Source organism: Azospirillum sp. NS33, from assembly GCF_059703765.1.
In genome coordinates, this window is record NZ_BAAKJB010000025.1 from 1 (window position 1) to 57,410 (window position 57,410).

Annotated in this window: 49 protein-coding genes (1 of these 49 running past the window's edge); 21 read left to right on the forward strand and 28 right to left on the reverse strand. The window is 72.2% G+C overall.

Translation table 11 applies throughout. The features are described from left to right. The 4 genes from AC6H2I_RS20625 to AC6H2I_RS20640 all read left to right on the forward strand — a co-directional run. On the forward strand, positions 1 to 2,671 hold a 2,671-nt coding region (locus AC6H2I_RS20625), incomplete at its 5' end, for a calcium-binding protein (RefSeq protein WP_497502585.1). 234 nt (positions 2,672 to 2,905) lie between these two features. Then, complete coding sequence (locus AC6H2I_RS20630; protein ID WP_497502586.1) at positions 2,906 to 4,513, forward strand: peptide chain release factor 3; 1,608 nt, start codon at positions 2,906 to 2,908, stop codon at positions 4,511 to 4,513. 194 nt (positions 4,514 to 4,707) lie between these two features. Then, on the forward strand, positions 4,708 to 6,279 hold the full coding sequence (locus AC6H2I_RS20635) for a sensor histidine kinase (RefSeq protein WP_497502587.1): 1,572 nt from the start codon (positions 4,708 to 4,710) through the stop codon (positions 6,277 to 6,279). Then, complete coding sequence (locus AC6H2I_RS20640; RefSeq protein ID WP_497502588.1) at positions 6,272 to 6,661, forward strand: response regulator; 390 nt, start codon at positions 6,272 to 6,274, stop codon at positions 6,659 to 6,661. Before AC6H2I_RS20635 ends, AC6H2I_RS20640 begins: the two co-directional genes overlap by 8 nt. Positions 6,662 to 6,677: 16 nt before the next feature. Here AC6H2I_RS20640 and AC6H2I_RS20645 read toward each other — a convergent pair whose 3' ends face one another. From AC6H2I_RS20645 to rfaD, 10 genes are all read right to left on the reverse strand, one after another. Next, a complete protein-coding gene (locus AC6H2I_RS20645) occupies positions 6,678 to 7,646 on the reverse strand; it encodes a transglutaminase family protein (protein ID WP_497502589.1) in 969 nt (322 codons plus the stop codon). Then, positions 7,624 to 10,215, reverse strand: coding sequence for a circularly permuted type 2 ATP-grasp protein (locus AC6H2I_RS20650; RefSeq protein WP_497502590.1), 2,592 nt, complete (start codon positions 10,213 to 10,215; stop codon positions 7,624 to 7,626). Before AC6H2I_RS20650 ends, AC6H2I_RS20645 begins: the two co-directional genes overlap by 23 nt. A gap of 133 nt (positions 10,216 to 10,348) precedes the next feature. Beyond that, positions 10,349 to 10,924 carry an aminoacyl-tRNA hydrolase gene (pth, locus tag AC6H2I_RS20655; RefSeq protein ID WP_497502591.1) on the reverse strand — a complete coding sequence of 192 codons (576 nt, stop codon included), beginning with the start codon at positions 10,922 to 10,924 and terminating at the stop codon, positions 10,349 to 10,351. A gap of 103 nt (positions 10,925 to 11,027) precedes the next feature. Further along, positions 11,028 to 11,639: a 50S ribosomal protein L25/general stress protein Ctc gene (locus tag AC6H2I_RS20660; RefSeq protein WP_497502592.1), complete on the reverse strand. Its 612-nt coding sequence runs from the start codon at positions 11,637 to 11,639 to the stop codon at positions 11,028 to 11,030. Positions 11,640 to 11,743: 104 nt separating this feature from the next. After that, the gene (locus tag AC6H2I_RS20665; RefSeq protein WP_497502593.1) at positions 11,744 to 12,679 is read right to left on the reverse strand and encodes a ribose-phosphate pyrophosphokinase; all 936 of its coding nucleotides are present in this window, start codon (positions 12,677 to 12,679) and stop codon (positions 11,744 to 11,746) included. 244 nt (positions 12,680 to 12,923) lie between these two features. After that, positions 12,924 to 13,367, reverse strand: coding sequence for an acyl-CoA thioesterase (locus AC6H2I_RS20670; RefSeq protein ID WP_497502594.1), 444 nt, complete (start codon positions 13,365 to 13,367; stop codon positions 12,924 to 12,926). A 3-nt stretch (positions 13,368 to 13,370) separates the two neighbouring features. Continuing rightward, the gene (gene pgeF / locus AC6H2I_RS20675; protein WP_497502595.1) at positions 13,371 to 14,138 is read right to left on the reverse strand and encodes a peptidoglycan editing factor PgeF; all 768 of its coding nucleotides are present in this window, start codon (positions 14,136 to 14,138) and stop codon (positions 13,371 to 13,373) included. Then, positions 14,135 to 15,358: a class I SAM-dependent methyltransferase gene (locus AC6H2I_RS20680; protein ID WP_497502596.1), complete on the reverse strand. Its 1,224-nt coding sequence runs from the start codon at positions 15,356 to 15,358 to the stop codon at positions 14,135 to 14,137. Before AC6H2I_RS20680 ends, pgeF begins: the two co-directional genes overlap by 4 nt. Beyond that, positions 15,355 to 16,164: a prolipoprotein diacylglyceryl transferase gene (gene lgt, locus AC6H2I_RS20685; protein ID WP_497502597.1), complete on the reverse strand. Its 810-nt coding sequence runs from the start codon at positions 16,162 to 16,164 to the stop codon at positions 15,355 to 15,357. Before lgt ends, AC6H2I_RS20680 begins: the two co-directional genes overlap by 4 nt. A gap of 10 nt (positions 16,165 to 16,174) precedes the next feature. Continuing rightward, positions 16,175 to 17,161, reverse strand: a complete 987-nt coding sequence (rfaD, locus tag AC6H2I_RS20690; protein ID WP_497502598.1) for an ADP-glyceromanno-heptose 6-epimerase — start codon at positions 17,159 to 17,161, stop codon at positions 16,175 to 16,177. A gap of 147 nt (positions 17,162 to 17,308) precedes the next feature. On the opposite strand from rfaD, the gene AC6H2I_RS20695 reads away from it, so the two are divergent. The 5 genes from AC6H2I_RS20695 to AC6H2I_RS20715 all read left to right on the forward strand — a co-directional run bounded on the left by AC6H2I_RS20695 (position 17,309) and on the right by AC6H2I_RS20715 (position 20,201). Beyond that, positions 17,309 to 17,695: a type II toxin -antitoxin system TacA 1-like antitoxin gene (locus AC6H2I_RS20695; RefSeq protein ID WP_497502599.1), complete on the forward strand. Its 387-nt coding sequence runs from the start codon at positions 17,309 to 17,311 to the stop codon at positions 17,693 to 17,695. Positions 17,696 to 17,772: 77 nt separating this feature from the next. Next, complete coding sequence (locus tag AC6H2I_RS20700) at positions 17,773 to 18,093, forward strand: accessory factor UbiK family protein (RefSeq protein WP_497502600.1); 321 nt, start codon at positions 17,773 to 17,775, stop codon at positions 18,091 to 18,093. A 215-nt stretch (positions 18,094 to 18,308) separates the two neighbouring features. Then, positions 18,309 to 18,812, forward strand: a complete 504-nt coding sequence (locus AC6H2I_RS20705; RefSeq protein WP_497502601.1) for a type III secretion system chaperone family protein — start codon at positions 18,309 to 18,311, stop codon at positions 18,810 to 18,812. 6 nt (positions 18,813 to 18,818) lie between these two features. Then, a complete protein-coding gene (gene proC, locus AC6H2I_RS20710) occupies positions 18,819 to 19,628 on the forward strand; it encodes a pyrroline-5-carboxylate reductase (protein WP_497502602.1) in 810 nt (269 codons plus the stop codon). 90 nt (positions 19,629 to 19,718) lie between these two features. After that, positions 19,719 to 20,201 carry a YbaK/EbsC family protein gene (locus AC6H2I_RS20715; RefSeq protein WP_497502603.1) on the forward strand — a complete coding sequence of 161 codons (483 nt, stop codon included), beginning with the start codon at positions 19,719 to 19,721 and terminating at the stop codon, positions 20,199 to 20,201. A gap of 93 nt (positions 20,202 to 20,294) precedes the next feature. Here AC6H2I_RS20715 and glpX read toward each other — a convergent pair whose 3' ends face one another. The 3 genes from glpX to AC6H2I_RS20730 all read right to left on the reverse strand — a co-directional run bounded on the left by glpX (position 20,295) and on the right by AC6H2I_RS20730 (position 23,916). Next, entirely contained in the window at positions 20,295 to 21,257 is a 963-nt protein-coding gene (gene glpX / locus AC6H2I_RS20720) for a class II fructose-bisphosphatase (protein ID WP_497502679.1), read from the reverse strand. An 86-nt stretch (positions 21,258 to 21,343) separates the two neighbouring features. Beyond that, positions 21,344 to 22,642 (reverse strand): homoserine dehydrogenase, encoded by a 1,299-nt coding sequence (locus AC6H2I_RS20725; protein WP_497502604.1) that lies wholly within the window; start codon positions 22,640 to 22,642, stop codon positions 21,344 to 21,346. Next, positions 22,639 to 23,916, reverse strand: coding sequence for an LL-diaminopimelate aminotransferase (locus AC6H2I_RS20730; protein ID WP_497502605.1), 1,278 nt, complete (start codon positions 23,914 to 23,916; stop codon positions 22,639 to 22,641). The genes AC6H2I_RS20725 and AC6H2I_RS20730 overlap by 4 nt, the downstream gene beginning before the upstream one ends. Before the next feature lie 237 nt (positions 23,917 to 24,153). Between AC6H2I_RS20730 and AC6H2I_RS20735 the strand changes: the two genes are divergently transcribed. The 3 genes from AC6H2I_RS20735 to AC6H2I_RS20745 all read left to right on the forward strand — a co-directional run bounded on the left by AC6H2I_RS20735 (position 24,154) and on the right by AC6H2I_RS20745 (position 26,392). Continuing rightward, positions 24,154 to 24,858: an ABC transporter ATP-binding protein gene (locus AC6H2I_RS20735; RefSeq protein WP_497502606.1), complete on the forward strand. Its 705-nt coding sequence runs from the start codon at positions 24,154 to 24,156 to the stop codon at positions 24,856 to 24,858. Between the two features lie 221 nt (positions 24,859 to 25,079). Continuing rightward, the gene (locus AC6H2I_RS20740; RefSeq protein ID WP_497502607.1) at positions 25,080 to 26,228 is read left to right on the forward strand and encodes a PepSY-associated TM helix domain-containing protein; all 1,149 of its coding nucleotides are present in this window, start codon (positions 25,080 to 25,082) and stop codon (positions 26,226 to 26,228) included. Next, complete coding sequence (locus tag AC6H2I_RS20745) at positions 26,225 to 26,392, forward strand: hypothetical protein (RefSeq protein WP_497502608.1); 168 nt, start codon at positions 26,225 to 26,227, stop codon at positions 26,390 to 26,392. The genes AC6H2I_RS20740 and AC6H2I_RS20745 overlap by 4 nt, the downstream gene beginning before the upstream one ends. Positions 26,393 to 26,402: 10 nt before the next feature. Here the strand turns inward: AC6H2I_RS20745 and AC6H2I_RS20750 are convergent, their stop codons facing one another. From AC6H2I_RS20750 to AC6H2I_RS20765, 4 genes are all read right to left on the reverse strand, one after another. Further along, positions 26,403 to 27,014 (reverse strand): response regulator transcription factor, encoded by a 612-nt coding sequence (locus tag AC6H2I_RS20750; RefSeq protein WP_497502609.1) that lies wholly within the window; start codon positions 27,012 to 27,014, stop codon positions 26,403 to 26,405. Positions 27,015 to 27,274: 260 nt separating this feature from the next. Next, the gene (locus AC6H2I_RS20755; RefSeq protein WP_497502610.1) at positions 27,275 to 28,069 is read right to left on the reverse strand and encodes a hypothetical protein; all 795 of its coding nucleotides are present in this window, start codon (positions 28,067 to 28,069) and stop codon (positions 27,275 to 27,277) included. Between the two features lie 6 nt (positions 28,070 to 28,075). Then, a complete protein-coding gene (trpE, locus tag AC6H2I_RS20760) occupies positions 28,076 to 29,587 on the reverse strand; it encodes an anthranilate synthase component I (protein WP_497502611.1) in 1,512 nt (503 codons plus the stop codon). Between the two features lie 73 nt (positions 29,588 to 29,660). Then, a complete protein-coding gene (locus tag AC6H2I_RS20765) occupies positions 29,661 to 31,541 on the reverse strand; it encodes a peptidylprolyl isomerase (protein WP_497502612.1) in 1,881 nt (626 codons plus the stop codon). A 370-nt stretch (positions 31,542 to 31,911) separates the two neighbouring features. On the opposite strand from AC6H2I_RS20765, the gene AC6H2I_RS20770 reads away from it, so the two are divergent. The 3 genes from AC6H2I_RS20770 (at position 31,912) to trxC (ending at position 36,059) form a co-directional block, all read left to right on the forward strand. After that, entirely contained in the window at positions 31,912 to 34,872 is a 2,961-nt protein-coding gene (locus tag AC6H2I_RS20770; protein ID WP_497502613.1) for a PAS domain-containing protein, read from the forward strand. A gap of 260 nt (positions 34,873 to 35,132) precedes the next feature. Continuing rightward, entirely contained in the window at positions 35,133 to 35,537 is a 405-nt protein-coding gene (locus tag AC6H2I_RS20775; protein ID WP_497502614.1) for a hypothetical protein, read from the forward strand. Positions 35,538 to 35,627: 90 nt separating this feature from the next. Continuing rightward, positions 35,628 to 36,059, forward strand: a complete 432-nt coding sequence (trxC, locus tag AC6H2I_RS20780) for a thioredoxin TrxC (RefSeq protein ID WP_497502615.1) — start codon at positions 35,628 to 35,630, stop codon at positions 36,057 to 36,059. A 44-nt stretch (positions 36,060 to 36,103) separates the two neighbouring features. Here trxC and AC6H2I_RS20785 read toward each other — a convergent pair whose 3' ends face one another. The 7 genes from AC6H2I_RS20785 to AC6H2I_RS20815 form a co-directional block, all read right to left on the reverse strand. Further along, complete coding sequence (locus tag AC6H2I_RS20785) at positions 36,104 to 37,036, reverse strand: AEC family transporter (RefSeq protein WP_497502616.1); 933 nt, start codon at positions 37,034 to 37,036, stop codon at positions 36,104 to 36,106. 167 nt (positions 37,037 to 37,203) lie between these two features. Further along, positions 37,204 to 38,565, reverse strand: coding sequence for an amidase (locus AC6H2I_RS20790; RefSeq protein WP_497502617.1), 1,362 nt, complete (start codon positions 38,563 to 38,565; stop codon positions 37,204 to 37,206). Positions 38,566 to 38,641: 76 nt separating this feature from the next. Next, positions 38,642 to 39,853, reverse strand: coding sequence for an amino acid ABC transporter substrate-binding protein (locus AC6H2I_RS20795; protein WP_497502618.1), 1,212 nt, complete (start codon positions 39,851 to 39,853; stop codon positions 38,642 to 38,644). Positions 39,854 to 39,893: 40 nt separating this feature from the next. Then, positions 39,894 to 40,655 (reverse strand): ABC transporter ATP-binding protein, encoded by a 762-nt coding sequence (locus AC6H2I_RS20800; RefSeq protein ID WP_497502619.1) that lies wholly within the window; start codon positions 40,653 to 40,655, stop codon positions 39,894 to 39,896. Positions 40,656 to 40,669: 14 nt separating this feature from the next. After that, entirely contained in the window at positions 40,670 to 41,383 is a 714-nt protein-coding gene (locus AC6H2I_RS20805) for an ABC transporter ATP-binding protein (protein ID WP_497502620.1), read from the reverse strand. Further along, positions 41,383 to 42,264: a branched-chain amino acid ABC transporter permease gene (locus AC6H2I_RS20810; RefSeq protein WP_497502621.1), complete on the reverse strand. Its 882-nt coding sequence runs from the start codon at positions 42,262 to 42,264 to the stop codon at positions 41,383 to 41,385. The genes AC6H2I_RS20805 and AC6H2I_RS20810 overlap by 1 nt, the downstream gene beginning before the upstream one ends. A 14-nt stretch (positions 42,265 to 42,278) precedes the next feature. Beyond that, the gene (locus tag AC6H2I_RS20815) at positions 42,279 to 43,193 is read right to left on the reverse strand and encodes a branched-chain amino acid ABC transporter permease (RefSeq protein WP_497502622.1); all 915 of its coding nucleotides are present in this window, start codon (positions 43,191 to 43,193) and stop codon (positions 42,279 to 42,281) included. Positions 43,194 to 43,407: 214 nt separating this feature from the next. Here AC6H2I_RS20815 and AC6H2I_RS20820 point away from each other — a divergent pair, with 214 nt between their 5' ends. From AC6H2I_RS20820 to AC6H2I_RS20840, 5 genes are all read left to right on the forward strand, one after another. Continuing rightward, complete coding sequence (locus AC6H2I_RS20820; RefSeq protein ID WP_497502623.1) at positions 43,408 to 44,301, forward strand: LysR family transcriptional regulator; 894 nt, start codon at positions 43,408 to 43,410, stop codon at positions 44,299 to 44,301. After that, a complete protein-coding gene (locus AC6H2I_RS20825) occupies positions 44,298 to 45,137 on the forward strand; it encodes a LysR family transcriptional regulator (RefSeq protein ID WP_497502624.1) in 840 nt (279 codons plus the stop codon). Before AC6H2I_RS20820 ends, AC6H2I_RS20825 begins: the two co-directional genes overlap by 4 nt. 100 nt (positions 45,138 to 45,237) lie before the next feature. Beyond that, positions 45,238 to 45,798 carry a transcription elongation factor GreB gene (gene greB, locus AC6H2I_RS20830; RefSeq protein ID WP_497502625.1) on the forward strand — a complete coding sequence of 187 codons (561 nt, stop codon included), beginning with the start codon at positions 45,238 to 45,240 and terminating at the stop codon, positions 45,796 to 45,798. A gap of 343 nt (positions 45,799 to 46,141) precedes the next feature. Then, on the forward strand, positions 46,142 to 47,182 hold the full coding sequence (locus tag AC6H2I_RS20835; protein ID WP_497502626.1) for a TIGR03032 family protein: 1,041 nt from the start codon (positions 46,142 to 46,144) through the stop codon (positions 47,180 to 47,182). Next, on the forward strand, positions 47,179 to 52,749 hold the full coding sequence (locus AC6H2I_RS20840) for an Ig-like domain-containing protein (RefSeq protein WP_497502627.1): 5,571 nt from the start codon (positions 47,179 to 47,181) through the stop codon (positions 52,747 to 52,749). Before AC6H2I_RS20835 ends, AC6H2I_RS20840 begins: the two co-directional genes overlap by 4 nt. A gap of 31 nt (positions 52,750 to 52,780) precedes the next feature. Here the strand turns inward: AC6H2I_RS20840 and AC6H2I_RS20845 are convergent, their stop codons facing one another. Further along, a complete protein-coding gene (locus AC6H2I_RS20845; protein ID WP_497502628.1) occupies positions 52,781 to 53,974 on the reverse strand; it encodes a vWA domain-containing protein in 1,194 nt (397 codons plus the stop codon). Positions 53,975 to 54,140: 166 nt separating this feature from the next. Here AC6H2I_RS20845 and AC6H2I_RS20850 point away from each other — a divergent pair, with 166 nt between their 5' ends. Further along, positions 54,141 to 54,695 (forward strand): HD domain-containing protein, encoded by a 555-nt coding sequence (locus tag AC6H2I_RS20850; RefSeq protein ID WP_497502629.1) that lies wholly within the window; start codon positions 54,141 to 54,143, stop codon positions 54,693 to 54,695. 36 nt (positions 54,696 to 54,731) lie between these two features. Here the strand turns inward: AC6H2I_RS20850 and AC6H2I_RS20855 are convergent, their stop codons facing one another. The 3 genes from AC6H2I_RS20855 to AC6H2I_RS20865 form a co-directional block, all read right to left on the reverse strand. After that, positions 54,732 to 54,977, reverse strand: a complete 246-nt coding sequence (locus tag AC6H2I_RS20855; protein ID WP_497502630.1) for a hypothetical protein — start codon at positions 54,975 to 54,977, stop codon at positions 54,732 to 54,734. A gap of 64 nt (positions 54,978 to 55,041) precedes the next feature. Then, the gene (gene nadC / locus AC6H2I_RS20860; RefSeq protein ID WP_497502631.1) at positions 55,042 to 55,875 is read right to left on the reverse strand and encodes a carboxylating nicotinate-nucleotide diphosphorylase; all 834 of its coding nucleotides are present in this window, start codon (positions 55,873 to 55,875) and stop codon (positions 55,042 to 55,044) included. Beyond that, positions 55,860 to 57,410, reverse strand: partial view of an L-aspartate oxidase gene (locus AC6H2I_RS20865; protein WP_497502632.1) — the 3' portion only. 99 nt of this gene lie beyond the right edge of the window; only the last 1,551 of its 1,650 coding nucleotides appear in the window; its start codon lies beyond the right edge, outside the window; it ends in the stop codon at positions 55,860 to 55,862. Before AC6H2I_RS20865 ends, nadC begins: the two co-directional genes overlap by 16 nt.

Sequence of the window (57,410 nt, forward strand, 5' to 3'; positions counted from 1 at the left end):
CACGGCGGGGGACGACACGCTCTACGGCGACGCCGGGGACGACACCCTGGACGGCCTGGGCGGCAGCGACCGGCTGATCGGCGGCGCCGGCAACGACACCTACGTGTTCGGGCGCGGTTATGGGCAGGACATCGTGGAGGAGGACGGCGGCGCCGGCGACGCCGTGGCCTTCGCCACCGACGTGGCGCCGGGCGACGTGGCGCTGACGCGCACCGGCCCGGGCGGCGTCGACCTGACGATCCGCATCGCCGCCACCGGCGACACGCTGGTGATCGCCAACGCCTACGGCGACGCCGCGGCGGCGGTCGAGGCGCTGCGCTTCGCCGACGGCACGGTGTGGGACCGCGCCACCTACACCGCCCTGCTGACCACCGGCACGGCGGGGGACGACACGCTCTACGGCGACGCCGGGGACGACACCCTGGACGGCCTGGGCGGCAGCGACCGGCTGATCGGCGGCGCCGGCAACGACACCTACGTGTTCGGCCGCGGCCATGGCCAGGACAGGGTCGAGGACGAGGGTGGCGCCGACGCGGTGGCGTTCGCCGCCGGCATCACCCCCGGCGACGTGACGCTGATCCGCAGCGGCGACGATCTGACGGTGTGGGTCGCCGGAGTCGCCGACACCCTGGTGTTGGTCGACGCCATGGGCGATCCCGAGCGACGGGTCGAGGCGTTGCGCTTCGCCGACGGCACGGTGTGGGACCACGCCACCTACACCAGCGCGCTGATCACCGGCACCGCGGTCGGCGAGCTCCTGGAGGGGAACGGGTTCGCCAACACCCTCGACGGCCGCGAGGGCGACGACACCCTGGTCGGTCACGACGGCGCCGACAGCTACATCTTCGGCCGCGGCTACGGCCACGACGTCCTCCGCGACGACAGCCTCGTCACCTCCAGCGAGCGCGACGTGGTGCGTTTCCTGGCCGGCATCGCGCCGGCCGACATCGCCCTGACGCGCACCGGCAGCGACGGCAAGGACCTGACCATCGCCATCGCCGGGACCGCCGACACCCTGGTGATCACCGATCTCTACTACCACCCCAACTGCGTCGTCGAAGAGATCCGCTTCGCCGACGGCACGGTGTGGGACTACGCCACCTACACCGCCCTCCTCACCACCGGCACGGCGGGCGCCGACACCCTCTACGGAGACGCCGGGGACAACACCCTGGACGGTGGTGCGGGCAATGACCTGCTGCTGGGCATGCAGGGCGCCGACACCTATGCGTTCGGCCGTGGCGACGGCCAGGATGTGATCCGGGACGACGACGCCGGCGCCGCCGACGGCGCGCTCGACGCGGTGGCGTTCGCCGCCGGTGTCGCGCCCTCGGACGTGTCGATGACGCGCAGCGGCGACGACCTCGTCATTCGCATCGTCGACAGCGGCGACACCCTGGTGATCCGCGACAACTACGCCTACGACGCGACGCGGGTGGAGATGCTGCGCTTCGCCGACGGCACGGTGTGGGACGTCGCCACCTACACCTCGATGCTCACCATCCTGGGCAGCGACGCCGACGACACCCTCACCGGCGACGCCTGGAACAACCGGCTGGAGGGGCGGGACGGCGACGACGTCATCAACGCCGGCGCCGGCGACGACCTGCTGGAGGGCGGGGCCGGCGACGACACGTTGCAGGGCGGCGACGGCAACGACGTCCTCGACGGCGGCGCCGGCGACGACTCCCTCCAGGCCGGCGCCGGGAACGACACCGTGTCCGGCGGCACCGGGAGCGACCGGCTGGACGGCGACGTCGGCGACGACCGGCTCGACGGCGGTGACGGCAATGACACGCTGATCGGCTGGGACGGCGCCGACACCCTGGACAGCGGCGCCGGCGACGACCTGCTGGAGGGCGGCGCCGGGGACGATCTGCTGGAGGGCGGCGCCGGCGGCGACACCCTGCAGGGCAGCGGTGGCAACGACACGCTCAGCGCCGGGGCGGGGGACGATTCGTTGAACGGCGAATCCGGTGACGACCGGCTGATCGGCGGGGCCGGCGCCGACACCCTGGTCGGCTGGGACGACGCCGACACCCTGGACGGGGGCGAGGGAAGCGATTCGCTGGTCGGCGGCGGTCGCTCCGACCTCTACGTCTTCGGCCGCGGCTACGGCCAGGACATCGTCGTCGAGGACGCCGGCGACTCCCTCGCCGACGCCGTGGTGTTCACCGACATCGCCTCCGGCGAGGTGACGCTGACCCGGTCCGGCGACGACCTGACCATCGAGGTCGCCGGCTCCGCCGACCGCCTCGTGCTCTACAGGGTCTTCGCCCACGACAATTGCGTGGTCGAGGCGTTGCGGTTCTCCGATGGGGTGGTCTGGGACTTCGCCACCTACAGCGCCGCGGCCGAGACGGCCTCTGCCGCGCCCGCCTCTGCCGCGCCCGCCTCTGCTCCGGCGGCGGCGGCGGCCGGCGCCGCCGATCCGTGGGAGGACCGCCTGGTCGTGCACAGCGCGAACTTCGGCACCATCCCGATCGGGGTGCCGGCCGCCCGCAGCGCCACCCTCGCCGCTCCGGACGACGGGGACCGTCCGTTCGTCTTCGCCACAGGCGACGGCGTTCTGTCCATCGACGCCGCCGGGTATGGCGGTGCCGCCGCCGTCTCCGGCGGGGTCCTGAGCCTCCGCCCCACCGCCGCGCCCGTGGCCATGCTCGCCGGGTGATGGACGGCGCAGCGGCGGTCCGCGGCCGGGGCCGGGGCCGGCCGGGCTTTCGCTGCGCTTGCCGACGCGCAGTCCCGGATCGCCGCCAACCGGACCCGCCGTCCAGCGGTGCTGGCCCCGTAAGGCCCTGGAACGCCGGCAACGACGCTGCTATGTAAGGGCACGCGTGCGCGGGAGCCCCGGTGGTTGCCGCGCGCGTCGCGTTTGTTCGTCACGTATGTTGAGGGATCGGGCATGTCGGCGCTACAGGACGCCGTTTCCCGGCGCCGGACCTTTGCCATCATCGCGCACCCGGACGCCGGCAAGACCACGCTGACCGAAAAGCTGCTGCTGTTCGGCGGCGCCATCCAGCTGGCCGGCGCCGTCAAGGCCCGCGGCGAGCAGCGCCGTGCGCGCTCCGACTGGATGAAGGTGGAGCGTGAACGCGGCATCTCGGTGACCGCCTCGGTGATGACCTTCGACTATGACGGCCGCACCTTCAACCTGCTGGACACGCCGGGCCACGAGGACTTCTCGGAGGACACCTATCGCACCCTGACCGCGGTCGACAGCGCGGTGATGGTGATCGACGGCGCCAAGGGCATCGAGACCCAGACCCGCAAGCTGTTCGAGGTGTGCCGCCTGCGCGACGTGCCCATCATCACCTTCGTCAACAAGATGGACCGCGAGGCGCGGGATCCCTTCGACCTGATCTCGGAGATCGAGCAGGACCTTCAGCTCGACGTCACCCCGGCGAGCTGGCCCATCGGCATGGGCCGCGACTTTCTCGGCTGCTACGACCTGATCCGCGATCAGCTCGTGCTGATGGACCGCACCCAGGGCGACGTGATGTCGGACGGCATCGCCTGCCACGGCCTGGACGACCCGCAGCTGGACTCGCTGCTGCCCGCCCACGCCGTCGCCAAGCTGCGCGAGGAGGTCGAGATGGCGCGCGGCCTGATGCCGGCGTTCGACCTCGACTCCTATCGCGCGGGCCACCTCACGCCCATTTATTTCGGCTCCGCCATCAACAACTTCGGGGTGCGCGAGCTGCTCGAGGGGCTGGCCGACAAGGCGCCGCCGCCGCGCCCCCAGCCGGCCGAGCCGCGGCAGGTCGAGCCGGACGAGGAGAAGGTCACGGGGTTCGTCTTCAAGGTCCAGGCCAACATGGACCCCAACCACCGCGACCGCATCGCCTTCGTCCGCCTGTGCTCCGGCCGGTTCCGCCGCGGTGCCAAGCTGAAACACATGCGCTCGGGCAAGACCCTGGCGGTCAACAACGCCGTCCTCTTTCTGGCCCGCGACCGCGAGCTGGCGGAAGAGGCTTGGCCGGGCGACATCATCGGCATCCCCAACCACGGCTCGCTGCGCATCGGCGACACGCTGACGGAGGGCGAGGACCTGCGGTTCACCGGCGTTCCCAGCTTCGCCCCGGAGCTGCTGCAGCGGGTGCGGCTCGACGACCCGATGCGCGTCAAGCACCTGCGCAAGGCGCTGGAGCACTTCGCCGAGGAGGGGGCGAGCCAGGTGTTCAAGCCGCTCAACGGGGCGGACTGGGTGGTCGGCGTGGTCGGCCAGCTCCAGTTCGAGGTGCTCGCCGCCCGCATCGAGGCGGAGTATGGCATCGCCGCCCGGTTCGAGGGCGCCGGCCTCGATTCCGCCCGCTGGATCGAGACCGACGACCGGGTCAAGCTGGAGGCCTTCATGGACCTCAACCGTTCGGCCCTGGCGGAGGACCACGACGGCGCCCTGGTGTTCCTGGCCCGCAACGCCTGGCAGCTCAACCGCGCGCAGGAGGATTTCCCGGACCTGCGCTTCCTGAAGACGCGGGAGCAGAACCGCAAGGTCCAGACGGCGGCCTGACCGTGCCGTGACCCGGAACGAAAGGGGCGGCGCCGGAGGCGGCCGCCCCTTTCGTTTGGCGATCCCGGCGCGGCGCCGGCCCCCGCACGCCCCGCCCCGATGGTTGGACGCACCCCGAAAGGCCGGTTGACAGGCCTCCTTCGGGGAGGGAAGTTGGCGTGAATCGCTGGCTCGGGCGACGGGGGGGATGGCGCATGCTGGCCGGGATCGCGTCGTGGTTCGACAGCAGCGCGTACATGCCCCACGGCATCTGCCTGCTCTGGCAGCCGGGGTTGCTGGCGTTGCACGTCGCCACCGACGTGCTCATCGGGCTCTCCTATTTCTCCATTCCCGTCGCCCTGGTCTATTTCGTGCGGCGGCGCGGCGACGTCGCGTTCAGCTGGATCTTCCGTCTGTTCGCCGCCTTCATCCTGGCCTGCGGCACCACCCATTTCGTGAGCGTCTGGACCCTGTGGACGCCGGATTACGGAGTGGAGGGCATGGTCAAGGTGGCGACCGCGGTGGTGTCCGTGGTCACGGCGGTTTCCCTGTGGGTGCTCATGCCGCGGGCGTTGGCCCTGCCAAGCCCGGCCCAGCTCGCCGATGCCAACAGCGCCCTGCAGCGGGAGATCTCCGAACGGCGCGCCGCCGAGGACCGCTACGTCGGGTTCTTCAAGAACCTGGCGGAAGGCCTGTTCGTCGTCGCCGTGCGTGACAATGGTCGTTTCGAATTCGTTACGATCAACCCGGCCCTCGCCCACGCCACCGGCCTCGACCCCAGCCGGGTGTCCGGCCGGCTTCTCGGCGAGGCGCTGCCGACGGAGAGCGCGCAGCTCATGCTCCGCCACTGCGAGGATTGCGTCGCCCGGGGCGAGGTCATCGACTTCGAGGACGCGCTGGAGCTCCCCGTGGGGCGGCGGGTCTGGCATTCGGTTCTGGTGCCGGTGCGCGGCCCGTCCGGGGAGATCGTGCAGCTGCTGGGGAGCTGCCGCGACATCACCGAGCGGCGGCGCCTTCAAGACGAGTTGGTCCAGGCCTCGAAGCTGGCGACGCTGGGCACCCTGGCCGCCGGCATGGCCCACGAGATGAGCCAACCCCTCAACGTGGTCCGCATCTGGACCGAGAACGCGCTGTCGCGCCTGCGCGACGGCGCGCTCGACGAGGCCCGCCTGGAGAAGGTGCTGACCCTGGTCGCCGAACAGACGGTGCGCATGGGGAGCATCATCGACCACATGCGCACCTTCAGCCGGCGCGACCGCAGCGGGGCCGAGCTGTTCGATCCCGCCGCCTGCGTCCGCGCCGCGGTGGATCTGGTGAGCCACCAGTACGCCGTCGAGAACATCGCCGTGGCCTTGGACCTCGACGCCGGGGAGGAGGCGCCGGTGGCGATGCGCGGCCGTCCGGTCCAGCTCGAACAGGTCGTCCTCAACCTGCTGTCCAACGCGCGCGACGCCATCCGCGGCGGCGGCGGCGGCGGCCGCATCGCGGTGGCCTTCCGGGTGGCGGAGGCGCGGGACGCCGCCGACATCACGGTGTCGGACGACGGCGGCGGAATTCCCGAGGCGACGCTGATGCGGATCTTCGATCCCTTCTTCACCACGAAGGAGGTGGGGCAGGGGACCGGCCTCGGCCTGTCGATCGGCTACGGCATCGTCGACGCCATGGGCGGCCGCATCGCCGCCCACAACATCGACCACGCCGACGGCCGCCGTGGCGTGTGCTTCACCATAACCCTGCCGCTCGCCCGGCCCCCGCAGCATGACGAAGTGGAACGCGCCCATGCCTGATCCGGTGCATGTCCTCGTCGCCGAGGACGAACCCCTGGCCGCCTGCGCCATCGAGGATTTCCTGTCCCGCAAGGGCTACCGGGTGACGCTTGCCCATGACGGGGTGGAGGCGGTGGAATGCCAGCGCGCCGATCCGGCCGACGTGGTCATCACCGACCTGCGCATGCCGCGGATGGATGGGCAGACGCTGATCCGTGAACTGCGGCGCATGAATCCGGCGCTGCCTCTGGTGGTGATGACCGGCTACCTCGCGCTGGACCCCGATCAGCAGGACGCCGCCGGCGGCATCGACGCACCCCACACCGAGGTGCTGCGCAAGCCGGTCAGCCCGCAGAACATCATCGACACCGTGCAGAGGCTGCTGGCCGTCCGCGCCGTCTGAGGGCGGGCCGCTCCCGTCACCCCGCCGCCGCCACCACCGGCTGCGCGTCCTGCAGCGGCTCGACGTCGACCTGGACCGAGAGCCGGTGACCGGCGCCGCCCACCAGCACGCCGCGCATCGGGCTGACATCGTCGTAGTCGCGCCCCCAGGCGACGGTGATGAAGTCCCGGTCGACGATCCGGTCGTTGGTCGGGCAGAGGTCGAGCCAGCGGTCCCCGCACCACACGGCTGCCCAGGCATGGCTGACGTCGGCCCCCACCAGGCGTGGCTGGCCCGGCGGCGGCACCGTGCGGAGATAGCCGCTGACATAGCGCGCCGGCAGGCGCTGGGCGCGCAGGCAGCCGACCAGGATGTGGGCGAAGTCCTGGCACACGCCGCGCCGGTTGGCCATGGCCTCCGCAAGGGGGGTGGCGACCGTGGTGGCCGTGGGATCGAAGGCGAACTCCGCGTGGATGCGGTGCATGAGGTCGCAGGCCGCATCCGCCACCGGCCGGCCGGGCGCGAAGGAGGGGGCGGCGTAGGCGAGGAGGTCGGCGGTGACGCGGACCAGCGTGCTGTCGAAGGCGTACTGCGCCACGTCCAGCATGGCGTCCGCCGCGTCGTGGCAGGGCGCGCCGTCGCGCACCACCTCCCAGGGCGCGCCGTCGCGCACCATCTCCCAGGGCTGGGTTGCGGCGGCATCACCGGCCGGGGCGTCGAGGACGCTGACGACGTGCTCGGCGGCGATGGTCAGCCGGCGGTGCGGCTCCTGCACCGCGATGTAGCTGACGGTGTTGCCGAAGCAGTCGACATGGTCGTGGCGCACGGCGGCCGACGGCTCGACGGTGAGCCGGCTGGTGCGGCACCGCTGGTGCGTGGTGGCGCGCGGCACCAGGTGGAGGAGGTGGTGCGACAGCGGCACCGCCTCGCCATAGTCGTAGGCGGTGACGTGGCGGCAGCGGTAGACCGCCAGGGTCGGGGCTTCAGGCGCGGCGGACGAAGGCATGGCTGAAATAGGCCTGGGCCAGGAGGTTCGAGAGTTCGGGCAGGTTGATCGACAACCAGTCCAGCGTGGTGCGCAGCACCGGCGGCTCCAGCGCGCCGGGGCCGGTGACGACCGCCCGCGCGTCGGCGACGATGCGCGCGGCGACCGCGTTGGCGGTGCCGGCCGCGCCCTCGGGCTGGCGCGGCAGCCGCGCGAGATGGCGCTCCAGCGCGACGAGTTGGAACGCCAGGCCACGCGGGTTGGTGTCGTCGGCCAGCAGCAGGGCGAGCACGGCACCGGGGCTCACGGCCGTGAAGTGGCGCTCGCGGTAGGCCATGAAGCTCTCGGCCAGCTCCAGCAGGACATCGAGAGCGGCGGCGGCGGTGCTGTCCTCCATCCGTGCGGCGTCGACAATCCGCACGCCGCGCACCAGGGAGACCCCGTGCAGCGCCCGCTCGACGCGCCGCCCGATGTCCAGGAAGCGCCAGCCCGGCCCCCGCGTCATGCTTTCCTGCTCCAGCCCGGACAGGGCGGCGAGACTGGTCACCAGGTCGTCCAGACACAGCAGCAAGGCCGCCGCGTCCATCTTGCCGCGCCGCGCCGCGCTCTGGCGGTCGATCTGCATGACGACGCGCCACATGTCGATGGACAGGCGGTCGCGAACGGAATACGCGGCCCGGTGCAGGCGCTGCACGTTGGCGCGCAGGCTGTTGGGGTGGTTCTCGTCGAACACCGAAGCGTGGAGCGCCGCCCGCACGCCGCGGCCGGTGCCGATCTCGCCGAGTCCCGCCAGGTCCCAGGGCAGCATGCCGAGCCACGCCATGAGCCTGAGCAGGACGCGCAGCTCCTCCGCCGCCCCGGGCTGGTCGTTGTCGGTCATCCGGGTGTGGACGCCGCGCAGCAGGCGGACCGCCCCTTCCGACCGCTCGGCGTAGCGGCCCAGCCAGAACAGGCTGTCGGCGACGCGGCTGGGCAGGTCGCCGGTGGCGGCGCGCCGGTCCTGGGCCCGGAACTCGGCCACGGCGGCGCGGGCGTGGGCGCCGCCGTCGCGGTTCGGGGCCAGCACCCAGGTGTCCTTGCTGCCGCTGCCCTGCTGCATCGACACCATGGGCCGCCCCGGGTCCTCCGACACCCGGGTCAGCCCCCCCGGCATCACCTGGAATCCGCCGTCCGGCCGGGCGCACACGAACACCCGCAGCACCAGCGGACGCGGCTGCAGGCGGTCGCCCATCCACACCGGCGCGGTCGAGAGGACCGGCCGCTCCTGGGCGGCGAAGGTCCACGGCGCGGCGGCGATCCGCTGCGACAGCTCGGCGCGCGCGCCGGCGGACAGGTCCGCGCCGTGGGCGCTGCCGTAGCCGAAGGGTGGGCAGGCCGGGGTCAGCGTCAGGCGGTCCAGGTTGCCCAGGATGTGCGCCTGTCCCGCGGCGGTGCCGCCCCACCATGTCGGGATGTGCGGCAGGACCAGGTCCTGGCGCAGGAGGAAGCGGGCGATGGCCGGCAGGCAGGCGCGGAAGGATAGGGATTCCATGAGGCCGCTGCCCAGGGCGTTGGCGATGGCCACATGCCCGGCCCGCGCCGCCTCGACCAGACCGGCCACGCCCAGCGTGCTGTCGGCCCGCAACTCCAGGGGGTCGGCGTATTCACCGTCGAGGCGGCGCAGGATGACGTCGACCGGCTCCAGGCCCGACAGGGTCTTGAGGTAGACACGCCGGTCGCGCACCGTCAGGTCGGCGCCCTCCACCAGGGTGATGCCGAGGTGGCGGGCCAGATAGACGTGCTCGAAATAGGTCTCGTTGTAGGGGCCGGGGGTGAGCAGCACCAGGCGGGGCCGGTCGGACCACGGCGCCAGCCCCTGAAGCATCGTCTTGAAGGCGCCGAAGAACGGGGTGAGATGCGCGACCCGGCAGTGGCGCAGGCTGTCGGGCAGCACCCGCGCCAGCACCGTCCGGTTCTCCAGGGCGTACCCGGCACCGCTGGGCGCCTGGGTGCGGTCGGCGAGCACCCACCACGCCCCGTCGGCGGCGCGCGCGAGGTCCGCGGCATAGAAGTGCAGGTAGCGCCGGTGCGGCACCGCCACCCCGTGCAGCGGCCGCCGGAACCCGGCATCGGCATGCACCGCCGCGGCCGGCAGCACCCCCTCGCGCAGCAGACGCTGCGGCCCGTAGAGGTCGGCGAGCGCCGCATCGAGGACGGTGGCGCGCTGGATCAGGCCGGCTTCGATCCGCTGCCACTCCGCGGGCTCGATCAGCAGGGGGATCATGTCGAGCGGCCATGGCCGCTCCATGCCCTGGGGGTCGCCGTAGATGTTGTAGGTGACGCCGTTCTGGTGGAGCAGGCGCCGCGCCTCCTCCCACCGTGCCGCCATGTCGTCGGAGTCGAGCGGACCCAGGGTTCCCATGAAGGCCTGCCAGTGCGGCCGCAGCCGCCCCTGCCCGGTGACCATCTCGTCGAACACCCGGCCGGCTCCGTAGCCCATGGCGTCGGCGTCGCCGAACAGGGAGCCCTGAGCCAGCCGGCCCCGGTCGTCGTGGGGCGCCGCTGCCGGTGCCGGGGGCGGGGCGCGAAGGGTGTCGCTGGGCAAGGTCACGGCGCGCGCAGATCCGGTCATTGGCGGGGCGGATCGAGTGTGACCGTCGTCCCGCGGCGACGCAAGGGCGGCGCGGGGCTGGGACATCCCGGGTCGACGCCTCAGCGGGCGGGGGGCCGGCCGGGACGGACCGTCACTTGGGCGGCTGGGTGGCCAGCGCCACCTTGCTCATGAACTTTTCGGGTTGCCCCTCCACCAGCAGCGGAAACGCCTCGGCACAGGCGTCGATCAGCGGGTCGAGCCAGTCCTTGTCCGCCTTGGCGAAGTCATGGAGAACGTACCCGGACACCTGGTTCTTGTCGCCGGGGTGGCCGATGCCCATGCGCACCCGCCAGTACTCCTTGCCGATGTGGCTGTCCATGGAACGCAGGCCGTTGTGACCGCCATGGCCGCCGCCCTTCTTGACCCGGACCCGGCCCGGGGCGAGGTCGAGGTCGTCGTGGAAGACGACCACCTGCTCCGGCGCCGCCTTGAAGAACTGCAGCGCGGCGCCCACCGACTGGCCGGAGAGGTTCATGTAGGTCAGCGGCTCCAGCGCCAGGATCTTGGTGCCGGCGACGGTGCCGTCGGCGGTCTGTCCCTGGAAGCGGCGCCGCCACGGGCCGAATCCATGACGCCGGGCGATCTCGTCCACCGCCATGAAGCCGATGTTGTGCCGGTTGCGGGCGTAGTCCGTGCCCGGGTTGCCCAGCCCGACCAGCAACAGCATGCGCGTCTCCCTGGTGCCGTTGCGTTGGCGTGCAGACACGACGGCACCGGCCCCTGGGGCGGGGGCCGGTGCCGTCGTTCATCCGAACGGTTGCGCGAGGGCGTCAGCCCTCGGCGGTGCCCTCGGCCTCGGCCACCTCCGACTTCAGGCCCGACGGCGCCACCACGGTGGCCACCGTGAAGTCACGGTCGCTGATGGTCGAGGTGACGCCCTCCGGCAGGGTCACCGACGAGATGTGGATCGTCTCGTTCACGTCGAACCCGGCGCACGAAATGGTGATGTGCTCGGGGATGCTGTCCGCCGCGCAGGTCACCTCGAGCTCGTGGCGCACGATGTTCAGCACGCCACCGCGCTTCAGGCCCGGCGACTTGTCCTGGTCGACGAACTCGCACGGCACCATGACGGTGATCGTGGTGTCCTTGGACACGCGCAGGAAATCGACGTGCAGGGCGATGTCGGTGACCGGGTGGAACTGCACGTCGCGCGGCAGCACGCGCTCGGTGGAGCCGTCCACGGTGACGTCGAACAGGTGGGTGAAGAAGCCCGGCTGGTGCAGGATCTTCTTGAAGGCGATGGCATCCAGCGAAATCATCACGGGAGCCTGCTTGGCGCCGTAGATCACGGCGGGAACGCGGCCGTCACGGCGCGCCTGGCGGGCGGTCCCCTTGCCGGCCCGGGCGCGCGACTCGGCGGGGAGCGCGATCACTTGGGTCATGGTGTCTCCTGAACATAAGGCGCCAGCCTCCAGGGGTGCTGGCGGTGAGGTGGGGGTGTTTACGCCCCACGAACGGTGGCGTCAAGGGCTGCGCGCCCCCGCGCTCAACTGAACAGGCTGGAGACCGAGCGCTCTTCGCTGATGCGCATGATCGCCTCGGCGATCAGCGGGGCGATGGTGAGCTGGCGGATGTTGCGCGAGACGCGCACCGCCTCGGTGGCCTGGATGCTGTCGGTGGAGACCAGCGTCTCGATCGGCGCCACGGCGATCCGGGCGACCGCCCCCCCGGACAGCACGCCGTGGGTGACATAGGCGCTGACCGACTTGGCCCCGGCCTCCATCAGCGCGACCGCGGCGTTGCACAGGGTGCCGCCGGAATCCACGATGTCGTCCACCAGGATGCAGCGGGTGCCGCTGACGTCGCCGATGATGTTCATCACCTCCGACACGCCGGCGCGCTCGCGCCGCTTGTCGATGATCGCCAGATCGGCGTCCAGGCGCTTGGCCAGGGCGCGGGCGCGGACCACGCCGCCGACGTCGGGCGACACGATGGTGATCTCGTCACCCTGGCCCAGCGTCTCCTTGATGTCCTTCTCGAACACCGGGGCCGCCATCAGGTTGTCCAGCGGGATGTCGAAGAAGCCCTGGATCTGGCCGGCGTGGAGGTCGAGGGTCAGCACCCGGTTGGCCCCGGCCACGGTGATCAGGTTGGCCACCAGCTTGGCCGAGATCGGCGTCCGCGGGCCGGTCTTGCGGTCCTGCCGGGCGTAGCCGTAGTAGGGGATCACCGCGGTGATGCGCCGTGCCGATCCGCGCCGCAAGGCGTCGATGGTGACCAGCAGCTCCATCAGGTTGTCGTTGGCCGGAAACGACGTCGACTGGATCACGAAGACGTCCTCGCCACGGACGTTCTCCAGGATCTCGACGAACACCTCCATGTCCGAAAAACGCCGGATGCTCGCCTTCGTCAGCGGCACGCCGAGACAAGTGGAGATGGCCTCGGCCAGCGGACGGTTGCTGTTGCCGGCAAGCACCTTCATCGCAATCGGCTCTCTTTGGATGGGGAAACGAACAGGGGCGCTGCGGTCCACACCGCCGGCGCCCCGGAAATCGCGGCGGACGATAACAAAGCCCCATGCCTCTGTAAACGTTCTATGACGGACGGCGGGTCAGGGCACCCCCCGGGGGGACGCATGGCCCGCCGCCCGGGCAGAATGACGCAACCGGGCGGCCCCGGGCAACCCGCCTTCCGGCCGGTCTGCCCAAGGGCCGACCGGGCCGGCCTCAGACGCCGCAGTCCAGCGCCTGGTAGGCCTCGGCACGCTGGCGGATGCCGTCCGGGATCGGCACGGCCCGGCCCGCCTTGAGGTCGGTCAGGCACGACACCAGCCGGCCGTCGAAATAGCGATGGCCGGACGCGTCGTCGCCGAGCAGCCGGAAGGTGAGGCTGGAGCGGCCGACCCGCTCGAGCTGGACCGCCACCGTGATGCGCAGGTCGGGGGCCATCGGCCGCAGATAGTCGCACGCGGTGTGCACCGTGGGCGCGCCGTGGCGGCCGTCGCGGATCAGGGTCATCCAGGCGACGCCGGCGACGTCGCGGAACCAGGTTTCCACCGCCTCGGCCATGTAGTCGAAGACCCTTGGCGTGTAGAGGATGCCGGCGGGGTCGCAGTCGCCCCACCGCACCGTGCGCGGGAGGAGGAGAGGCTGGAGCGTCGTGGTGTCCACCGTTCAATCCTGCAAGAGAATGGCCGAAAGCCCGCGGCCGTAGTCCGGCTCACCGCGCAGGCGGGCGCGGCGATAGCTGAAGAATCGGCCGTCCTCGGCCACCGTGTCGTTGGGGCTGCGCTGCACCATCTCGACCCCGGCATCCGACAGGCGTTGGGCGATGTAGCCGGGAAGGTCGAAGAGATGGTGTCCCTCGCGGCGCGCCGGCGCGAAGAAATCGGCGTTGTGCGCGCCGTCATCGAGGAACGGCCCCGGGAACTCCGGGCCGACCTCGTAGGAGCGCTGGGCGATGCACGGGCCGATCACCGCGACGATGCGGTCGAGGCGGGCGCCCAGCGCGGCCATGCGGGCGACCGTCGCCTCGAGCACGCCGCCCTTGGCGCCCTTCCACCCGGCGTGGGCGGCACCGACCACACCCGCCTTGCCGTCCGCCAGCAGCACCGGCGCGCAGTCGGCGCTCAGCACCCCCAGCACGATGCCGGGGATGCGGGTGACCATGGCGTCGGCCCGCGGTCCCTCGCCGGGCGCCCACGGCGCCTCGACCTCGACGCAGGTGGCGCTGTGGACCTGGTGGCAGGTCACCAGGCTGTCCGCCGGACGGTCGAGCCTGGCGGCGGCGCGGCGCCGGTTCTCGGCCACCGCGGCGGCCGAGTCCGCGGACCCCAGCCCGCAGTTGAGGGACGCGTAGATTCCCGTCGAAACGCCACCGGCGCGGGTGAAGAAGGCATGACGGATGCCGTTGACGTCGTTGAGGGCGCCGAGCGTGATCACAGGGTGGTCCGGTCCTGGTGGGTCTGCCCGTCGAATCCCGCCGGCACCCCGAGGCCGGGGGCGGCGAGGGCGAGGGCCTTGAACAGGTTGCCCATTTGGTCCGCGCCGATCAAGCGCGCAAGGGCGGCGTCGAGATCGGCCGCCTGGGCGGCGGTCGCGCTGCGCTTCAGCGCCTCGGCGCGGGCGACGATGCCGAGCCGGGCCAGCAGCACCCCCTGGGGCACCGGGCCGTAGGCCGCGGCGCCTCCGTCGCGGGCGGCCTCGGCCAGCGCCGTGAAGTCGACGTGGGCGGTGAGGTCGGCGTCGCCCGGCGCCTCCAGCACCGGCGCATAGGCGTGGCGGCGCACCGCCTGCAGGGTGTCGCCGACCGCCGGACCGGCATGGCCGTAGTCGATCAGCAGCGCCGCTCCACCCTGGGCACCCAGGCGCGCACCAAGGGCGCGGGCCACCGCCTGGCCGGCGGGGGACACCTCCACCACGCTGCCCACCGGCGCGTCGCGCAGGGCCGGCGGCACCAGCGACGCGCCGGCGCTGGCGAACGCCTCCAGCACGAATCGCAAGGCGGCGCCGGCGGCCTTCCCATCACCGGGCCCATCACCGGGCCCATCACCGGGCCCATCACCGGGCCCATCACCGGGCCCATCACCGGGCCCGCCATCGCTATCGCCGGTGGCGGCGGTGTCGGCGCGGTCGACCAGGCGTTCGCTCCAGCCATGGGGGGTGCGCTGGATCTGGCGGATCGGCAGGGCGTCGAAGAACTCGTTGGCGATCACCAGGGCGGGCCCCTCGGGCACGTCCTCGAGGCGGTCGTGCCACGCCACCTCGATCCCGGCCAGGTTGTCCCGCTGGCGCCGGCGCAACGCCGGGCTGGTTTCGACGAGGTGCACGCGGACGGCGGCGCGGAACGGGGCGAGCACGGCGGCGGCGCGCAACGCGTCGGCCATCAGCGTGCCGCGCCCGGGCCCCAGTTCGACCAGGCGCACCAGACCCGGTGCGCCCATCCGCTGCCAGGTGTCGGCGCACCACAGGCCGATCAGTTCGCCGAACATCTGGCTGACGTCCGGGGCCGTGACGAAGTCGCCGCCGGCGCCGAACGGGTCCTGCTTCATATAGTAGCCATGGCGCGGGTGGCCCAGCGCCTCGGCCATGAAGGCGGCGACGGTGATCGGTCCCTCCACGGCGATGCGGCGGGCCAGGGCGCCGGCCAGGTCGCCGCTCATGCCGCGGCCGCCCGGCGCGCCCGCAGCGCCATCCACAGGCCGAGCAGCACCATCGGGATGGACAGGAGCTGCCCCATGGTGGCGCCCCCCCACAGGAAGCCGAGCTGGGCGTCGGGCTCGCGGAACACCTCCGCGGCGATGCGGGCGAGGCCGTAGCCGATGAAGAAGGCCCCGGCGATCGTTCCCGGCCGGTCCCGCAGCGCTGGCCGATGGGCCAGCACAGCCAGGACGACGAACAGGACGAGTCCTTCGAGCACCGCCTCGTAGAGCTGGCTGGGGTGGCGGGGCACCTGAAGGGGGTCGCGGGGGAACACCATCGCCCAGGCGGCATCCGGCGCCGGACGGCCGTAGAGCTCGCCGTTCACGAAATTGGCGATGCGGCCGAAGAACAGGCCGATGGGAGCGGCCGCGGCGACGAGGTCGCCGAAGGCGAAGGGCGACAGGCCGCGCTTGAGGCTGAACAGGAGGATGGCGACGACCACGCCGAGGGTGCCGCCGTGGAACGACATCCCGCCGTGCCACACCTTGAGCGCCTCGAGCGGGTTGGCCGCGTAGTAGGGCAGGTTGTAGAACAGCACGTAGCCGAGCCGCCCGCCGAGGATGACGCCGATCACCGCCCAGGTGAGGAAGTCGTCGAAATCCATCGGCGTGGGCCGGCCGGGCGCCGGGGCGATGCGGGCCAGGTGGAGGCAGTAGCGCCATCCCAGCACGAACCCCGTGAGGTAGGCGAGGGCGTACCAGCGGATGGCCAGGGGGCCGATCGCGATGGCCACCGGGTCGATGGCGGGAAAGGCGAGGGCGAGCATGGGGATCCCGTCAGCGGTACGGATCGGGCCGGGCGAGGAAGCCCTGGACGTAGCGCCGCACCCCCTCCTCCAGGTCCAGGAAGGGGGCGGTATGGCCGGCGGCGCGCAGGCGGTCGATGCGGGCCTCGGTGAAGTACTGGTACTTGCCGCGCAGGTCCTCGGGCATGTCGACGTACTCGATCCGCGGTTCCAGGTCCATCGCGGCGAAGGTCGCGAGCGCGAGGTCGCGGAAGCTGCGCGCCCGGCCGGTGCCGATGTTGAACAGGCCGTTGACGCCCGGCGTGTCCATCAGCCACAGCATGGCGGCGACGCAGTCGTCCACGTGGATGAAGTCGCGCGCCTGCCCGCCATCGGCGACGCCGTCGCGGTGCGACCGGAACAGGCGCGCCGGGCGGCCGGCGGCGAGCTGCGGGTGGAGCTTGGCCACCACGCTCATCATCTCGCCCTTGTGTCCCTCGTTAGGGCCGTAGACGTTGAAGAACTTCAGCCCGGCCCATTGCGGCGGCACCGGCTCGCCCTCGCGCACGGCGCGGGCGACGCGCCGGTCGAACAGGTGCTTGGACCAGCCATAGGCGTTGAGCGGGCGCAGCCGTGCCAGGCCCTCGACCGAGGAGTCGTCGTCGAACCCGTCGTCGCCGCCGCCATAGGTCGCCGCGGAGGACGCGTAGATCAGCCGTGCCCCGCGCCAGGCGCACCAGCGCCACAGCTCCATCGACAGGGCGACGTTGTTGGCGACGATCTTGTCGACGTCGCGTTCCGTGGTGGCCGAGACGGCGCCCATGTGGAACACCAGATCGACCTCGGCGGCGTGGTGGTCGAGGAAGGCCATCAGCTCCTCCGGCCGGACCAGGGCCTTGACCTCGCGCTTGGCGAGGTTCTGCCATTTGTCGCCGTCGCGGAAGCGGTCGGCGACGGCGACATCGACGATGCCGCGGTCGGCCAGCGCCGCCACGAGGTTCGAGCCGATGAAACCGGCGCCGCCGGTGACCACGATCATGGTGCGCTGCGTCTCCCGCCGCCGGTGAGGTCGTCGCCGTTATAGGCTGCCCGCCGGAGCGCCGCAACGCTTCGCCGCACCCGCGGAGGTTGACCGACACGACACCGCCCCCGCATCATCCCGGTGGACAGGACGCCGGAGGACGGCATGACCGCAAGGACCACCGCCACCGCCACCATCACCGAGCCCGCCATGGCGGCGCCCGCCCTGGCAACACCCGCCGCCCGCGTCCGCATCCCCGTGCGGGCCACCCCGGCGCAGCGCCAGACGCTGCGCCGCGCCGCCACGGCGGCCGGGCTGTCGGTCAACGCCTTCGTGCTCGATGCGGCCTGCGCCGCCGCCCAGGCCGTGCTGGTGGCGCGTGCCACGCTGCCGATGGAGGACCGTGACTGGCGCCGGTTCCTTCACCTGCTGCAGGCTGCCGCGGGCGATGCCCCGGGCGACGGCCACGACAACCGGAGCGGGCGGCGCGGACGGCGTGCACGCACCGTGGCGGCCCCCCGCCCGGGGACGCCTCCGGGCGAGGGCGCGTGACGGTGCCGGACTTCGGCCGTTGATATCGGGTGAACCGCCGCCCATAATGGCGCCACCCTTTCAGCGGATGCGAAGCGATGCAGGTTGACAACAAGCTTCTCGACGATCTTGCCCGGGTCGCCGGCGGCGCCCTCGGCGCCCTTTCGGGGCTGCGCGAGGAGGCCGAGGCGCAGATGCGCCAGCAGTTCGAGCGGATCCTGTCGCGCATGGACGTGGTGTCGCGGGAGGAGTTCGACGCCGTCCGTGCCATGGCCGCCAAGGCGCGCGAGGAGCAGGAGGCGCTGGCCGACCGTGTGACGGCGCTGGAGGCCACCGTGGCCACGCTGGTGGCCGACCGCCAGCTCGCCCACGAGGACGCGGCGCCGCGCCGGCGCGCCCCCGGCCACCCGTCCGCCTGAACCGCCGACCGGGCCTGAGCCGCTGCCCCGGGCCGCCGCCCGCACCGTGTTAAAACCTCGTGAAGGACCGATCCGCGGGCGGCCCGAAAGCAGTTGCGCCGGCACCGGTCCTTTGGCAGGTTCCATAGTGGTAGTAGCTCGCGGATGCCGGGCCCCCATATCCTAGCTCCGTGAGCCGGTGCCGTTTGCCGCGCCTTCAAAGGAGGACGCTGACCATGTCGGCACTCGCCGTCGAAACCCCCGTCGTCATCCACAACCCGCTGGACGTCATCGAGGAGATCGTGACGGCCAACGAATGGCCGTTCGAGCGCTCCAGCGACGAGGAGCTGGTCGTCGAGATCGGCGGCCGCTGGTGCGACTACCGGCTCTACTTCGTCTGGCAGTCGGACGTCAGCGCGATGCAGTTCTCCTGCCAGTTCGACATGAAGGTGCAGGCGGCGCGCCGCCAGGCGGTGCACGACCTGCTGGCCGAGGTCAACGCGCGGATGTGGCTCGGCCATTTCGACGTCTGCACCGAGGAGCACACCCCGATGTTCCGCCAGACGACCCTGCTGCGCGGGTCGCGCGGGGCGACGGTGGAGCAGCTTGAGGACCTGGTGGAGATCGCGCTGTCCGAGTGCGAGCGCTTCTATCCCGCCTTCCAGTTCGTGATCTGGGGTGGCAAGTCGGCGTCCGAGGCGGTCTCCGCCGCCATTCTCGACACCATGGGCGAGGCCTGACCGGCCATGGGCGCCTCGCTGCTTCTGGTCGGCTGCGGCAAGATGGGCGGCGCCATGCTGGACGGCTGGCTGCGCTCCCGCAGCGTCGACCGGGTCGTCGTCGTGGAGCCCGGCGGCCTGCCGGACGGCGTCGCCGGCCCGGCGGTGACCGCGGTCGCCGACGCCGCCGCGCTTCCCCCCGGGTTCATCCCGGACGTCGTCGTGCTGGCGGTCAAGCCGCAGGTGATGGAGGCGGTGGTGCCCGCCTACGCCGCCCTGGTCCGCCCCGGCACCGTGTTCCTGTCGGTCGCCGCGGGACGGCCCATCGCCTTCTTCGAACGCGGCTTGGGCGCCGCCGCCGCAGTGGTCCGCGCCATGCCCAACACCCCGGCCGCCATCGGCCGGGGCATCACCGTGGCCTGCGCCAACGGCCGCGTCAGCGACGACCAGAAGACGCTGTGCGAAGCCCTGCTCGGCGCCGTGGGCGAGGTCGCCTGGGTCGAGGACGAGGCCCAGATGGACGCGGTCACCGCGGTGTCCGGCAGCGGCCCGGCCTATGTTTTCCTGCTGGCCGAGACCCTGGCCCGGGCCGGAGCCGCCGCCGGACTCCCCGCCGCGCTGGCCGAGCGTCTGGCCCGGGCCACCGTGGCGGGTGCGGGCGAACTGCTGCACCGCTCCGACACCCCGCCGGCCCGGCTGCGCGAGGCGGTGACCAGCCCCGGCGGCACCACCAGGGCGGCGCTGGACGTGCTGATGGACGAGGACGGCGGCCTCGGTCCGTTGATGGAGCGGGCGGTGGACGCCGCCGCGCGGCGCTCGCGGGAGCTGGCGGGTTAGCCCATCACCGGAACACACGACGCCACCGCCGCGGCCTCGGTCACCCCTCCGGCCCGCGATCGGGATCGATCAACCAGGACGAGGCCGCCGATGAGCCCCCTCAGCCCCTCCGCCCGCCGCGTGCAGGGCATCCTCGATTCCATCGGCCTCGGGCACGCGGTGGTCGAGCACGCCCAGACCACCCGCACCGCCCAGGAGGCCGCCGACGCGGTGGGCTGCGCCGTCGGCCAGATCGCCAAGTCGCTGATCTTCCGGACCCGGGACACCGGGCGCCCGGTGCTGGTGGTCGCCAGCGGCGCCAACCGGGTCGACGAGACGGCGGTGGCGGCCCTGATCGGCGAGAGGATCGAGCGCGCGGATCCCGAATTCGTGCGGGAGACCACCGGCTTCGCCATCGGTGGCGTGCCGCCGCTGGGCCACGCCGTGGCGCCGCTGGTGGTGATCGACGACGACCTCCTGGTGTTCGAGGCCATATGGGCCGCCGCCGGAACCCCCAACGCCGTGTTCCGGCTGACGCCGGACCAGCTCGTCAGCATGACCGGCGGCCGGCCCGCGGCGGTGCGCAAGGCGTAGCCGACGGCGGCCCGCCGGGACACCCCCGGGCGGGAGACGCGAATGCCCGCCACGGCGGGCCGTGGCGGGCGTGTCACGAGGGAAGCGGCGCTCTCAGACGGTGCCGGGCACCGGCTTGCGCTTCAGGTTGTGGTGCGCCTCGATGTAGCGCACGGTGCCCGACTTGGAGCGCATGATCACCGAGTGGGTGATGGCACCGCCGCCGAAACGGCGGACGCCGCGCAGCATGGCGCCGTCGGTCACCCCGGTGGCGGCGAACATGACATTGCCACTGGCCAGCTCGGTCATCGAGTACTTCTTGGTCAGGTCGGTGACGCCCCAGCGGGCGGCGCGCGCCTTCTCGTCGTCGTTGCGGAACAGCAGCCGCCCCTGGAACTGGCCGCCGATGCAGCGCAGGGCCGCCGCGGCCAGCACGCCCTCGGGCGCGCCGCCGGAGCCCACATACATGTCGACGCCGGCGCCGATCTGGCTGGTGGCGATGACGCCGGAGACGTCGCCGTCGGAGATCAGCATGATGCGCGCGCCGGCCTCGCGGACGCGGGCAATCAGCTCGGCGTGGCGCGGCCGGTCGAGGATGCAGACCAGCAGCTCCTCGACGTCGGTGTTCTTGGCCTTGGCCAGGGCCCGGAGGTTGTTGACCGGGGTCTCGTCGAGGTCGACGACTCCGTCGGGGAGGCCGGCCCCCACCGCGATCTTGTCCATGTAGACGTCGGGGGCGTTGAGGAAGCCGCCGCCGTCGGCCATGGCGACCACCGCCAGGGCGTTGGGGCCGCCCTTGGCGCAGATGGTCGTCCCCTCCAGCGGGTCCAGGGCGATGTCCACCTTGGGGCCGCCCGAGCCCACCTTCTCGCCGATGTAGAGCATCGGCGCCTCGTCGCGCTCGCCCTCGCCGATGACGACGGTGCCGTCGATGGACAGGGTGTTGAGCGCCTGGCGCATGGCGTCGACGGCCGCCTGGTCGGCCAGCTTCTCGTCGCCGCGGCCCATCAGCAGCGACGCCGACAGCGCGGCCGCCTCGGTCACGCGGACGGCCTCCAGCGCCAGGTTCCGGTCCATACCGGACAGATCGACATGCACTTCCATGTTGGAGTTCCCCCGATGCACTCGGTGTTGGTTTTGCCGCGACGCGGCTCAAGAAGGGCTCAGAACTGCTCGATACGGATCATGCGCGGCGGCTCGAGCACCGCCTTCTGCGCGGCGATGCCCTCCAGGGCGCGGCGCATCGACGCCTCCACCGTCTCGTGGGTGGTCAGCACGACCGACACCGCCTCGCCGGGCGTGGTGGCCCGGCCGCGCTGCAGGAAGCTCTCCATCGACACGTCGTGATCGCGCATCGCCGCGGCGATGTCGGCGATCACCCCCGGACGGTCGGCCACCGACAGGCGGACGTAGTAGGCGCCGCGCCGCGCCGCCATCGGCGACGGCGCGAGCGCGGCCAGCCGGGATGCCGGGACGCCGAAGGTCGGGGCGGCGCAGCCGCGCGCGATGTCGACGAGGTCGGCGACCACCGCCGACGCCGTCGGCCCGGCGCCGGCGCCGCGACCGACCAGCCAGACCCGGTCGGCGAAGTCGGTCTGCGCCACCACGGCGTTGAACACCCCGTCGACGGCGGCGATGGGCGCGTCCTTGGGCACCATGCACGGGTGCACCCGTTGCTCGACCCCGCCCTCGGTCCGGCGGGCGATGCCGAGCAGCTTGATGCGGTAGCCCAACTCCTCGGCGTAGGCGAGGTCGGAGGCGGCGACGTGGCGGATGCCCTCGACGTACACGTTGGCGAAGTCGACCGGGCAGCCGAAGGCGACCGATGTCAGGATCGCCAGCTTGTGCGCGGCGTCGACGCCGTCGATGTCGAAGCTGGGGTCGGCCTCGGCGTAGCCCAGCTGCTGCGCCTCGGCCAGCACGTCCGCGAACTCGCGGCCGGTGGTGCGCATCTCGGTGAGGATGTAGTTGCAGGTGCCGTTGAGGATGCCGTGCACCTCGCTGGCCCGGTTGGCGGCCAGCCCGTCGCGCAGCCCCTTGATGATGGGGATGCCGCCGGCCACCGCCGCCTCGAAGGCGAGGGTGCGGCCGCGTTCCTCGGCGGCCCGCGCCAGCGCGGTGCCCTGGTGCGCGATCAGCGCCTTGTTCGCGGTGACCACGTGGCGGCCGCGGGCGATGGCGGTCTCCACCGTCACCCGGGCGGCGCCGTCGGAGCCACCGATCAGCTCCACCACCACGTCGGCGTCGGCCTCGGCGGCCATGGCGGCGGGGTCGCTGAACCATTGCACCGCGGACAGGTCGACGCCGCGGTCCCTGGTGCGGTCGCGGGCGCAGACGGCGGTGACGACGATGCGGCGGCCGCAGCGCTGGGCGATCAGGTCGGCCTGTGCGGCCAGCAGCTTCAGGGTTCCGGCGCCGACCGTGCCGAGGCCGGCGACGGCGATCTTCAAAGGCTCCGTCACGACGCTTTCGCTTTCATCGGTTCCAGCAACTGGGCCCGCGCCTCGGGGTCCTTGCTCTGCGCCGCGCCGGCCGCGTTGGACCGGAAAAAATCCTTGATGTTGCGGCAGGCCTGCCGGATGCGGTGGACGTTCTCCACCAGGCCGAGGCGGACGTGGCCGTCGCCGTGCTCGCCGAAGCCGATGCCCGGCGCGCAGGCCACCTGAGCCTCCTGAAGCAGCAGCTTGGAGAACTCCAGCGAGCCGAGATGGGCGAACTCCGGCGGGATCGGCGCCCAGGCGAACATGGAGGCCGGCGGGCTGGGAACCTTCCAGCCGGCGGCCGCCAGCCCCTCGATCAGCACGTCGCGGCGCTGCTTGTAGGTGTTGCGGATGACGTCGACGCACTCCTGCGGCCCGTTGAGGGCCGCCGCGGCGGCCACCTGGACCGGCGTGAAGGCGCCGTAGTCGAGATACGACTTGATGCGCGCCAGCGCGTGGATCAGACGCTTGTTGCCGGTGGCGAAACCGATGCGCCAGCCCGCCATCGAGTAGGTCTTGGACATCGAGGTGAACTCGACGGCGATCTCGCGAGCCTCCGGGATCTCGAGGATCGACGGCGGCGGCACGCCATCGAAGTAGATCTCGGCGTAGGCGAGATCGGAGAGGATGTAGATGTTCTCGCGGATGCAGAACTCGACGATGGGCCGGTAGAAGTCGAGGTCGACCACCTGCGCCGTCGGGTTCGACGGGTAGTTCAGCACCAGCGCCAGCGGCTTGGGCACGGAATGGCGGACGGCGCGCTCCAGCCCCTGCATGAACTGGGCGATGTCCGGTGGGCCGTCGCTCTGGCCGACCATCATGTGGCGGATCGAGGCGCCGGCGAGGATGAAGCCGAAGGGATGGATCGGGTAGCTGGGATTGGGCACCAGGATGGTGTCGCCCGGGCTGGTGATCGCGTTGGCGAGGTTGGCCAGGCCTTCCTTCGAGCCGATGGTGACGATGCACTCGGTTTCCGGGTCGATGTCGACGTTGAAGCGCCGCTTGTAATAGGCGGCGTGGGCCCGCCGCAGGCCGGGAATGCCGCGCGAGTTGGAGTAGCGGTGCGTCTTCGGGTTGCGGACCGTCTCCACCAGCTTGTCGACGATGTGCTGGGGGGTCGGCTGGTCCGGATTGCCCATGCCGAGGTCGATGATGTCCTCGCCGGCCGCGCGGGCGCGCGCCTTCATGGCGTTCACTTCGGCGAAGACATAGGGCGGCAAACGCTTGATTCGGTGGAACTCGGACTGATCGCTCATGAACGCTCCGAAGCCTGTCCGGCTGCGACGAGGTGTGACAGGGCCAGCGAAACCGGGACCCTTTACTTACCGTCCCCACTGCGAAGAAGCGAGGCAAATTTCGTAGGGGCAGAGCCCTTGCTTTCGCATCCGTGCCGGCGCGCCGGGCCGGCCGGGCAGGGGTTAACAACACCCCGGCGGCGGACTAGAGTGGCGTTCCCGCCCGCCGCGCCGCCACGCGCCTGCCCCGGTGTTCCCATGCTCTCGGTCAGCGACCTCGACCTCCACTACGGTGACGCCCAGGCCCTCGACGGGGTGTTCCTGAGCGTGCCCGAGGGCACCACCACCGCCATCGTCGGCGCCAACGGGGCGGGCAAGACCTCCCTGATCCGCACCATCGCCGGCATCCTGAAGCCGACCCGCGGCGCCATCCGCTGGCGCGACCGCGACATCGCCGGGCTGCCGAGCCACGTCGTCTGCAACCTCGGCATCGGCCAGGTGGCCGAGGGGCGGCAGGTGTTCCCGTCGCTGAGCGTGCGGGAGAACCTGGCCATGGGCGCCGTCATCCCCCGCGCCCGGGGCGCCGCCGCCGACAGCCTGGCGCGTGTGCTGGCCCTGTTCCCGCGCCTGGAGGAGCGGCTCGCCCAGGCCGCCGGCACCCTGTCGGGGGGCGAGCAGCAGATGCTGGCGATCGGCCGCTGCCTGATGGGGAAACCCGACCTCATCATGTTCGACGAACCGTCGCTGGGCCTCGCCCCCGCCCTGGTCCAGGACCTGTTCCGCACCATCCGCTCGCTGGGCGAGGAGGGGCTGACCATCGTCCTGGTCGAGCAGAACGTCGCCGCCTCGCTGGCCCTGGCGAGCCGCGGCTACGTGCTGGAAAACGGTCGCGTGGTGCTGACCGGAAGCGGTGCCGAGCTGCTCGACGATCCTGCGGTGCGCCAGGCCTATCTCGGCCTGTAAGGCGGGCGCCGGGCCCCGCCCGCTCATAACCGCCGGGCCCGGCCCGCTCATAACCGCCGGGCCCGGCCCGCTCATAACCGTTGCAAGCGCCACTCACTCGCGATACCTACGGGCGCGAGCGACAATCGTTTGCATTCGCGACGGGACGCCGTCCGGGTGCTGCCCGGCCGGCCGCCGGCCCAGGACCGACCCGCGACCGCCACGCCTGGAGGCTCTGCCCGATGACCCCCGCGACCCTGCGCGCCTGGCGCGTGACCCACCGCTGGACCAGTCTGATCTGCTCGATCAACCTGTTGATCCTGTGCGTGACCGGCCTGATCCTGGTGTTCCATCACGAGATCGACCACCTGCTGGGCAACGACGGGTTCGACACCGCCGTCGTCGACGGGCAGGAGCGCCTGCCGCTGCAGGCCCTGGCGGACATCGCCGACGCCAAGGATCCCGCCCTGGTGCCGCGCTTCTTCTCCTTCGATCCCGAAGCGCCCGGCGCCACCTACATCTACCTCGACGAGCCGGACGCGCGCGATTTCGAGGACGGCCGCTGGGTGGTCCTCAACGCCTACACCGGCGAGAACGAGGTGCTGCGCGACCACACCGAAACCTTCGTCGGCTTCATCCTGAAGCTCCACCTCGACCTGTTCGCCGGGTTCGCCGGGCAGATGTTCATCGGGGTCGTGGGGCTGCTGTTCGTCGCCAGCGCGATCAGCGGGCTGGTGGTGTACGGCCCGTTCATGAAGAAGCTGGCGTTTGGCCTGCTGCGGTTCCGCCGCGGCCCGCGCATCGCCAACATCGACCTGCACAACCTGTTCGGGGTCGCCACCCTGGTGTGGGCGGTGGTGGTCGGGCTGACCGGGGCGATCCTGTCCTTTTCGCCGCTGATCCTCGGCTATTGGCAGACCACCGAGCTGGCCGCGATCGCCGCGCGCCACGGCGAGGCGCCGATCGCCGGCCCGACGATCGACGTCGACCGCATCGCCGCGGCGGGCCGGCAGGCCTTCCCCGACATGGACCTGGCGTTCATCGCCTATCCCGGCCACGACTACGCCACCGGCCGGCATTTCAGCGTCCTGGTGCGCGGCAAGAGCGAACTGACCCAGCGGGTGCTCAGCGTCGCCCTCGTCGACGCCGAGACCGGGGCGGTGGCGGAGGCGGTGGGCATGCCCTGGTACATCACCGCGCTGATGCTGTCCGGGCCGTTCCACTTCGGCGACTACGGTGGGCTTCCGCTGCAGATCCTGTGGGCGCTGTTCACCCTCGTCACCGGCGCCGTGACCGTCACCGGCTTCGTGGTGTGGCTCAAGCGGCCGCGGGCGCGCGAGGTCCCGGCCGCCGCCGGGGGAACGGCGCCCCCCCGGGAGCACGCGGCGTGACCGCCGTGTGGCGGATGCCCGTCCTGCTGGGCACGGCGACCTTCGCCGGCCTCGCGGCGGCGATCTTCGGCGACGGCGTGTGGGACTGGCTGTGCTGGGCCGGGCTGGCGGTCCCGCTGGCGGTGTGCGCGCGCAAGCTGTGGCGGCAGTGGCCGGCCGCCTGAACGGCGCGTGCTAGACGGCGCGCCGCCGCGACATCGATATGGCGACGGCCTGGGCGCGGTTGCCCACCCCCAGCTTGTCGTACAGGTTCTTCAGGTGGAACTTCACGGTGTGCACGGAGATCCCCAGCTCGCGCGCGAGCTGGGCGTTGGTGCGTCCCGTGGTCAGGGATTCGAGCAGGGTGCGCTCGCGCGCCGTCAGCCGCCCCATGGGATCCTCGGCGAGACGGGACACGTCGACGAAGGGGAAGGCCATGCGCCCGGCCGCCACCGATGCGCAGATGTCGAGCAGGCGTTCCGGCGGCTCGGACTTGTGGCAGAACCCGGCGGCGCCCAGCATCATCGCCGTCCGTGACGCCGCGGGATCGCCCGACCCGGTGTAGACCACGATGCGCGGCGCCCGCGGGTTGGCCTTGAGGCGCTCCAACGCCCCCTGGCCGCTGAGGAACGGCATCTCCCAGCCGATCACCCCGACCTCGAAGGGAAAGCGGCGCACGGCCTCGAGGAACCGCTCCCCGTCGCTCGCCGTGGCGAGAAGGTTGAAGCGCTCATCGTCCTCGAACAGCTTGACCATGGCCCGCAGCACCAGCGGGCTCTTGTCGGCAACCACGATGTCGATCGTCATGGGATGGCTGGCATCCTCCTCCGGGTGGGGGCGCTGCGGTGGTCCGGTGCCGTGGCCGCAACACCATGTTACCGCACCTTGACGGCAGCGGAACATTGCACCTTTGTCCTTCGGCGGTCGATGGCGATCGTTTCCGGCGCTGGTCACGCCACGGCAGGGTTGCCGCCGCCGCGCCGCGGCGATTCGCCGCCACCGCGCCGCGGCGATTCGCCGCTGCGCGGCCGCGCTGTCAGGCGGGCCGGCGGCGCAGCCGCGCCCTGTCAGGTGGGCCGGCGGCGCAGCCGCCAGGCCAGCAGGGCGGCCGGCCACGCCAGCGTCACCCCCAGGGCGGCGATGAGGGCGAGCCCGCGGCCGAGGGGCTCGGCCAGCGCGTGCACCGTCAGCAGCCCCAGGAGGAATCCGGGATTGGCGGCCAGCGCCCCGGCCATGGCCGCCGCCGCCGCCGCGCCGCCCTGGCGGGCGTGGACGATCACGGCGACGCTGGAGAGCACGATGGGAAAGACCGCGGCGATGCCCGTGGCGGCGGGGCCGACCAGGCCGCTGAGCGTGGCGACGGCGACCACCAGCCCGGCGACCAGCGCGGCGCGGAGCGGCGTGTCGTACCACCGCCCGGCGCCGCCGCCGCCGCGCTCCGGCGGCGGCACGGCGCGGGTCAGGCCCCAGGCGGCGAGGTACCCGGCGCCGTTCAACAGCAGCACCGTCGGAACGCTCCAGGACACCCCCTGCAGCGCGACGGCGCCGACGAGCCACAGCAGCACCGCGGCGCCGAGGGTCACCGGCCGGCCGTGGCGCGGCGCCAGCCGCACGAGCAGCGTCAGGAAGGCGAGGGTGGCGGCGTTGGTCACCGCGCTGGCCAGCGCGCTGGCGGCGACGAAGCGGTCGTCGTTGGCCAGGGCGACGAACAGGTAGGCCGGGCCAGCCGACACCGGCAGGGTGGCGATCAGGCCGCCGGCGAACGGCCCGACGCGCTCGGCCACGCGGGCGGCCGCGACGACGACGACGGCGGTGGTCGCCGCCTTGGTCAGCAGCGACAGCAGGGCGGTGGCGGCGGGCACGGGCGATCAGCGGCGGGCGGCTTCCCGCACGGCCTCTTCCGCGGCGCGGATCAGCGCCATCGATTTGTTGACCGTCTCCTGGTACTCCGCCTCGGGATCGCTGTCGGCGACCACGCCGCCGCCGGCCTGGACGTACAGCACATCGTCCTTCAACACCGCGGTGCGCAGGGCGATGCAGGTGTCCATGGCGCCCGACGCCCCGAAGTAGCCGACGCAGCCGGCGTAGACGCCGCGCCGCGCCTTCTCCAGCTCGTCGATGATCTCCATGGCGCGGACCTTGGGGGCCCCCGACACCGTGCCGGCGGGGAAGCCGGCGATCAGCGCGTCGAGCGCATCGTGGGCGGGGTCCAGCTCGCCCTCCACGTTGGAGACGATGTGCATGACGTGGCTGTAGAGCTCGACGATCATCTTCTGGGTCACCCGCACTGTGCCGACCCGGGCGACCCGGCCGGCGTCGTTGCGGCCGAGGTCGAGCAGCATCAGGTGCTCGGCCAGCTCCTTGGGATCCGACAGCAGGTCGTCGGCCAGCGCGGCGTCCTCCTCGGTGGTGGCGCCGCGCTTGCGGGTGCCGGCGATGGGCCGGATGGTCAGCTTGCCGTCGCGCACGCGCACCAGCACCTCGGGGCTGGAGCCGACGATCGCCAGCTCGCCGAAGTCGAGATGGAAGAGGAAGGGCGACGGGTTCAGGCGGCGCAGCGCGCGGTAGAGCGCCAGCGGCGACAGCTTGAAGGGGATGCGGATGCGCTGCGACGGCACCACCTGGAAGATGTCGCCGGCCCGGATGTACTCCTTGGCCCGCTCGACGATGGCGTGGTACTCCGCGCGCGAGGTGTTGCTGGTCCAGGCCAGCGGCAGCCCGACCTCGGAGCGCGGTTCGCGCCGGTAGGGAAGGGGCCGCTCCAGGTCGGCGACGGCGTCGGCAAGGCGCTCGCAGGCGTGTTCCCGCGCCGCCGCCGCGTCGACCCCCGGCACCGGCCACACCGGCGTCACCAGCGTCACGGAATCGGTGACAGTGTCGAAGATCGCGACGATGGAGGGACGCGTCATCACCGCGTCGGGGATGCCCAGCTCGTCCGGGTTGGCGTCGGGCAGCCGCTCCATCAGCCGCACCATGTCGTAGGTGAGGTAGCCGAACAGGCCCGCGGCCATGGGCGGCAGCTCGGCCGGCAGGTCGATGCGGCTCTCGTCGATCAGCGCCTTCAGCGACGCCAGGGGCGCGCCGCCGCAGGGTTCGTACGCCTCGCCGTCGGACAGGGCGTGGCGGTTGATCTCGGCGCCGTCCCGGCGGCACCGCCACACCAGGTCCGGCTTGAAGCCGATGACCGAGTAGCGGTCGCGCCGCGAGCCGGCGCCGCGCTCCGCGGATTCCAGGAGGAAGCCGAAGGGCCGCCCGTCGGCGAGCTTGAGGTAGGCCGACACCGGCGTCTCGAGATCGCTGACCATCGTCGTCCACACCACCTGGGGGCGGCCGGCCCGGTAGGTGTCGGCAAAGGCGGCGGCGTCGGGGTGGACCTTCACGGGGATGGCTCCGGGTCTCTGGCGGACGGGCGGCGGCGTATGGACGGCGGGCGGACGGCGGGGGCGGCCCGGCCTACTCGGCCGGGTACATCTGGGCGATGCGGTCGGGGTGGATGGCGACCGGGTACTGCTGGCGCAGGGCCTCGGCGAACTGGACCATCAGGTCGCCCTCGATGCCGCGGGCCACGGCGTCCTCGACCGCCGCCAGGGCGTCGCCGGCGGCCGCAGGATCGGCGGGGATCACCTCGGTCAGCCGTGCCACCACCTGGGCGTCGCCGGTCTGGCCCACCACCACCGCGCCGGGCTCGGCATCGAACAGCCGGGTCACCAGCGCCGGCGGCAGCCCGTCGACGGAGTCGCCGCCACGGGTGAAGGGAGCGGTCAGGGCGAAGCTGGCGCCGGCCTCCCCGGCGAGCGCCTGGGCCGAGCTGCCGGCGCCCTCCAGCCGCTCCGCCAGCGCCGTCGCGGCGGCCGCGGCGCGGCGCTCCCGCTCCTCGTCCTGCCACCCCGCGACGGCCTCGTCGCGGACCGCGTCCAAGGGGCGCAGGGTCGGCGGGGTGACGGCGTTGGTGCGCACGGCGAAGGAGTTGCCGGACTGCGTCTCGGTCAGCGGGGAGGTCTGGCCGGCCGGCGTCTGGAACGCCGTCTGCAGGATCTCCGGCAGCTCGGCCACTCCGCTCACCGGCTCACCGGCCGGGGTGCGGCCGGTGGCGTCCACCGCGTCGATGGTGGTCAGCGTCAGGCCGAGCGACTGGGCGGCCTCGGCCAGGGACTGGCCGCCGGCCAGGGCGTCGTCCAGGCGGTTCGACACCTCGAACATCAGGTCCACCGCCCGCTCCCGGCGGAGCTGCGGCAGCAGCTCCTCGCGCGCCTCCTCGAAGCTCTTGTCGCTGCCCGGGACCACCTCGGTCGCCTTGACGACGTGCCAGCCGAGCGCGCTCTGCACCGGAGCGCTGACCGCCCCCTCGTCCAGCGCGAAGGCGGCGTCGCCGATCTCCGGAAGCTCGTCGCGGGTCACCGCGTCGAGCGCCAGCGGCTCGGTGCCGGCGGCGCGGGCCGCCTCCTCGAACGCGGTTCCGCCGGCCACCGCGTCGACGATCGTCTGGGCCGCCGCCTGGTCGTCGACCAGGACGACCTGCAGGGTGCGGCGCTCCGGCACGCGGAAGTCGTGGGCGCGGTCCTCGTAGGCGGCGCGCAGCTGCTCGTCGGGGACCGCGATCTCCTTGGCCAGCGCGTCGAGGGTGAGCTGGGCGACGGTGATGCCACGGTACTCGGGCGCGGTGAAGCGGACGGGGTGGTCCTCGTAATAGGCGCGCAGCGCCGTGTCGTCCGGCAGGCCGACGTCGCCGACGGCGGCGTTCGGCAGGGTCACCACCTCGGCGACGCGCTTCTCCCCGCGGTGGCGGTGGAGGTCGGCCACCAGGGGCGGCGGCGCCACCGCCCCGCCGGACACCGCCCCGGCGACCAGACCGCGGGCGATCTCCTGGCGAAGCAGCGCGGCGTACCCGTCCTCGCTCAGGTTGTTCTGGCGCAGCACGGCGCGGAACAGGTTGGCATCGAACTGGCCCAGGTCGTCGCGGAACGCCGTTTCCTCGGCGATCCGCTGGCGCACCACGTCGGCACCGACGCGGATGCCGGCGTCCCGCGCCGCCAGGTCGTACAGGGCGCGCTGCACCAGGGTCGACACGGCCTGGTCGACGAGGCCGAACTGCTGCGCCTGCTGGAGGGTCAGGGAGCCGCCGAAGAGCGGGCGCAGGCGTTCCATCTGGCGCCGCACCTCGGCGTCCAGATCCCCCCGGCCGAGCTCCACCGGGCCGACCTCCGCCACCGTCTCGCTGGGTCCGGCGTTGCGGAAGACATCGCCGATGCCCCACACGGCGAAGCTGGCGATGAGCAGAACGAACAGGATCTTGACGACCCACGAGCCGGCGACGCTGCGAATGAACTGAAGCATGGGACCCGATTGGCGATGGCGGCGGACGAAACCCCGGGGCGCGGCCGGGCGGCGCATCATAGAAGCGGCCGGGAGCACCGGCAACCGTCCATTGCCCGCGGCGGCGGCGGCCGGAACGGAACCCGGCCGGCGCGGTCGCGGCTGTATCTCATCCCAAAGATCCCTGTAGCGGGAAGTACAACTTTGCGACCTGCGCGAAAGTGGCAACCTCAAACTCGCAAATTACCCCGTTCGATTTCCTAGACGACAGAGAATGAACTTCATTGATCATCGGCGTTCCGCGACATTAACGACAATTTAACCATGGCATGCCGACACTCCCAACCGTCGGGACGACCTTACCGGCATCTTTGCTGAGGTTGGATCAGCCATGACCCTTCTCACGCGGCTTTTTCTTCTGGTGTTGCTCGCCGTCGCACCCACCTTGGCCATTCAGGTCCATGGCGTCGCGGAGCTGCGTGCCGAGCGCGAGGCCGAGGTCGCCGACCAGGCCGAGCGCCTGCTCCGCCTGGTGGAAGGGGAAGAGGCCCGTCTGGTGGAGGGGGCCCGCCAGGCGGCGGTCGCGGTCGCCGAGGCGTCGTTCCTGCGGACCGGCGACGACGATCGCTGCCAGGCCTATCTGGAGCGGCTGTCGCGCCTGTCGCCCGGGCACCAGACGATCTACGTCTCCGACGGGGCGGGGCGCATCGTGTGCAGCGGCGACCCGGCCGCGGTCGGCAGCGTGATCGACACAGGCCTGTTCCGGGCCACCGTCGACGGCGGCGGCTTCACCGTGGGCGTGTTCACCCGGTGGCCGCCCGACGGCCGCCCCGTGCTTCCCTTCGCGGTGCCCTACCGCGACGACAACGGCCATCCGGTCGGGGTGGTCGCCGTCACCCTCGACCTCGATTGGCTGGCCCGGGCGCTCGACGCCTCGACCCTGCCGGCCGGGGCCAGTGCGGTGGTGGCCGACCGCAACGGCGTCATCCTCGCCCGCCTGCCCGACACCGGCGGCTGGACCGGCGGGCGCCTTCCCGAAAGCCACCGCGCCCTGGCGGAGGTGCCGGCCACCCAACGGGCGCATGTCGGCGCCGACCATCCGGGAACCACGGTCACGGTGGCGCCCGGGGTGGACGGCACCTTGAGGGTGCTCGCCTTCCGCACCGCGCAGGACAGCGACACCGGGCTGTTCAGCAGCGTCGGGCTCGACCACGCCTCGGCGATGCGGGAGACCGAGCAGACCACGCTGCGCGGTGTCGCCATGACCATGCTCGGCTTCGGCGTCGCCGCCCTGGCCGCCTGGATCGGCGGCACGCTGTTCATCCGCCGGCCGGTCCAGGCGCTGATCGTCGCCGCGCGCGACTGGCGCGACGGCCGCTCCTCGGCGCGCGCCGCGCTTGGCGACCGGCGCTCCGAGATCGGCCAGCTCGGCCTCGCCTTCGACGGCATGGCCGAGGCGCTGGAGGCGCGCGAGGCGGAGCTGCGGGCCAAGGAACGGCATCTCAGCGACGTGCTCGACAGCCTGCCGGCCTTCACCCTGGTGCTCGCTCCCGACGGGTCGGTGCAGGAGGTCAACCGGGCGGCGCTGGAGATGTCCGGCCTGGACCTCGACGCGGTGGTCGGCCGGCGCCTCGACGCCGTCGCCTGGTGGGCCGCGGGCGACGCGCGTGCGCGCCTGCGCGCCGCGGTGGCCCTGGCGGCCGGGGGCACCCCGTCCCGCTTCGACACATCCTTCCGCGGCGTCCTGTCGACCCGCACCCTCGACTTCACCCTGGCGCCGATGACCGACGGCCGGGGCCGGGTCACCCATCTCATCGCGTCGGGCATCGACATCACCGAGCGCACCCGCACGGAGGATGCGCTGCGCGTCGCCGAGGAGCGCTTCCGCGTCGCCTTGAAGAACTCCGGCGTGGTGGTGTCGCACCAGGACCGCGACCTGCGCTACACGTGGATCCACAACGCCACCGCCGGCGCCGACCAGGCCATCGGCCGCACCGATCGCGAGGCCCTGGAAAGCACGGGCACAGACCCTGCCGACATCGCGCGGCTGACCGCGCTCAAGGAGCGGGTGCTGGCGTCCGGCGAGGGCGAGAGCACCGAGGTGTGCGTCCGCTTCGGTGGCGAGGAGCGGTTCTACGACCTCACCGCCGAGCCGCTGCGCGATCCGCAGGGTGCGATCGTCGGCGTGACCTGCGCGGCGGTCGACGTCACCGGCCGGCGCCGCGACGCCGACGCGGTGCGCGCCGCCCGCGAGGAGGCCGACGCCGCCAACGTCGCCAAGTCCAAGTTCCTGGCCGCCGCCAGCCACGACCTGCGCCAGCCGGTGCAGTCGCTGCTGCTGTTCGCCGCGACCCTGTCCGACCGCCTTCAGGACCATCCGTCCCGGCCGCTCCTCGACAACCTGCGCCAGGCCTTGGGCACCCTGAAGTCGCTGCTCGACAGCCTGCTCGACATGTCGCGCCTGGAATCCGGCAAGATCGCCGCGGTGGCGATGCCGGTGCGGGTCGACGACCTGCTGGGCCGGCTGGCGGCGGAATACGCGCCGCGGGCACGGCAGAAGGGGCTCGACCTGCGCACCGTGCGCAGCGGCCTGTGGGTGAAGAGCGACCCGGCGCTGCTGGAGCGCATCCTGCGCAACCTCATCGAGAACGCGTTGCGCTACACCCGGTCCGGGCGGGTGCTGGTGGGGGCCCGCCGCAGCGGCAACGGGGCCCGCCTCGAGGTGTGGGACACCGGGATCGGCATCGCCCCCGACCAGCTCGAACGGATCTTCGAGGAGTTCACCCAGCTCGACGACGCCCGCGGTGAGCGCGGGCTGGGCCTCGGCCTGGCCATCGTCAAGCGGTTGGCGCGCCTGCTCGGCCACACCGTGTCGGTGCGCTCCGTTCCCGGGCGGGGCTCCGCCTTCGCCGTCGCCGTGGAGCGCCTCGCGCCGCCGGCGCGCCCGAAGGTGGTCCACAGCGGCGAACCGGCGGCCGAGGGGGGCAAGGGACTGGTGCTGGTGATCGACGACGAGGCGATCGTCCTGCTCGGCCTCAAGGCGATGCTCGAGGGGTGGGGCTACGACGTCATCGCCGCCCGCTCCGGGGAGCACGCCCTGGCGCTCCTGGAGAAGGACGGGCGACGCCCGCAGCTCCTGCTGTCCGACTACCAGCTCCAGGGCGGCAAGACCGGGCCGCAGGCGCTCCAGGCCATCCAGGCGACCCTCGGCGGCACGCTGCCGGGCATCATCCTGACCGGCGACACCACGCCGGAGCGCCTGGCCGAGGCCCAGCGCAACGGCTACCGCGTCCTGCACAAGCCGGTCTTCCCCAATGACCTGAAAAAAGTGATGACCGCCGCCGCCGCCTGACGTGCCGCGGCGATCAAGCGCTCATGGCCGGCGCGGAGACCACAGTCCTTTGAGCAATTTTTCGTGTATTTGTCGCATAGAGTCGCCATGATAGGTTCGCGTTCATTGTATTTCCGTGGATTCCATGCATCATTTTTGGATCAAAAGGGGGTGCGGCACATCTCGATGCACCGCAGATCATTGGCAATAGATCGAAAATAGAGTTGACGGATTAGGTGTTGCTTATGATCCTTTCTCGTGCGCGGGAAAGGGAGACGCTCATGGCGGCCGCGGTGTTCAAACGCAGCCTCGTCATCCTCGTCTGCGACGGAACCGGCAATGACGCGGGCGCGGGGGCGGTGGCGGACGGCCTGACCGCCATGGGCTTCACGGTGCAGCGGTTCGCCTCGTGCCGTCAGGCCGCGTCCTTCCCGACGGCACGGATCCCGGAGGTGCACGCGGTGCTCGCCGGCTGCGACTTCTCCGACGGGCCGACCGGGGAGGAGGCGGTGGAAACCCTCTACCGCCATTTCCTCGGCGTGCCCCTGGCGCTGCTGGACGACGGGCACAGCGCGGTGGCGGCGCACCTCGGCGCCACCTACGGCTTCGCGGTGCTGACGGTCCCGGTGGGACTGGACGACCTGGCGCGGGTCATGGTCAACGCGCATTTCGACCGGCCGTCCTGACCCGCACAGGGCCTGACCCCCACCTTGACTCCCACGCCCGGCCCGCACCACATAAGACATCACTAAAGTTCGGGATTGCGGAGACGCCCGATGCACATCGTCTGCCCCCACTGCGACACCATCAACCGCGTGGCTCCGGACAAGCCGGCGCTGGCCGGAAAATGCGGCCACTGCCACGGCGCCCTGTTCGAGGGGGGCCCGGTCTCCCTCACCGCCGAGCGGTTCCGTCGCCACGCCGAGCACGGCGACCTGCCGCTGCTGATCGATTTCTGGGCCGAATGGTGCGGGCCGTGCCGGGTCATGGCGCCCGCCTTCGAGCAGGCGGCCAAGGCGCTGGAGCCGCAGGTCCGGCTGGTCAAGATCGACACCGACCGGGAGCAGGCCCTGGCGGGCCGGTTCCAGATCCGCGGCATTCCCACCCTCCTCCTCCTGCACCGTGGCCAGGAGGTGGCGCGCACCAGCGGCGCCATGCCGACCGGCGCCCTGGTCGCCTGGACCCGCCAGCGGCTCGCACCACCCTGAGCCGGATGTCCGAGTTCGCCCAGGGGTGGGCTCGGAACTCCGGCTCAGGCCAGCAGGAAGACGAGGCCGGGGATGGTCACCATCGACAGCACGGTCGAAAGGAAGAACGTCCCCGATCCGAACCCCGGGGTGGCGTTCAGACGCTCGGCGAAGATCACCACGGTCACGCCCGCCGGCAGACCGGCAGTCAGCACGGCCGCCAGCACCCAGTCATGGGGCAGGCCCAGGAGGCGCCCGGCCAGTCCCGCCACCAGCAGGGGCATGACGACCAGCTTCAGCGCGCAGGCCACCACGGCCGTCCCGGGCATCACCAGCCCCCTGCAGGCGCCGAGGCTGACGCCCACCAGGAACAGGCCGAGCGGCAGCGAGGCGCCGCCCACCAGGGCGAACGACGAGTCCAGGAAGGCGGGGACGGGGATGCCGGTCAGGTTGACGGCCAGCCCGGCCACCACCGCGAGGGTGATCGGATTTTCGCCCAGGCTGCGCCTCAGCATCGCCCCGAGGGTCGCCGGCCCGCTCCCCGCCGCCCCGACGCGCAGGCTCAGCGCGGCCAGCGTGAACAGGATCGCGGCGTGGAAGGTCACGATCCAGAACAGCGTCACCACCCCCTCCTGCCCCATCAGGTGGGAGATGATCGGCAACCCCACCAGGATCGTGTTCGAGTAGTTGCCGCCCATGGCGAAGACGGTGGTGTCGGCATCGCGCAGCCCCAGCCGCCGGCCGAGGACGAAGGCCGCCAGGAACACGCCGACCGCCACCGTGAAGTAGGCGAGCAGCAGAAGCCCGACCTCCGGGGCGGGCAGGGCGCTGGTGCGCAGGGCGTCGAAAACCAGGGCGGGTAGGGACACCCAGAAGACGAAGTTGGTCGCACCGGACAGCGTCGCGGGGCTGGCCAGCCCCGTGCGCGCGAAGACGAAGCCCGTCGCCAGCGCAAAGTACACGGGGAAGAAGACGTCGACGAGGGTGCGAAGGTCCATGGGGCACTCGAGGGGAAACCCGGACGGGACCGGGCACCGGAGAAGGCCGGGCGGCGCGCGACGGCGGCGGCCGGCGTCGGCCGGCGCCGTCGCTCCGGACGACGGGGTGCGGTGGTTCTGGCGGGGCGGCCCGGGTGGGGGCCGTGGGTGGGGGGCCGGGTGGGGCGTCAGGCGGGGAGGGTCGGCGCCGGCCGCGCCGTGAAACCCAGGAACCGCTCCAGGCGCTCGGCCACGTCCAGCAGGGACTCCTCCCGATTGGCCAGCGCGACGAGCTGCAGGGACAGGGGAAGGCCGGCCGAGTCCAGCCCCGAGGGCAGGGCGATCGCGCAGCCGTCGAGGTAGTTCACCGGACGGGTGTAGGTCGACATCAGCGGCCGGTCCTCGTCGACGTCGGCGAGCGGGATCGCCGTGAAGCCGGTGGTCGGCGTGAGCAGGGCGTCGAAGGGCGCCATCGCCGCGGCGAAGGCGGCGATCCGGCCGGTCCGCTCGTCGAGGCGGCGCAGGTAGTCCGCGGCGCCCAGCGTGGCACCGGAGAGGATGCGCGCGCGGGTGTGCGGGCCGTAGCGGTCGGGGTGGGCAGCGATGGTGTCGCGGTGGTAGGCGTAGGCCTCGGCGGCGATGATCTCCCCGCTGGCCGCGGCAAGGTCGTCGAAGGCGAAGGGCAGGCGCAAGGGCGCGAGGGACCAGCCCTCGGCGGCGAGGCCGTGCAGGACATCCCGGTAATGGGCCTCGACCTCGGGCGTCGTCACCGGGGACATCGCCTCCGACGGCAGGAAGGCGAGGGTCCGTCCGGTGCCGGGCGTGCCGCTCCACGGCTGGTCGCTGAGCACCCGGTGGATCAGGCGGGCATCCGCGACCGTGCGCGTCAGCGGCCCGATGGAGTCGAGGGTGGTGGAGAGGGGGATGCAGCCGGCGGTGCTCACCCGCCCGGACGAGGGCTTCAGGCCGACGACGCCGTCGAAGCTGGCGGGGATGCGCACGGAGCCGCCGGTGTCCGTGCCGATCGCCGCCGGGCACAGCGCCGCCCCAACGGCGACCCCGGAGCCGCTGGAGGAGCCGCCGGGCACCCGGTGCCGCGCCCCGTCCCACGGGTTGCGCGGCGTCCCGTGGGCGTGGTTCGTACCCCAGCCGCCGAAGGCGAACTCGACGAGATGGGTGCGGCCGAGCAGGACCATCCCGGCCCGCTTCAGGCGGGCGACCGCATCGGCGTCCGCCGTCGACGCGGCCGCGCCGGCCAGCAGCGCCGACCCGGCACCGCAGGGCGTGCCCTCGGCGTGCAGCAGATCCTTCACCGCGATCGGCAGTCCCTGCAAGGGGCCCAGCCGGACACCGGCCGCCAGCAGGGCGTCGTGGCCGCGGGCCGCCGTCAGCGCGGTCTCGGCCTGGACCGTGACGAAGGCGGACAGCGCCGGGTCGAGCGCGGCGATGCGGTCGAGGTAGAGCTGGGCGATCTCCCGGCAGGAGACGGTGCGCTCGGCGAGGGCGGCGCCCAGCGCCGTCAGCGAGGAAAAGGGGTCCACGTGTCCCACGGTCCGGAGTCCACTAAGACGGGGAAGGGAAAGGGAGGGGGTGCCCGGCGCGCGGGCCGGGCACCCCCGTCCCGCGTCAGTTGCCGGGGGTGAGAACCGGCGTGTCGGTGGCCGCGCTCTCCGGCCACACCGAGACGATCGCGTTGCCGGGAAGCCGCTGGACGACCACCCAGGGCATCTGCAGCTGCATGCCGGTCTCGGCGATCTCGTAGGGGCCGGCGAGGACGACGAGCTGGTTGTTGAGAGCCAGTGCCGCCTGCTTCATGGCGGCGGGATCGAGGCTGTCGGCCGTCTCGATGATCTTCTCCAGCACCACGCCCGCGCCGTAGGCCAGCACGGTCTGGAAGTCCGGGGCGTATTCGGCGTTGGGGAACAGCGCGGTGTAGGCGGCGGTGAACTGGTCGCGGTTCATGCCCGCGTTCACCGGCCAGGTGACGCTGCTGTGATAGTTCGTGTTGCTGAAGATGTAGTCGCCGGCCGCGCCCACCTCGTCGAACTGCGGCTGGACCGCGTAGTTCATGAAGGTGTAGGGGAACGACAGCCCCATCTGCCGCATCTGCTGGGCCATGCTCATCTGGTCGCCCTCGTAGGCGGCCGGGAAGAAGAAGTCGGCGCCCAGCGCCTGGGCCTTCTGGATCATCAACGAGAAGTCCTTGGTCCCCTTGGGGTAGGCCTCGTCCATGACCACCGCGATGCCCTTTTCCTTGGCGATGCGCACGGCCTCGCGGGCAAGCCCGGCGGGATAGGGCTCCTCGACGTGGACGACCGCCAGTTTCTTCAGGCCGAGATGCGCGGCCAGCTCCACCGGCGCCTTGGGCATCAGCGACACCGGCATCTGGGTGGTGGAGACGACGTACTTGAAACCCTGCTCGTAGACGGCGTTGGACGACGCCGACCAGACGTCCAGGAACTTGCCGTAGCGTTCCGACACGGTCGCCGCGGCGGCCGTCAGGGTCGACCCGAAGGGCGCCATCAGGACGTCGACGCCGTCGTCGTTGATCAGGTCCTCGTACACGCGGGCGACCATCTGCTTGTCCGAGCGGTCGTCGCGCTTGATCAGCTCGACCAGGCGCGTCTCACCGCCGACGCGGATGCCGCCCTTGTCGTTGACCTCCTTGACCCAGACCTCGACCCCCCGCTCGCCGGACTGGGAGGCCAGGGCGAAGGTGCCGCTCGACGACACGGTCATGCCGATCTTGATGGGGTCCGCGGCCCAGGCCGGCGCGGCCACGGCCGCCGCGGCGAGCGCGGCCGCGACGACGCGCGAGAGGGGAGCGTTGAGGCGCATGGGGAGGCTCCTTCGGGTGACGGTGGAGGAGGGGGAGGGCTCAGGCGACGTCGATCTTGTAGTCGACCCATTCCGCGACCAGTCCGCGGAGCTGGGCGTCGGAGGCGAAGCTGGAGCGGTCGCCCTCGGCCTTGTTGCGGCCGAGATCCAGGATGTAGAGGTAGTCGGAGATCGCCGCGCACTGCCGGACGTTCTGGTCGACCAGCAGGATGGTCGCGCCCTCCCGGGCCAGCTCCTCGGTCAGCCGGTAGATCTCCTTCGAGAGCTTCGGCGCGATCATCGCGGTGGGCTCGTCGAGCAGGATGACCGCCGGTTCCAGCAGCAGGGCGCGGGCGATCTCCAGGAAACGCTGCTGGCCGCCGGACAGGGCGCGGGCGGGCGACTGGCGGGCTTCGTAGAGGGCGGGAAAGCGCCGGTAGACGCTGTCCATCATCCGGGCCACCCGCGCCGTGTCGCGGCGGAACGGCCAGGTCCCCAGCAGCAGGTTGTCGTCGACGCTGAGGTCGCCGAAGGTCGAGCGGTTCTGGGGCACGAAGGCGATGCCGTTGAGCGCCCGCTCGTGGGCCTTGGCGCGGGTGAGGTCGCGGTCGCCGAGGCGGATCGCCCCGCTCTTCAGCGGCAGCAGCCCGGCCAGCGCCTTCAGCGCGGTCGACTTGCCGGCCCCGTTGGGCCCGATGATCCCCGTGACCCTGCCGGGGCGGGCGGTCAGCGACAGCCCGTTCAGGACGGTGATGTCCCCGTTGTACGCGACGACGCCGGCGTCGAGCGTCAGGGTGTTCGCGGGCGTGGTGCTGCTGGTCATGGGTCCGCCGATCCTCAGGCGCCGAGATAGGATTCGATGACGTCGGGGTTGGCCTTGACGGCCTCGGCGGAGCCCTCCGCCAGTTTGCGGCCCTCGTGCATCACCAGGATGGAATCCGACAGGCGGTAGACCGAGGTCAGGTCGTGGCTGACCAGGATCACCGAGCAGCCCTGCTTCTCCGGCATGTCCTTGATGACGTCGATCAGCAGCAGGGCCAGGGAGGGGTTGACGCCGGCGAAGGGCTCGTCCAGCAGCACCAGACGGGGCTCGGCGATCATCACCCGGGCCATCTCCACCAGCTTCTGCTGGCCGCCGGACAGCTCCTCGGCGAAGTTGTAGCGCAGCCGCCAGAGGTCGACGCGCTTCAGCCAGGCCTCCGAACGGCTCAGGATCTCGGCGTCGCCCAGCCCGCTGCTGAGCAGCGGCACCTTCAGGTTTTCCAGCAGGGTCAGCTTGTGGAACAGCTTGGGCACCTGGAACGTGCGGCCGATCCCGCGGCGGAAGATCTCGTGGGTGGCGAGCTGGTCGATCTTCTCGCCGTCGAAGAAGATGTCGCCCTTGCTGGCCGCGTGGATGCCGTTGACGCAGTTCAGCATGGTCGTCTTCCCCGAGCCGTTCATGCCCAGGACGCCGAGGATGCTGCGGTCCTTCACGTCGAACGAGACACCCTTGAGGGCGTGGAGGCCGCCGAAGGACTTTTGCAGGTCGAACACCGTAAGAAGAGCCATCACCGCCCCCCCGCGACGCCGAAGATGCCCGTGGGCCTGAAGAGGATGACCGCGACCAGCAGCACCAGCCCGGCCAGCATGGCCACCGTGCCGCTGGCGAAAATCGTGGTCATCTGCTCGGCGAAGCCGAACAGGACGCCGCCGACCAGCGCCCCGACGGGATGCCCGAGGCCGCCCAGGACGACGATGATGAAGCCGATGAGGGTGTAGTCCTGGCCGGCGAAGGGGGAGAAGGCGGGGAAGATCATGGCCATGAGGATGCCGCTCACGGCGGCCAGCCCCAACCCGGTGCCGAAGGCCAGGGCCGACATCCGGTCGAGGTCGATGCCGACGATGCGCACCGCGTCGCGGTTCATGACGATGGCCCGCAAGGCCTTGCCGGCCAGGGTGCGGTAGAGGAACACGAACACCGCCACCGCGATGGCCAGGGAGATCGCCAGGGCGATCAGCCGGATGGTGGGCACGATGACGGTCCCCGCCCGCAGGAACATCGGTTCGATCGGAACCTGGATCGACCGGGTGTCCGCGCCGAACGCCAGCAGCATGCCGGCGCCCAGGAACAGGGACAGGCCGAACATCACCAGCAGCGAGGCGTGCTCGGGATCGTCGGAGGCCTGCAGGGGCTTCACCAGGACGAAGAACGCCAGGTAGCCCAGGGCGGCGAACAGCACGAAGCCGATCGGCATGGCCAGGAAGGGCGACAGGCCGAACAGGTCCGACAGGAAATAGGCGAGGTACGCCCCGAGAATGATCACCTCGCCGTGGGCGAAGTTCACGACGCGCAGGACGCCGAAGATGATGTTCAGCCCCACGCCGATGAGGGCGTAGATGATGCCGATGACGAGGCCGTTGATGAGCCCCTGGACGACAAGGAATTCCATGGCGGCGCTCTCGGTCAGGGGATGTATTTGCGCAGGTGGGAGCGCTTGAAGGCGATGTGGCCGACCACGCCGCGGGGCAGGCGGATGACCAGGATGATGATGATCAGCCCGAGGAACAGCAGGTTGAGGGACGGGAACAGGTCCCACACGATCTGGTCGACCACGTACAGCCCCACCGCCCCGACCACGGGACCCAGCGCGAAGCCCAGGCCCCCGGCCATGGCGTAGACGATGGTCTTGGTGGTGATCAGCAGGTTGAAGGACGAATCCAGGTCGATGGCGTTGCTGTACCACGCCTCCAGCGCGCCGACGCCGGCCGGGAAGACGCTGGCCAGCAGCCACGCCTTGGCACGGCTCCGGGTGACGTTGATGCCCAGGATCGCCGCGGCCTCGTGATCGTCGCGCACCGCCCTGAGCGCCACGCCGAGGCGCGAATGGGTCAATGCCCCCGCCACCACCAGCGCCGTCACCATGAGGGCGACCATGGAGTAGTAGGCCGCCACCGGGTCGTTGGCGGAGGCCAGAACCAGGCCGATGCTGCCGCCGGTGATGCGCTCCGGAAGCAGCGAGACCACCAGCTTGCAGATGATGGCGAGAGCGAGGCTGACGATGCCGAAATACACCCCGCGCAGACGCAGGGTCGGCACCAGCAGCAAGCCCAGGGCGGCGCCGACGGCGCAGGCGACCAGGAAGGCGACCGCCACCGGCGCGTCGTAGGTGCGGACCAGGACGCCGAACGCGTAGGCGCCGACCCCGTGGAAGGCCACGTAACCGAACGGCATGTAGCCCGTCAGACCGGCCACGAAGTTGAAGGACGTGGCCAGGGTCACCGCCAAGGCCATGTAGAACAGGTATGACGTGGTCACCGTGACGGCGGGCAGCGCGCAGAAGGCGATGGCCATGCCGGCGCACACGACGCCCCAGATCACCAGCCGCGTCCGCTCCGCGTTTTCCGCCGAAGGTGTTGGCAAGGCAGACAGTATCAAAGCGTTCATACCTCGGTTCCGCACGCTGCATTGCAACAAGAGCGGCTCCGACTATAGGGCTGGCGGATTTCCCTGTCCCATGGAGAAACATCGACATACCATAGACGTAGGTTATGGAAGCCGTGGCTGTGCGGCGCCATTCGCGAGAGATCCGCCCATGCTCGCTCCGCGCTACATCGAGATCTTCATGGAGGTGCTGGCCCGGGGCTCCCATTCCGCCGCGGCGCGCCGGCTCGGCGTGTCCCAGCCCGCCGTCAGCAAGGCCATGGCGTATCTGGAGCAGCGCCTGGGCCTCGCCCTGTTCACCCGGGCCGGCGGGCGGATCGTGCCGACCGAGGCGGCGGCACGGCTCGCGGCGCTGGGCCAGCGGGTGCTCGACCAGAGCGACCGGGTGCGCCGGGTCGCGCGCGGCCTCGGCGACCGGCGCGCCTTGAGCATCGCGGCGGCCCCGGGCTATTCGCTGGGGGTGCTGCCGCGGGTGATCCCCGGGTTCAACCGCGACATGCCGGAGATCGCCCTGGACATCCAGACCATGACCACCGACGACCTGAACGCGGCGATCCGCGCGGAGCGGGTCGATTTCGGGCTGGCGGTGGGCTCGCGCGAGGAGCCCGGGCTGGTCGACGAGCCGCTGGCCATGGACGAGGTCCTGCTGCTCACGCCGCGCGACCATCCCCTGGCCGAGCGTGCGGAGATCGACGTGTCGGAGCTGTCCGGCCACCCCCACATCGGCGTGCCGGACCACCGGCCGGTGGGGCAATTGATCGTCCGCGGGTTTCAAAGCCAGGGGCTGCCCTACCGCCCCTCCATGATCGTCGACGCCTTCGACCTGGGGGTGCAGCTGTGCGAACGCGGTGTGGCCCCGGTCCTCGCCAGCCGCATCGCCGCGATGAACGCCCGGACCGACCGGGTCGCCGTGGTGCGGCTGCGGCCGGCCATCCGCTACGCCGTGGTCGCCCGCAAGCGCGAGGCCGCCGTTCTGTCGGAGGCGGCGCATCGCTTCATCGCCCGCTTCCGCGCCGCGCTCGCCGCCCGGGACGGCGCCCCGTGAGCGCCCGCCTGTTCCAGGTGTTCGATGCCGTCATCACCGGAGGGAGCGTCTCCGCCGCCGCCCGGGCGCTCAACATCGCCCAGCCGACGGCCAGCAAGCTGCTGGCCGCCCTCGAGGCGGCGGTTCCCGCCCCGCTGTTCACCCGGGTGAAAGGGCGCCTGGTGCCGACCAAGGAGGCCCGGCTGCTGGCCGCCGAGGTGGCCCTGCTGTTCGAGGCGGTGGCCGAGTTCGAGGACAAGGCGGCGTGGCTGCGCCGGGGCGGGCGGACCAGGTTCACCCTGCTGGTCTGTTCCGAGATCCTCGATACGCTGCTGCCGCGGGCTCTGGCCCGGCTGTGGCCCGACCATCCCGAGGTGACCTTCGATCTCGTGCCGGCGCCGCACCGCGCCGAGGTGGCGGCGCGCCTCGCCGCGGACGCCGGCGCCCTGGCGCTTCTGCTCGCCCCCCTGGAGCAGCAGGAGTTCCAGGCCCGGCGGGTCGGCCGCGTGTCCTACCGGCTGGTGGTCCCGCGCGGTCAGGAGGGAAACCCGTGGGCGCTTCCCCAGGTGCTGCCCCCCGCCGGAACCGACCGTCACGCCGTGGTGACCGAGTACTGCCGGACGCTGGGGCTGTCGCTGGAGCGGGCCTTGACCGCGCCGACCCTGGCCACGCAGGTGGCCTATGTCCAGGCCGGGCTGGGCGCCGCCATCCTGCCGCCGCTGGCGCTGCCCGGCGACCTCGTCGCCCTGACCCCGACCCCGCCACCCGACGTGCCGTTCTGGCTGGTCGGGCAGGACCTCAGGGCGTGCGGCCCCGTGCTGGAGCAGTTGATCGCCTGCCTCGCCGAGGGAAGCTGACGCCGCCGCCGCGCCGCCCGTCACCAACGGCCGGGTTGCCGGGCGGCCGGCGATGGCCGATAAAGGACCGCTCCGGCACCACGCGAGCCCGAGCCCGAGCATGAGCAAGGCCTTCGTCAAAGAGGACACCGGCGACGCCGACGACGACGCCCCCGAGGGCGCCGCCCGCCTGCCCGCCGGCAGCAAGAACTACATGACGCCCGCCGGATTCGAGCGCCTGCGGGGCGAGTTGCGGCACCTCCTGCGGGTCGAGCGCCCCAAGGTCGTGGAGGTGGTGTCGTGGGCCGCCGGCAACGGCGACCGCTCGGAGAACGGCGACTATCTCTATGGCAAGAAGCGTCTGCGCGAGATCGATCGGCGCATCCGTTTTCTCAACAAACGCCTGGAAGCCGCTGAAGTGGTTGACCCCGCCCTGCAGAAGACCCGCGACCGCGTGTTCTTCGGGGCCACCGTGACCTACGCCCGCGAGAGCGGCGAGGAGAACACCGTCACCATCGTCGGCGTCGATGAGGTCGACACCGGGCGCGGCCATGTGAGCTGGATCTCTCCGGTCGCGCGGGCCTTGCTGAAGGCGCGGGAGGGGGACGAGGTGATCCTGCGCACCCCGGCCGGCCCGGAATCGATCGAGGTCGTTGAAATCCGGTATCTCGACGAGGCGTGAGGAACGGCCCTCTCCCGTTCCGGGGGGAACGGGCCGCGCTGTCCGCCGCAGCCTCTGGTGTCTCCCCGGCGACGCCCCCATCCCACAGTCATGGTATGGTGTGGACGAATGATCGCGGCTATCGTCCCGTTCGGCATCGGCCCGGCAATTGCCGCGGCGCTGCGGATTCCGCAGCGCCGCGGCAGGACCGATCTCTGATGCCGCTGGAATGGTGAGTTGTTAAAGAAATATTAGTCCGCTCAATTCCAAGTTCGGCACGTGGTTCGATCTTTGGTGGCAACATGACCGATCAACATTCGCAGCCCGCCGCGATTTCGCAGTCCGGCTGGTCCTTTTGCAGCCGATGATTGAGGGCAGCCCGCGCTTCCGCGATTGGATGGCGGACGAGGGCGCGGCCTTGGCTTTCACCACCTATCAGGTCGGGCGTCTCGTCCTGCTCGGGCTGGGCGCGGGTGACCGGCTGCGCGCCCAGGTCCGCCGGGTTCCCCGCTGCCAAGGCCTGTGGAGCGACGGCCAGACGCTGTGGGTCGGCGGCGAAGCCCATCTCTGGCGCTTCGACAACACCCTTCGCGGCGGGGCTTCGGCCGCGAACGGATGCGACCGGCTGTACGATCCGCGCCAATGCCTGGCCACCGGAGACGTCGACATCCACGACATCGCGGTCGGCGCCGACGGCCCGCCCGTGTTCGTCAACACCGCCTACAGTTGCCTTGCCGTTCCCGACGCGGGGGGCGGCTTCCGGCCCCTGTGGCGGCCGCCCTTCATCACCGAGGTGAAGGCCGAGGACCGCTGCCACCTCAACGGGTTGGCGCTGGGCGGCGACGGCAGCCCGGCCTATGTGACCGCGTTCGCCCGCACCGACGCGATGGAAGGCTGGCGCGAGCACCGGCTGTCGGGCGGCATCCTGCTGGACGTGGCCTCGGGCGAGACCGTCTGCGGCGGCCTGTCGATGCCCCATTCGCCGCGGCTGCACGACGGCCGGCTCTGGGTGCTCAACTCCGGGACCGGGGAGCTGGGGACCATCGATGCCGCCGCCGGCCGCTTCGAACCCGTCTGCTTCTGCCCTGGCTACGCCCGCGGCCTGGCCTTCGTCGGCCGCTGGGCGGTGGTCGGGCTGTCGCGGCCGCGGTCCGGCAACAGCACCTTCGAGGGCCTGCCCCTGGACGAGCGCCTCGCGGCCAAGGGGGTCGGCGCGCGCTGCGGCCTCGCCGTGGTGGACACCACCAGCGGCACGATGGCCCACGCCCTGACCATCCACCACACCATCGACGAGCTGTACGACGTGGCCGTGCTGGCCGGCGCCCGCCGGCCCGAGGCGCGCAATCCCGTTCTGCCAACGCCGGCCAGTGCAGAGTTGCCGACCCAGGGGAGAGTTGAGATATGAGCGACCCGACGTTCACCCTGGTGGGCACCAACGCCTTCGGTCTCGGCGGCAGCGGCCATGCCTACGGCAGCCCCACCCTCGTCGACATCGACGGCGACGGCGACCTCGACGTGGCGATCGGCGCGGCCGACGGCGACATCACGGTCTACCGGAACATCGGCACGACCGCGTCGCCCAGCTTCTCCGTGATCGGCACCAACCCCTTCGGCCTGGCTTCGGTGGGCGGCTACGCCGCTCCAGAGTTCAAGGACATCGACGGCGACGACCTGCTCGACGCGGTCATCGGCGACCAAATCGGCAATCTCACGATCTACAAGAATGTCGGCACCTCGACGGCGCCCAGCTTCTCGCTGTTGGGCGCGGGCCAGTTCGGATTGACCGGCTCGGGCGGTATCGACGGCTTTGCGTCGCCGTCGATGGTGGACATCGACGGCGACGGCCTGCTCGACGCGATCATCGGCAGCGCCTCCGGCCTCCAGACGTTCTACCGCAACATTGGCACCTCGACGGCACCGAGCTTCTCGCAGGTGCCCGGCGGCAACCCGCTGGGTCTCGCCGCCGTCGGCCAGTATGCGGCACCGGCGCTGGTGGACATCGACCAGGACGGCGATTTCGACGCGCTGATCGGCAACTCCGAGGGCAGGATCCTGCTCTTCCGCAACGGTGGGACGTCGACGACGCCCACCTTCGCGCTGGCCGGCACCGATTCCTTCGGCCTCGTCTCCACCGAAACCTACATCACCCTTGCCTTCGGCGACCTCGACGGGGATGGGGATCTCGACGCGCTGATCGGCTTCGGCACCGGCGGCACGGTGCTGCTGCGCAACGGCACCACGGTGCTGTCGGCACCGACCGGCCTTGCGCTGGCGGCGGCGTCGAACAGCGGGTCGACCTCGGACTCGCTGACCAAGGTGACGACGCCGGCGATCACCGGCACGGCCGATGCCGGGACGTTTGTGGTGCTCTACGACGGGGCCACGGCGTTGGGCACGGCAGCGGCCGACGGGTCCGGCCTGTGGACCATCACCTCGTCGTCGCTGGGCAACGGCACCCACGCGCTGACCGCGGCCAGCGTCTCCTGGGGCGAGACATCGTCGGCGTCGTCGGCGCTGTCGGTCACCATCGACACCGCCGTTCCGACCCTGACCTCGGCGGTGCTGGGCGGCACGCGGCTGGTCCTCACCTATTCGGAGGCTCTGGACGGGGCCGCGGCGCCGACCTCCGCCTTCACGGTGTTGGTGGGGGGCGCGCCGCGCACGGTGACCGCCGTGGCGACCAGCGGCCGGACCGTCACCCTGACCCTCGACGCCGGGGCGACGCCCTACCAGAGCGCCACCGTGAGCTACACGCCGCCGGGATCCGGGGCGCTCACCGGGGATTCGGCCGGCAATGCGGCCGCCGCGCTGAACGGGCAGGCCGTGACCGTGCGGGGCGATCCCTACTTCGCCCTGGCCGCCACCAATCCGTTCGGCCTGACCACCCAGCCTTTCGCCCGACCGGACGTCGTGGACATCGACGGCGACGGCGACCTCGACGCGATGGTCAGCGCCGCCGACGGCAACACCTATTTCTATCGGAACGACGGCACGACGGCGGCGCCCAGCTTCTCCCTGGTGGCCACCAACCCGTTCGGCCTGACGGACATCGGCAACTACGCGACGGGGAACTTCCAGGACCTCGACGCGGACGGCGACCTCGACGTCTTCATCACCCAAGCGACGATCGGCAATCCCGTCTATTTCCAGAACGTCGGCACCACGGCCGCGCCCAGCTTCTCGCTGGTCGGCACCGAGCCGTTCGGGCTCGCCCACGACACGGAGCTGACCGCCGTCGCCTTCCTCGACACGGACGGCGACGGCGATCTCGACGCGCTGGTCGGCACCCAGCCCGGCGACCTCCTGCACTTCCGGAACGACGGCACGACGGCGGCGCCGAGCTTCACCCTGGTGGCCACCAACCCCTTCGGCCTGGCGAACGTCGACGGTCCATCCAACCCCGGCTACGCGACCCCGTCGACCGTCGACATCGACGGCGACGGCGACCTCGACCTGGTCGTCGGCACCGGCGACGGCGACACCGTTGTCTTCCGCAACGTCGGCGCGTCGGGTGCGCCAACTTTCACGCTGGCCGGCACCAATCCCTTCGGCCTGGCGAAGTCGGGGAACGGCTACGCCAGACCAGTGCTCGTCGACATCGACGGCGACGGCCTGCTCGACGCGCTGATCGGCGAGGTCGACGGCAACACCCTCCTGTTCCAGGGCGTCACCGCACCGCCCGTCGGGCTGGCCCTCGCCGCGGCGTCGAACAGCGGGTCGACCGCCGACGCGCTGACCAACGTCACGACCCCGACGATCACCGGCACCGCGGTGCCGGCCACCGCGGTCATCCTGTACGACGGCGCCGCGGCGGTCGGCACGGCCACGGCCGACGCCAACGGGTTGTGGACCGTCACCGCGGCGTCCCTGGGCAGCGGCGCCCATTCCCTGACCGCACGGACCGTCGTGGGGGCCGGGACATCGGGGGCCTCGACCGCGCTGGTGGTGACCATCGACACCACGGCGACGGCGCCGACCGGCGTGGGGCTGGCCGTCGGCGCGGACAGCGGCGCGTCGTCGAGCGACGGCGTCACCCGGATCGAGACGCCGACGGTCACCGGGACGGTGGCCGAGGCGGGCACGGTGGTGCTGTACGACGGCGCCACCGCGGTGGGCACGGTGGCGGTGGCGGGTGCCGGCGCGTGGACGATCACGCCGGGCACGCTTCTGGAGGGAACGCACACGCTGGCGGCCCGCGCCATCGACGCGGCGGGCAACACCTCGGCGGGCTCCACCGGCCTGGTGGTGACCGTGGATACGACGGCGCCGACGGCGCCGACCGTGTCGGGCTTCACCGACAACACCGGGTCGTCCGGGGACGGCATCACGTCGGACACGACGCCGACGGTGTCGGGCAGCGCCGAGGCCGGCGCCCTGGTGGTGGTGTCGGTGGGCGGCACCGCGGCGGGCACGGTGACGGCCTCGGGCGGCGGGGCGTGGAGCTTCACCAGCGCGTCGCTGGCGGAAGGGGCCCACAGCGTCACCGCGGTGGCGGTGGACGCGGCCGGAAACACCTCGTCACCGTCCACCGCCCTGGTGGTGACGGTCGACACGACGGCGCCCGCGGCGCCGACCCTGACCGGCTTCACCGACGACACCGGAACGACCGGGGACGGCATCACGGCGGACGTCACGCCGACGGTGACGGGGACGGCGGAGGCCGACGGCACGGTGGTGCTGTACGACGGTGCCACCGCCCTGGGAACCGCGGTCGCGACGTCGGGCACCGGGGCGTGGACCATCACCGCGCCCAGCCTCGCGGCGGGCGTGCACAGCCTGACGGCGGTGTCCCTGGACGCGGCGGGGAACACCTCGGCAGCGGCGTCGGCGCTGGCGGTGACCATCGACACCACGGCGGCGGCCCCCACCGGGCTGGCGCTGGAGGCGGCCTCGGACACCGGCGCGTCGTCCAGCGATCGCGTCACCACCGACACCACCCCGACGATCGCCGGGACGGTGGCCGAGGCCGGCACGGTGGTGCTGTACGACGGCGCCACCGCGGTGGGCACGGTCGCGGCGGCGGGTGCCGGGGCGTGGACGATCACCCCGGCCAGCCTGGCGGCGGGAACGCACACCCTGACGGCGCGGGTCGCCGATGTGGCCGGGAACACCTCGGTGGCCTCGTCGGACCTGACGCTGACCATCGACACCACGGCGCCGACGCTGGCCCAGTCGACGCCGGCCGCCGGGGCCACCGGCGTCGCGCTCGCCCAGGATCTGGTGCTGACCTTCGGCGAGGCGGTGGTGGCCGGCACCACGGCGGCGACGGTGTCGCTCTACCGCTCGGACACGCCGGGCACGGCGGTGGAGACCTTCGACCTGTCCTCGGGGACGGGCACCGGCGGTGGAACGGCGACCGTCAGCGGAACCACGGTCACCCTCAACCCGGCCGCGGGCCTGTCCTATGCGACCCTCTACCACGTCCAGGTGACGGCCACCGCGGTGACCGACCTGGCCGGCAACGCCTATGCCGGCGTCGCCGACACCACCAGCCTGACCTTCACGACCCTCGCCGCCCCCCCGCCCCCTCCCGACCCCGGGGGCGGCACGACCACGGTGACGACCCCGGTGGTGGGCGAGCAGGTGACCGTGGTGTCGACCACGAACACGACGACCACGGTGGACGGCGCGACGGTGCAGGAACAGCGCCTGACCACCGCCAGCGGTGCGGTCGTCGAAATCATCGAGGTGGCGACGGTGACGGCCGATCGCACCGATGCGAACGGGATCACCACGGGGGCCGACATCCCGCTGGCCACGAACGCGGCCACCGGGCAGACGGTGCTGCAGGCCAGCGTGCCGACCGGGATCGGCCTGCGGGTCGAGGGGGTGACCACGGCGCAGACCCCGGCGACCGCGCTGACCGGGCTGATCCAGGCGATCCGGTCGCGCACCACCAGCCAGCCAGCGGCCCAGACCGAGATGGCCGAGGTCGGCGAGAGCTTCCTGGCCGGCCTGCCGGCCGACGCCCAGCTCACCGTGCGGACCATCGTGCCGACCGCCGCGGCCGGGGCGTCGCCGACGACGCCGCTGACCATCACCGGCACCTCCACCACCGGGGCGACGGCGCGCGAGGCCCTGGTGATCGACGCCAGTGCGCTTCCCTCGGGCACGGTGATCCAGCTCGACAACGTGTCGTTCGCCGCGGTGGTGGGGGCGGTGCGGGTGACCGGGGGGGCGGGGTCCCAGTCGGTGGTCGGCGACAGCGGCGCCCAGTACATCGTGCTGGGCGCCGACGACGACACCCTGCGGGGCGGCGACGGCAACGACTTCGTTGGCTCCGAGGGCGGCGCCGACCTGCTGTACGGCGACGGCGGCGACGACACGGTGACCGGCGGCGAGGGCGCCGACCTGCTGTTCGGCAACCGCCAGAACGACGCGCTGTACGGCAACTGGGGGGCCGACACCCTGTTCGGCGGCCAGGACACGGACACCCTGTTCGGCGGCCAGGACGGCGACACCGGCTACGGCCAGCTCGGCACCGACGAGGTGTACGGCCAGCTCGGCTCCGACACGCTGTTCGGCGGCCAGGGGGCGGACACCCTGTTCGGCGGCCAGGGCGACGACCGGGTCTACGGCAACCGGGACGCCGACGCGCTGCACGGCAACCTCGGCAACGACACGCTGGTGGGCGGGTTGGGGGCCGACACCCTGACCGGTGGCGGCGGCGCGGACCAGTTCCGTTACGACAGCGCGGAGGAGGGCGGTGACACCATCACCGACTTCACCTCGGGCGAGGACGCCATCGCGGTGCTCAGCCCGAATTTCGGCCAGCTGACGGCGGGGGTGCTGGCGGCGCAGCACTTCGCCCTGGGGGCGCCCGGCGACGGCGACGACTGGTTCGTCTTCGACACCACCACCGGGGTGCTGTCCTTCGACGCCGACGGGTCGGGCGAGGGGGCCGCGGTGGTGATCGCCAGGATCGACACCCGCTCCCTCAGCCACACGGACATCACCGTGCTGTCGGGCTAGACCCGCCGCCTCGACGGGGCGACGCCTCCGCCTACCGCATGAGCTCGCGGGTGGCGGCGTCGAGCCCGGCGAGGGTCAGCGGGAACATGCGCTGGCCCATGAGGCGCCGCAGGATGCGGGTGCTCTCCGTGTGGCCCCAGCGCGCCTCCGGCACCGGGTTCAGCCACACCGCCTTGGCGTGGGCCGCCAGCAGACGCTCCAGCCACACCTGGCCGGGCTCCTCGTTCCAGTGCTCCACGCTGCCGCCGGGGTGGACGATCTCGTAGGGGCTCATGGCGGCGTCGCCGACGAACACCAGCCTGTAGTCGGCCGGGTAGGTGTTCAGGACGTCCCAGGTGGCGATGCGCTCGGCGTGGCGGCGGCGGTTGTCGCGCCACACGCCCTCGTAGACGCAGTTGTGGAAGTAGTAGTGCTCCAGGTGCTTGAACTCGCTGCGCGCGGCCGAGAACAGCTCCTCGCACAGCCGGACGTGATCGTCCATCGACCCGCCGATGTCGAGGAACAGCAATAGCTTGACCGCGTTGTGCCGCTCCGGCACCAGCTTGAGGTCGAGCCAGCCGGCGTTCTGCGCGGTGGCGCGGATGGTTCCGGGCAGGTCGAGTTCGCTGGCCGCGCCCTGGCGGGCGAAGCGGCGCAGCCGGCGCAGCGCCACCTTGATGTTGCGGGTGCCCAGCTCCACCGTGTCGTCGAGGTTGCGGAACTCCCGGCGGTCCCACACCTTGACGGCCCGGCGGTGGCGTGACGCCTCCTGACCGATCCGCACGCCCTCCGGGTTGTAGCCGTGGGCGCCGAAGGGCGAGGTGCCGGCGGTGCCGATCCACTTGGACCCGCCCTGGTGCCGCCCCTTCTGCTCGGCCAGCCGCTGGGCCAGGGTGTCCATCAGCGCGCGCCAGCCGCCCAGGGCCTCGATCTGCGCCTTCTCCTCGTCGCTGAGCAGCCGCTCCGCCATCTTGCGCAGCCATTCCTCCGGCAGCGTCACGGCGTCGACCGCCGCGCCGTCCGCCCCCTCGCCGTCGCCGAGGCCCTTGAAGACCTGGCCGAACACGCGGTCGAAGCGGTCGAGGTGGCGCTCGTCCTTGACCAGGCAGGCGCGCGCGAGGTGATAGAACGTCTCCACGTCGTAGGCGGCCAGGCCCCGCGCCATGGCCTCCATCAGCGTCAGGTACTCCGTCAGGGAGACCGGCACGCCGGCCTGGCGCAGGGAGAAGAAGAACCCGGTGAACATGGCGCGGTCTCGCGGCGGCGGCGGCGGTGGGGCCGCGTCACAGTAGGGGCGTCGTCCGGGGCTGTCCACCCGGGGGGCGGCGGCTTGTGCGGGACTTGCATCTTGTGCCGGGCGGCCGGTGGCCCGAAGATGGCGGGTCATGAGGAGGAGGTGCGGAGGATTGCCCTTGAACGTTTTGATCGTGATGACGCGGGCGCTGGATTTCGCCGCGCACAAGCACACCGACCAGCGGCGCAAAGGGGTCCGGGCGGAGCCCTACCTCAACCACCTCGCCGAGGTGGCCCGCCTGGTCGCCGAGGCGACCGACGGCACGGAAGCCGACGCCGTTGTGGCGGCCCTGCTGCACGACGCCCTGGAGGACACCGACGCCACCCGTGAGGAGGTCGCCGCCGCCTTCGGCGAGGCCATCGCCGGCATCGTCGTCGAGGTCACCGACGACAAGCGCCTGGGCAAGGACGAGCGCAAGCAGCGCCAGATCGACCATGCCCCGCACGCGTCGCGGCCGGCCAAGCTGGTCAAGCTGGCGGACAAGGTGAGCAACCTGCGCTCCATGGCGGTGAGCCCTCCGGCCAACTGGTCGCAACGCCGCAAGGTCGAGTATTTCGAGTGGGCGGCCGCCGTCGTCGCCGGCCTGCGCGGCACCAACGCGCGTCTGGAGGCCCAGTTCGACGAGGCCTACGCGGCCGGGCTGGCCGGCCTGCGCGGCGACGGCCCCGGCTAGCCCCGCTCCGGGAGCCACCGCCGTCACCCGCCGCCGTCACCCACCGCCGCGTTCCTCCGGCGGCGTGGTCGCGGCGGCCTCGTCGTGGCCGCTGCGCGCGCTGTGGAACATCAGGGCCATCAGACCCACCGCCAGGGCGGCGGTCAGGACGATGCCCAGGACCAGCGCCAGCACACCGTGCAGGCCGAGGCCCGGTCCGCCACCGCCGAACGCCCACAGGGCCGCCAGGGCCGCCCCGGTCAGGACGGCGCTGGTCGCCAGGAACACCCACACCCACCGCATCCGTCCCTCCGCCCTCGCTCCGGACCCGGGAGATGGGGAGCGCCGGCCGGCCTGTCCAAGCCCCCTACATGTCGAGACCGATGTCGAGGGTCGGCGCACTGTGGGTGACCCATCCCGCCGAGATCATGTCGACGCCGGTTTCGGCGATGGCCCGCACCCCGTCGAGGGTGACCCCGCCCGACGCCTCGGTGAGCAGGCGTCCGTCGACCAGGGCGACCGCCTCGCGCATCGCCGCGGGCGCCATGTTGTCGAGCAGCACGGCGTCCACCGGAAGGGCCAGCAGTTCGCGGAGCTGGTCCAGGGTGTCGACCTCGACCTCCACCTTCACCATGTGGCCGACGGCGGCACGCACCCGCTCCACCGCCGCGGCGATGGAGCCGGCGATGGCCACGTGGTTGTCCTTGACCAGGACGGCGTCGTCCAGGCCGAAGCGGTGGTTGGCGCCCCCGCCCATGCGCACCGCCGCCTTCTCCAGCGCCCGCAGCCCGGGCGTGGTCTTGCGGGTGCAGACGATGCGGGCCCGCGTGCCCGCCACCGCCCGGACCAGGCCGCGGGTGGCGGTGGCGACGCCCGACAGGCGGCCCATCAGGTTGAGCGCGGTGCGTTCGGCGGTCAGCAGGGCGCGGGCGCGGCCGTGCAGGGTGGCGATGCGGCCGCCGGCGGGCACGTCGTCGCCGTCGCCGCATTCCACCGCCATCGCCACGTCGGGGTCGAGCAGGCGGAAGGCGCACAGCGCCACCTCCAGCCCGGCCACCCGCCCGTCCTTGCGGGCGACGATATGGGCCGTGGCCATGGCGTCGGCGGGCACGACCGCGTCGGTGGTGAGGTCGCCGGCGCGGCCCAGATCCTCCAGCAGGGTGGCGCGGACGATGGGCTCGTAGATCAGAGGCTGAAGCATGCGCTGTCTCCGGAAACGGACTCGGCGGGCTGGCCGTCCAGCTCGTCCAGGGTGAAGAAATGGCGGACCGCATGGGGGTCGGCGGCGGGGAAATCGCTGCGGAAATGGGCGCCGCGGCTTTCCCGGCGGGCCAGGGCGGCGTGCACCACCAGCCGTGCCACCAGCAGCAGGTTGCGGGCCTCCCCCCAGGCCCGCACCGCCGTGGCGCCGGCGGCGCCGTCCGCCGGCAGGCGGTCGAGGTCGCCGGCGAGGCGGTCCAGCCGGAGGCCGGCGCGGCGCAGTCCGGCGCCGTCGCGCACCAGCCCGGCCGCCTCGTAGAGGCCGCGGCGGGCCGCGGCGACGATCATCGCCGCCAGTCCGCCGCCGCCGGACACCGCCGGCGGATCGGGCAGGGCGACCGGCGGCGGCGGCGGCGGACGGCTGGCGGCGAGGTCCGCCGCCACCCGGGTCCCGAACACCAGGGTCTCCAGCAGGGAGTTGCTGGCCAGCCGGTTGGCGCCGTGCACCCCGGTGCAGGCGACCTCGCCGCACGCCCACAGGCCACGCACGGTGGTGCGGCCGCGCCCGTCGGTCCACACGCCGCCCATGTGGTAGTGGGCCGCCGGGGCCACCGGCACCGGCCCGGCCTGGGCATCGACTCCGGCGGCGGCGCACAGCGCCAGCACCGTGGGGAAGCCGCCGGGGCGGGCCGCCAGGGCCGGCCGCAGGTCGAGGCGGACCACCTCGCCGGCCGCGACGCGGCGGCCGATGGCCCGGGCCACCACGTCGCGCGGCGCCAGCTCGGCCAAGGGATGCTCGGCGGCCATGAAGCGCCGGCCGGCGGCGTCGAGCAGCAGGGCCCCGGCGCCCCGCAGGGCCTCGGTCAGCAGGGGCGCCGGCCCGTCGCCCGCACCATCCGCCGCCGCCGCGGGCGCCGCCAGCGCGGTGGGATGGAACTGCACGAACTCCACGTCGCCCAGCAGGGCACCGGCGCGCGCGGCGAGGGCCAGCCCGTCGCCGGTGGCCTCCGGCGGGTTGGTGGTGCGGGCGAAGGCGGCGCCGATGCCCCCGGTGGCCAGCACCACCCGCCGGCTGCGGTGGAACACCCAGCCGGCGCCGTCATGGTGGGCGAGCAGGCCGCAGACATGGCCGCCCCGCACCACCAGGTCGGTCACGAAGGCGTCGGTCATGACGCTGATCGCCGGGCACGCCCGCACCCGCGCGGCCAGCGCCGCGACCAGGGTGCGCCCGGTGGCGTCGCCCCCGGCGTGGACGATGCGCGCCGCGCCGTGGGCCGCCTCGCGGCCGAGCAGGGGGGTGCCGTCGGCGGCGCGGTCGAAGGGCATGCCGGCGGCCAGCAGGTCCCCGACCCGGCGCGCGCCTTCGCCGGTCAGCATCGCCGCGACGCCGGGGTCGACGAAGCCGGCGCCGGCCGCCACGGTGTCCGCGGCGTGGGCGGCCGGCGAGTCGCCGGGTCCGATCGCGGCGGCGATGCCGCCCTGGGCGTGCAGGCTTGAGCCGCCGGGCAGGTCGGCGGTCTTGGTCAGCAGAAGCAC

Coding starts and splice junctions, on each gene's coding strand:
- AC6H2I_RS20735 (WP_497502606.1), top strand. CDS start 24,154: ATGCTCTCGGTCAGCGACCTCGACCTCCACTACGGTGACGCCCAGGCC.
- AC6H2I_RS20770 (WP_497502613.1), top strand. CDS start 31,912: ATGACCCTTCTCACGCGGCTTTTTCTTCTGGTGTTGCTCGCCGTCGCA.
- AC6H2I_RS20705 (WP_497502601.1), top strand. CDS start 18,309: ATGTCGGCACTCGCCGTCGAAACCCCCGTCGTCATCCACAACCCGCTG.
- AC6H2I_RS20845 (WP_497502628.1), bottom strand. CDS start 53,974: ATGTTCACCGGGTTCTTCTTCTCCCTGCGCCAGGCCGGCGTGCCGGTC.
- AC6H2I_RS20810 (WP_497502621.1), bottom strand. CDS start 42,264: ATGGAATTCCTTGTCGTCCAGGGGCTCATCAACGGCCTCGTCATCGGC.
- AC6H2I_RS20730 (WP_497502605.1), bottom strand. CDS start 23,916: ATGAGCGATCAGTCCGAGTTCCACCGAATCAAGCGTTTGCCGCCCTAT.
- AC6H2I_RS20630 (WP_497502586.1), top strand. CDS start 2,906: ATGTCGGCGCTACAGGACGCCGTTTCCCGGCGCCGGACCTTTGCCATC.
- greB (WP_497502625.1), top strand. CDS start 45,238: ATGAGCAAGGCCTTCGTCAAAGAGGACACCGGCGACGCCGACGACGAC.
- AC6H2I_RS20750 (WP_497502609.1), bottom strand. CDS start 27,014: ATGACGATCGACATCGTGGTTGCCGACAAGAGCCCGCTGGTGCTGCGG.
- AC6H2I_RS20700 (WP_497502600.1), top strand. CDS start 17,773: ATGCAGGTTGACAACAAGCTTCTCGACGATCTTGCCCGGGTCGCCGGC.
- rfaD (WP_497502598.1), bottom strand. CDS start 17,161: ATGATCGTGGTCACCGGCGGCGCCGGTTTCATCGGCTCGAACCTCGTG.
- AC6H2I_RS20820 (WP_497502623.1), top strand. CDS start 43,408: ATGCTCGCTCCGCGCTACATCGAGATCTTCATGGAGGTGCTGGCCCGG.
- nadC (WP_497502631.1), bottom strand. CDS start 55,875: ATGCTTCAGCCTCTGATCTACGAGCCCATCGTCCGCGCCACCCTGCTG.
- AC6H2I_RS20795 (WP_497502618.1), bottom strand. CDS start 39,853: ATGCGCCTCAACGCTCCCCTCTCGCGCGTCGTCGCGGCCGCGCTCGCC.
- AC6H2I_RS20785 (WP_497502616.1), bottom strand. CDS start 37,036: ATGGACCTTCGCACCCTCGTCGACGTCTTCTTCCCCGTGTACTTTGCG.
- AC6H2I_RS20835 (WP_497502626.1), top strand. CDS start 46,142: ATGATTGAGGGCAGCCCGCGCTTCCGCGATTGGATGGCGGACGAGGGC.
- AC6H2I_RS20680 (WP_497502596.1), bottom strand. CDS start 15,358: ATGAGCGGCGACCTGGCCGGCGCCCTGGCCCGCCGCATCGCCGTGGAG.
- AC6H2I_RS20695 (WP_497502599.1), top strand. CDS start 17,309: ATGACCGCAAGGACCACCGCCACCGCCACCATCACCGAGCCCGCCATG.
- AC6H2I_RS20645 (WP_497502589.1), bottom strand. CDS start 7,646: ATGCCTTCGTCCGCCGCGCCTGAAGCCCCGACCCTGGCGGTCTACCGC.
- lgt (WP_497502597.1), bottom strand. CDS start 16,164: ATGCTCGCCCTCGCCTTTCCCGCCATCGACCCGGTGGCCATCGCGATC.
- AC6H2I_RS20765 (WP_497502612.1), bottom strand. CDS start 31,541: ATGCTTCAGTTCATTCGCAGCGTCGCCGGCTCGTGGGTCGTCAAGATC.
- glpX (WP_497502679.1), bottom strand. CDS start 21,257: ATGGACCGGAACCTGGCGCTGGAGGCCGTCCGCGTGACCGAGGCGGCC.
- AC6H2I_RS20740 (WP_497502607.1), top strand. CDS start 25,080: ATGACCCCCGCGACCCTGCGCGCCTGGCGCGTGACCCACCGCTGGACC.
- trxC (WP_497502615.1), top strand. CDS start 35,628: ATGCACATCGTCTGCCCCCACTGCGACACCATCAACCGCGTGGCTCCG.
- proC (WP_497502602.1), top strand. CDS start 18,819: ATGGGCGCCTCGCTGCTTCTGGTCGGCTGCGGCAAGATGGGCGGCGCC.
- AC6H2I_RS20855 (WP_497502630.1), bottom strand. CDS start 54,977: ATGCGGTGGGTGTGGGTGTTCCTGGCGACCAGCGCCGTCCTGACCGGG.
- pth (WP_497502591.1), bottom strand. CDS start 10,924: ATGCTGTTGCTGGTCGGGCTGGGCAACCCGGGCACGGACTACGCCCGC.
- AC6H2I_RS20665 (WP_497502593.1), bottom strand. CDS start 12,679: ATGAAGGTGCTTGCCGGCAACAGCAACCGTCCGCTGGCCGAGGCCATC.
- AC6H2I_RS20840 (WP_497502627.1), top strand. CDS start 47,179: ATGAGCGACCCGACGTTCACCCTGGTGGGCACCAACGCCTTCGGTCTC.
- AC6H2I_RS20640 (WP_497502588.1), top strand. CDS start 6,272: ATGCCTGATCCGGTGCATGTCCTCGTCGCCGAGGACGAACCCCTGGCC.
- AC6H2I_RS20660 (WP_497502592.1), bottom strand. CDS start 11,639: ATGACCCAAGTGATCGCGCTCCCCGCCGAGTCGCGCGCCCGGGCCGGC.
- AC6H2I_RS20715 (WP_497502603.1), top strand. CDS start 19,719: ATGAGCCCCCTCAGCCCCTCCGCCCGCCGCGTGCAGGGCATCCTCGAT.
- AC6H2I_RS20800 (WP_497502619.1), bottom strand. CDS start 40,655: ATGACCAGCAGCACCACGCCCGCGAACACCCTGACGCTCGACGCCGGC.
- AC6H2I_RS20805 (WP_497502620.1), bottom strand. CDS start 41,383: ATGGCTCTTCTTACGGTGTTCGACCTGCAAAAGTCCTTCGGCGGCCTC.
- AC6H2I_RS20635 (WP_497502587.1), top strand. CDS start 4,708: ATGCTGGCCGGGATCGCGTCGTGGTTCGACAGCAGCGCGTACATGCCC.
- AC6H2I_RS20775 (WP_497502614.1), top strand. CDS start 35,133: ATGGCGGCCGCGGTGTTCAAACGCAGCCTCGTCATCCTCGTCTGCGAC.